The 56995-nt window shown below is 71.7% G+C and carries 47 protein-coding genes and 1 pseudogene (1 of these 48 cut by a window edge); 17 read left to right on the top strand and 31 right to left on the bottom strand.

Features of this window, described 5'->3' with window-relative positions:
• The 7 genes from ACF08N_RS30210 to uvrC all read right to left on the bottom strand — a co-directional run.
• Positions 1 to 694 carry the 5' portion of a phosphoglycerate kinase gene (locus ACF08N_RS30210; protein ID WP_392327893.1) on the bottom strand. Its footprint begins 518 nt before the window's first position, so the window shows 694 of its 1212 coding nt (coding positions 1-694); it begins with the start codon at positions 692 to 694; the stop codon falls past the left edge of the window.
• Positions 695 to 823: 129 nt separating this feature from the next.
• A complete protein-coding gene (gene gap, locus ACF08N_RS30205; protein ID WP_392327892.1) occupies positions 824 to 1828 on the bottom strand; it encodes a type I glyceraldehyde-3-phosphate dehydrogenase in 1005 nt (334 codons plus the stop codon).
• A 223-nt stretch (positions 1829 to 2051) separates the two neighbouring features.
• On the bottom strand, positions 2052 to 5000 hold the full coding sequence (locus ACF08N_RS30200; RefSeq protein ID WP_392327891.1) for a M14 family zinc carboxypeptidase: 2949 nt from the start codon (positions 4998 to 5000) through the stop codon (positions 2052 to 2054).
• 168 nt (positions 5001 to 5168) lie between these two features.
• Positions 5169 to 6158, bottom strand: a complete 990-nt coding sequence (gene whiA, locus ACF08N_RS30195; RefSeq protein WP_005318962.1) for a DNA-binding protein WhiA — start codon at positions 6156 to 6158, stop codon at positions 5169 to 5171.
• On the bottom strand, positions 6149 to 7183 hold the full coding sequence (gene yvcK / locus ACF08N_RS30190; RefSeq protein WP_392327890.1) for a uridine diphosphate-N-acetylglucosamine-binding protein YvcK: 1035 nt from the start codon (positions 7181 to 7183) through the stop codon (positions 6149 to 6151). Before yvcK ends, whiA begins: the two co-directional genes overlap by 10 nt.
• Positions 7180 to 8121, bottom strand: a complete 942-nt coding sequence (gene rapZ / locus ACF08N_RS30185; RefSeq protein WP_392327889.1) for an RNase adapter RapZ — start codon at positions 8119 to 8121, stop codon at positions 7180 to 7182. Before rapZ ends, yvcK begins: the two co-directional genes overlap by 4 nt.
• Complete coding sequence (uvrC, locus tag ACF08N_RS30180) at positions 8118 to 10103, bottom strand: excinuclease ABC subunit UvrC (protein WP_392327888.1); 1986 nt, start codon at positions 10101 to 10103, stop codon at positions 8118 to 8120. The genes rapZ and uvrC overlap by 4 nt, the downstream gene beginning before the upstream one ends.
• Before the next feature lie 372 nt (positions 10104 to 10475).
• Here uvrC and ACF08N_RS30175 point away from each other — a divergent pair, with 372 nt between their 5' ends.
• The gene (locus ACF08N_RS30175; RefSeq protein WP_392327887.1) at positions 10476 to 11408 is read left to right on the top strand and encodes a hypothetical protein; all 933 of its coding nucleotides are present in this window, start codon (positions 10476 to 10478) and stop codon (positions 11406 to 11408) included.
• A 34-nt stretch (positions 11409 to 11442) separates the two neighbouring features.
• Here the strand turns inward: ACF08N_RS30175 and ACF08N_RS30170 are convergent, their stop codons facing one another.
• Positions 11443 to 11871 (bottom strand): Rieske (2Fe-2S) protein, encoded by a 429-nt coding sequence (locus tag ACF08N_RS30170; protein WP_392327886.1) that lies wholly within the window; start codon positions 11869 to 11871, stop codon positions 11443 to 11445.
• Between the two features lie 138 nt (positions 11872 to 12009).
• Here ACF08N_RS30170 and ACF08N_RS30165 point away from each other — a divergent pair, with 138 nt between their 5' ends.
• Entirely contained in the window at positions 12010 to 12903 is an 894-nt protein-coding gene (locus ACF08N_RS30165) for a carbohydrate kinase (RefSeq protein WP_392327885.1), read from the top strand.
• Between the two features lie 382 nt (positions 12904 to 13285).
• On the opposite strand, the gene uvrA is transcribed toward ACF08N_RS30165, so the two are convergent.
• Positions 13286 to 16231, bottom strand: coding sequence for an excinuclease ABC subunit UvrA (gene uvrA / locus ACF08N_RS30160; RefSeq protein ID WP_392327884.1), 2946 nt, complete (start codon positions 16229 to 16231; stop codon positions 13286 to 13288).
• Positions 16232 to 16427: 196 nt separating this feature from the next.
• Here uvrA and ACF08N_RS30155 point away from each other — a divergent pair, with 196 nt between their 5' ends.
• Together ACF08N_RS30155 and ACF08N_RS30150 are read left to right on the top strand one after the other, a co-directional pair.
• The gene (locus tag ACF08N_RS30155) at positions 16428 to 17111 is read left to right on the top strand and encodes a maleylpyruvate isomerase family mycothiol-dependent enzyme (RefSeq protein ID WP_392327883.1); all 684 of its coding nucleotides are present in this window, start codon (positions 16428 to 16430) and stop codon (positions 17109 to 17111) included.
• 10 nt (positions 17112 to 17121) lie between these two features.
• Positions 17122 to 17778 (top strand): MBL fold metallo-hydrolase, encoded by a 657-nt coding sequence (locus ACF08N_RS30150; protein WP_392327882.1) that lies wholly within the window; start codon positions 17122 to 17124, stop codon positions 17776 to 17778.
• A gap of 15 nt (positions 17779 to 17793) precedes the next feature.
• Here the strand turns inward: ACF08N_RS30150 and ACF08N_RS30145 are convergent, their stop codons facing one another.
• From ACF08N_RS30145 to ACF08N_RS30120, 6 genes are all read right to left on the bottom strand, one after another.
• Entirely contained in the window at positions 17794 to 18555 is a 762-nt protein-coding gene (locus ACF08N_RS30145) for an alpha/beta fold hydrolase (protein WP_392327881.1), read from the bottom strand.
• A 142-nt stretch (positions 18556 to 18697) separates the two neighbouring features.
• Entirely contained in the window at positions 18698 to 19717 is a 1020-nt protein-coding gene (locus ACF08N_RS30140; RefSeq protein ID WP_392327880.1) for a TerC/Alx family metal homeostasis membrane protein, read from the bottom strand.
• 229 nt (positions 19718 to 19946) lie between these two features.
• Complete coding sequence (locus ACF08N_RS30135) at positions 19947 to 21920, bottom strand: TerD family protein (RefSeq protein WP_392327879.1); 1974 nt, start codon at positions 21918 to 21920, stop codon at positions 19947 to 19949.
• Between the two features lie 177 nt (positions 21921 to 22097).
• Positions 22098 to 22676, bottom strand: coding sequence for a TerD family protein (locus tag ACF08N_RS30130; protein WP_324979169.1), 579 nt, complete (start codon positions 22674 to 22676; stop codon positions 22098 to 22100).
• A 133-nt stretch (positions 22677 to 22809) separates the two neighbouring features.
• On the bottom strand, positions 22810 to 24930 hold the full coding sequence (gene uvrB / locus ACF08N_RS30125; protein ID WP_392327878.1) for an excinuclease ABC subunit UvrB: 2121 nt from the start codon (positions 24928 to 24930) through the stop codon (positions 22810 to 22812).
• A gap of 147 nt (positions 24931 to 25077) precedes the next feature.
• Positions 25078 to 25941: an MHYT domain-containing protein gene (locus tag ACF08N_RS30120; RefSeq protein ID WP_392327877.1), complete on the bottom strand. Its 864-nt coding sequence runs from the start codon at positions 25939 to 25941 to the stop codon at positions 25078 to 25080.
• 281 nt (positions 25942 to 26222) lie between these two features.
• On the opposite strand from ACF08N_RS30120, the gene ACF08N_RS30115 reads away from it, so the two are divergent.
• From ACF08N_RS30115 to ACF08N_RS30105, 3 genes are all read left to right on the top strand, one after another.
• A complete protein-coding gene (locus tag ACF08N_RS30115; protein ID WP_392327876.1) occupies positions 26223 to 27101 on the top strand; it encodes a glycerophosphodiester phosphodiesterase in 879 nt (292 codons plus the stop codon).
• A gap of 47 nt (positions 27102 to 27148) precedes the next feature.
• Entirely contained in the window at positions 27149 to 27694 is a 546-nt protein-coding gene (locus ACF08N_RS30110; RefSeq protein WP_392327875.1) for a methylated-DNA--[protein]-cysteine S-methyltransferase, read from the top strand.
• 145 nt (positions 27695 to 27839) lie between these two features.
• Positions 27840 to 29108 carry an MFS transporter gene (locus ACF08N_RS30105; protein WP_392327901.1) on the top strand — a complete coding sequence of 423 codons (1269 nt, stop codon included), beginning with the start codon at positions 27840 to 27842 and terminating at the stop codon, positions 29106 to 29108.
• 127 nt (positions 29109 to 29235) lie between these two features.
• Here ACF08N_RS30105 and ACF08N_RS30100 read toward each other — a convergent pair whose 3' ends face one another.
• The 3 genes from ACF08N_RS30100 to ACF08N_RS30090 are packed head-to-tail and all read right to left on the bottom strand — an operon-like array spanning position 29236 to position 32887.
• Positions 29236 to 30240 (bottom strand): hypothetical protein, encoded by a 1005-nt coding sequence (locus tag ACF08N_RS30100; protein ID WP_392327874.1) that lies wholly within the window; start codon positions 30238 to 30240, stop codon positions 29236 to 29238.
• Positions 30237 to 31526 (bottom strand): MFS transporter, encoded by a 1290-nt coding sequence (locus ACF08N_RS30095; protein WP_392327873.1) that lies wholly within the window; start codon positions 31524 to 31526, stop codon positions 30237 to 30239. The genes ACF08N_RS30100 and ACF08N_RS30095 overlap by 4 nt, the downstream gene beginning before the upstream one ends.
• Positions 31526 to 32887 carry a discoidin domain-containing protein gene (locus ACF08N_RS30090; protein WP_392327872.1) on the bottom strand — a complete coding sequence of 454 codons (1362 nt, stop codon included), beginning with the start codon at positions 32885 to 32887 and terminating at the stop codon, positions 31526 to 31528. Before ACF08N_RS30090 ends, ACF08N_RS30095 begins: the two co-directional genes overlap by 1 nt.
• 291 nt (positions 32888 to 33178) lie before the next feature.
• On the opposite strand from ACF08N_RS30090, the gene ACF08N_RS30085 reads away from it, so the two are divergent.
• Together ACF08N_RS30085 and ACF08N_RS30080 are read left to right on the top strand one after the other, a co-directional pair.
• Positions 33179 to 34090: a pseudouridine-5'-phosphate glycosidase gene (locus ACF08N_RS30085; RefSeq protein ID WP_392327871.1), complete on the top strand. Its 912-nt coding sequence runs from the start codon at positions 33179 to 33181 to the stop codon at positions 34088 to 34090.
• A complete protein-coding gene (locus ACF08N_RS30080) occupies positions 34087 to 35034 on the top strand; it encodes a carbohydrate kinase family protein (RefSeq protein WP_392327870.1) in 948 nt (315 codons plus the stop codon). The genes ACF08N_RS30085 and ACF08N_RS30080 overlap by 4 nt, the downstream gene beginning before the upstream one ends.
• Before the next feature lie 414 nt (positions 35035 to 35448).
• On the opposite strand, the gene ACF08N_RS30075 is transcribed toward ACF08N_RS30080, so the two are convergent.
• Positions 35449 to 36087: a uridine kinase gene (locus ACF08N_RS30075; RefSeq protein ID WP_392327869.1), complete on the bottom strand. Its 639-nt coding sequence runs from the start codon at positions 36085 to 36087 to the stop codon at positions 35449 to 35451.
• A gap of 99 nt (positions 36088 to 36186) precedes the next feature.
• Between ACF08N_RS30075 and ACF08N_RS30070 the strand changes: the two genes are divergently transcribed.
• Positions 36187 to 36747 (top strand): hypothetical protein, encoded by a 561-nt coding sequence (locus tag ACF08N_RS30070; RefSeq protein WP_392327868.1) that lies wholly within the window; start codon positions 36187 to 36189, stop codon positions 36745 to 36747.
• A 30-nt stretch (positions 36748 to 36777) separates the two neighbouring features.
• On the opposite strand, the gene ACF08N_RS30065 is transcribed toward ACF08N_RS30070, so the two are convergent.
• The gene (locus ACF08N_RS30065; protein ID WP_392327867.1) at positions 36778 to 37416 is read right to left on the bottom strand and encodes a winged helix-turn-helix transcriptional regulator; all 639 of its coding nucleotides are present in this window, start codon (positions 37414 to 37416) and stop codon (positions 36778 to 36780) included.
• An 84-nt stretch (positions 37417 to 37500) separates the two neighbouring features.
• Here ACF08N_RS30065 and ACF08N_RS30060 point away from each other — a divergent pair, with 84 nt between their 5' ends.
• A complete protein-coding gene (locus tag ACF08N_RS30060) occupies positions 37501 to 38712 on the top strand; it encodes a pyridoxal phosphate-dependent aminotransferase (RefSeq protein ID WP_392327866.1) in 1212 nt (403 codons plus the stop codon).
• A gap of 172 nt (positions 38713 to 38884) precedes the next feature.
• Positions 38885 to 39343 carry a hypothetical protein gene (locus ACF08N_RS30055; RefSeq protein ID WP_392327865.1) on the top strand — a complete coding sequence of 153 codons (459 nt, stop codon included), beginning with the start codon at positions 38885 to 38887 and terminating at the stop codon, positions 39341 to 39343.
• Between the two features lie 109 nt (positions 39344 to 39452).
• Here ACF08N_RS30055 and ACF08N_RS30050 read toward each other — a convergent pair.
• Positions 39453 to 40435, bottom strand: a pseudogene (locus ACF08N_RS30050) (D-2-hydroxyacid dehydrogenase family protein).
• A 35-nt stretch (positions 40436 to 40470) separates the two neighbouring features.
• On the opposite strand from ACF08N_RS30050, the gene ACF08N_RS30045 reads away from it, so the two are divergent.
• Complete coding sequence (locus ACF08N_RS30045) at positions 40471 to 41193, top strand: DUF2293 domain-containing protein (RefSeq protein ID WP_392327864.1); 723 nt, start codon at positions 40471 to 40473, stop codon at positions 41191 to 41193.
• Here ACF08N_RS30045 and ACF08N_RS30040 read toward each other — a convergent pair.
• Both ACF08N_RS30040 and ACF08N_RS30035 read right to left on the bottom strand, forming a co-directional pair.
• Entirely contained in the window at positions 41163 to 41879 is a 717-nt protein-coding gene (locus ACF08N_RS30040; RefSeq protein ID WP_392327863.1) for a chaplin, read from the bottom strand. The genes ACF08N_RS30045 and ACF08N_RS30040 overlap by 31 nt on opposite strands.
• A 174-nt stretch (positions 41880 to 42053) precedes the next feature.
• The gene (locus ACF08N_RS30035) at positions 42054 to 43445 is read right to left on the bottom strand and encodes an amidohydrolase (RefSeq protein WP_392327862.1); all 1392 of its coding nucleotides are present in this window, start codon (positions 43443 to 43445) and stop codon (positions 42054 to 42056) included.
• Between the two features lie 281 nt (positions 43446 to 43726).
• Between ACF08N_RS30035 and ACF08N_RS30030 the strand changes: the two genes are divergently transcribed.
• A complete protein-coding gene (locus ACF08N_RS30030; RefSeq protein WP_392327861.1) occupies positions 43727 to 44197 on the top strand; it encodes a DUF3574 domain-containing protein in 471 nt (156 codons plus the stop codon).
• A gap of 115 nt (positions 44198 to 44312) precedes the next feature.
• Here ACF08N_RS30030 and ACF08N_RS30025 read toward each other — a convergent pair whose 3' ends face one another.
• From ACF08N_RS30025 to ACF08N_RS30010, 4 genes are all read right to left on the bottom strand, one after another.
• Positions 44313 to 45596 carry an SWIM zinc finger family protein gene (locus ACF08N_RS30025; protein WP_392327860.1) on the bottom strand — a complete coding sequence of 428 codons (1284 nt, stop codon included), beginning with the start codon at positions 45594 to 45596 and terminating at the stop codon, positions 44313 to 44315.
• Positions 45593 to 48457 carry a DEAD/DEAH box helicase gene (locus ACF08N_RS30020; protein WP_392327859.1) on the bottom strand — a complete coding sequence of 955 codons (2865 nt, stop codon included), beginning with the start codon at positions 48455 to 48457 and terminating at the stop codon, positions 45593 to 45595. The genes ACF08N_RS30025 and ACF08N_RS30020 overlap by 4 nt, the downstream gene beginning before the upstream one ends.
• Before the next feature lie 206 nt (positions 48458 to 48663).
• The gene (locus tag ACF08N_RS30015; RefSeq protein WP_392327858.1) at positions 48664 to 49713 is read right to left on the bottom strand and encodes an SPFH domain-containing protein; all 1050 of its coding nucleotides are present in this window, start codon (positions 49711 to 49713) and stop codon (positions 48664 to 48666) included.
• 72 nt (positions 49714 to 49785) lie between these two features.
• Positions 49786 to 50238 carry a DoxX family protein gene (locus ACF08N_RS30010; RefSeq protein ID WP_392327857.1) on the bottom strand — a complete coding sequence of 151 codons (453 nt, stop codon included), beginning with the start codon at positions 50236 to 50238 and terminating at the stop codon, positions 49786 to 49788.
• A gap of 136 nt (positions 50239 to 50374) precedes the next feature.
• Here ACF08N_RS30010 and ACF08N_RS30005 point away from each other — a divergent pair, with 136 nt between their 5' ends.
• The gene (locus tag ACF08N_RS30005; protein WP_392327856.1) at positions 50375 to 50632 is read left to right on the top strand and encodes a DUF6343 family protein; all 258 of its coding nucleotides are present in this window, start codon (positions 50375 to 50377) and stop codon (positions 50630 to 50632) included.
• A gap of 111 nt (positions 50633 to 50743) precedes the next feature.
• Here ACF08N_RS30005 and ACF08N_RS30000 read toward each other — a convergent pair whose 3' ends face one another.
• From ACF08N_RS30000 to ACF08N_RS29990, 3 genes are all read right to left on the bottom strand, one after another.
• Positions 50744 to 51112: a tetratricopeptide repeat protein gene (locus tag ACF08N_RS30000; RefSeq protein WP_392327855.1), complete on the bottom strand. Its 369-nt coding sequence runs from the start codon at positions 51110 to 51112 to the stop codon at positions 50744 to 50746.
• 75 nt (positions 51113 to 51187) lie between these two features.
• Positions 51188 to 51793 (bottom strand): dephospho-CoA kinase, encoded by a 606-nt coding sequence (coaE, locus tag ACF08N_RS29995; RefSeq protein WP_392327854.1) that lies wholly within the window; start codon positions 51791 to 51793, stop codon positions 51188 to 51190.
• Between the two features lie 51 nt (positions 51794 to 51844).
• Entirely contained in the window at positions 51845 to 52783 is a 939-nt protein-coding gene (locus tag ACF08N_RS29990) for a PAC2 family protein (protein WP_392327853.1), read from the bottom strand.
• 251 nt (positions 52784 to 53034) lie between these two features.
• Here ACF08N_RS29990 and ACF08N_RS29985 point away from each other — a divergent pair, with 251 nt between their 5' ends.
• Complete coding sequence (locus tag ACF08N_RS29985) at positions 53035 to 53994, top strand: right-handed parallel beta-helix repeat-containing protein (RefSeq protein ID WP_392327852.1); 960 nt, start codon at positions 53035 to 53037, stop codon at positions 53992 to 53994.
• Positions 53995 to 54132: 138 nt separating this feature from the next.
• Here the strand turns inward: ACF08N_RS29985 and rpsA are convergent, their stop codons facing one another.
• Positions 54133 to 55626, bottom strand: a complete 1494-nt coding sequence (gene rpsA, locus ACF08N_RS29980) for a 30S ribosomal protein S1 (protein ID WP_392327851.1) — start codon at positions 55624 to 55626, stop codon at positions 54133 to 54135.
• A 352-nt stretch (positions 55627 to 55978) separates the two neighbouring features.
• On the opposite strand from rpsA, the gene ACF08N_RS29975 reads away from it, so the two are divergent.
• Positions 55979 to 56782 (top strand): class I SAM-dependent methyltransferase, encoded by an 804-nt coding sequence (locus ACF08N_RS29975; RefSeq protein ID WP_392327850.1) that lies wholly within the window; start codon positions 55979 to 55981, stop codon positions 56780 to 56782.
• Positions 56783 to 56995: the final 213 nt, after the last annotated feature.

Below are 56995 nucleotides of genomic sequence, written 5' to 3'. Positions count from 1 at the left end.
TCAGGAAGGTGTAGGCCATGCCGCCGCCGATGAGCAGGCGGTCGGCCTTGCCGAGGAGCTGGTCGATGACGGCCAGCTTGTCGGAGACCTTGGCGCCGCCGAGGACGACGACGTACGGCCGCTTCACCTCGTCGGTGAGCTTCTTCAGCACGCCGACCTCGGTGGCGATGAGGTAGCCGGCGGCGTGCGGCAGCCGGGCCGGGAGGTCGTAGACGGAGGCGTGCTTGCGGTGCACGGCGCCGAAGCCGTCGCCGACGTAGACGTCCGCGAGGGCGGCGAGCTGGTCCGCGAAGGCGCCGCGCTCGGCGTCGTCCTTGGCGGTCTCACCGGCGTTGAAGCGCAGGTTCTCCAGGACGGCGACCTGGCCGTCGGCCAGACCCGCGACGACGGCCCGGGCGGACTCGCCGACGGTGTCGGTCGCGAAGGCGACGTCGGTCCCGAGCAGTTCACCGAGCCGCGCGGCGGCGGGCGCGAGCGAGAAGGCGGGGTCCGGGGCGCCCTTCGGGCGGCCGAGGTGGGAGGCGACGACGACGCGCGCGCCGGCCTCGGCGAGCTTCGCGATCGTCGGCTGGACGGCGCGGATGCGGCCGTCGTCGGTGATGGTCGTGCCGTCGAGGGGCACGTTGAGGTCGGCGCGGACGAATACCCGCTTGCCCGCGACCCCGTCGGCCAGCAGCTGGTCGATGGTCTTCATGGTGTTCTACGGCTCCTTGGAGGACTGCTGCACGCGCGACAGGGCTCGAACGGCGCCTCATCGCGCTGCCCGAGCCCTGTCACTCACATCTTGGTGCTCTTCGCTGCAGTTCGGATCAGAAGGTGCAGATCAGAGCTGGTTGCCGACGAAGACCGTGAGGTCCACGAGGCGGTTGGAGTAGCCCCACTCGTTGTCGTACCAGCCGACGACCTTGACCTGCTTGCCCTGGACCATGGTCAGGGAGGAGTCGAAGGTGCAGGAGGCCGGCCAGTTCACGATGTCCGAGGAGACGATCGGGTCCTCGGTGTACTCCAGGATGCCCTGCAGCTGGCCCTCGGCGGCCTTCTGGAAGGCGGTGTTGATCTCGTCCTTGGTGACCTCGCGGTCGAGCTCCAGGACGAGGTCGGTGACGGAGCCGGTGGGGACCGGGACGCGCATGGCGATGCCGTCCAGCTTGCCCTTCAGCTGCGGGAGGACCAGGGCGGTGGCCTTGGCGGCACCGGTCGAGGTCGGGATGATGTTCTCCGCGGCGGCGCGGGCGCGGCGCAGGTCCTTGTGCGGGAAGTCCAGGATGCGCTGGTCATTCGTGTACGCGTGGACCGTCGTCATCATGCCCTTGACGATGCCGAAGCTCTCGTCCAGGACCTTGGCCATCGGCGCCACACAGTTGGTGGTGCAGGAGGCGTTGGAGATGACGTTGTGCTGGGCCGGGTCGTACTTGTCCTGGTTGACGCCCATCACGATGGTGATGTCCTCGTCGGTGGCCGGAGCCGAGATGAGGACCTTCTTGGCGCCGCCGGCGATGTGCTTCTCGGCGTCGGCCTTCTTGGTGAAGATGCCGGTCGACTCGATGACGATGTCGACGCCCAGCTCGCCCCACGGGATGTCGCCGGGGTTGCGCTCGGAGAGCACCTTGATCGTGTGACCGTCGACGGTGATCGTGTCGGCGGTGTGGGTCACGTCGGCCTTGAGGCGGCCGAGGATGGTGTCGTACTTCAGGAGGTGCGCTGTGGTCGCGGTGTCACCCAGGTCGTTGACAGCCACGATCTCGATGTCCGCACCCTGCTCCAGCAGCGCGCGGAAGTAGTTACGACCGATGCGGCCAAAGCCGTTGATGCCTACGCGGATCGTCACGAAACCGATCTCCTCGTTGGTACGCCGGGTTTCGACGCCGGCGAGCTGTATAGGGATGTCCCCGACCGCCTCCGACCCTACCTCCCCGGAGTGCCGGAGGTGACATCCAGAGCGGGCCGTGTACGACAAGGCGGTCCGTACCCGCCAGTAGGGTACGGACCGCCGCGTATCCGCACGGGTTCCGGTCAGCTCATCGGTCCGGAACCGGCCGCGCGGACCCGTGTCAGCGCCGCAGTGCGCCGAGAGCCCTGCCGATGATCCGCGCCCGGTCGGCGGCGGCCGGAACGTGCTCCAGGCCGAAACCGATCAGGACGCTGTCACGCGTGGTGACCGCCGCGGCGGACGGGTACAGGTCCTGGCTGCGTGTCCAGTTCCCGCGCAGGGCGGGGCTGCCCTGCGGCGGCCCCGCGACGGCCCAGGGGCCGAGCGAGGTCTCGAAGCCCTCGGCGTCCTGCCCGGCGCCCGCCGTCACCAGCCGGGTGTCGTCGACGAAGATGCCTTTGCCGCCGTCGCTGGGGTCGGTGACGTACGAGACGGCGACCTCGATCCGCTTGCCGGCGTAGGCGCTCAGGTCGAACGAGGCGGCCCGCCAGCCGTCGGAGGCCCCGGTGAAGGAGTTCCAGTTGCCGGTGGTGCCACGCGCCGTGCATCCGTCGGGACCGACGGTGAGGTAGTGCCGCAGGAAGGGGTGCATGGCGACGTAGAAGCCGCCGTCGCACTGGGTGGGGACGGTGGTGGAGGTGCCGCCCCTGGCGTCGGGCAGGGTCGTCCAGTCGTCCTGGCCCACGGTATGGACCTCGAACACGGCGTTGTCGTAGCCGGGCTCGGTGTTGTAGCTCAGCCGCAGGTCCAGCGCGGGCGCGTCCGCCGCGCTCGTGCCGCTCAGGTCGATCGTGCGGGTGAGCCGCATCCAGGAGGCGTTGCGGTGGCTCGCCGCCGCGTACCAGTCGCCCTCGTACGGCGAGAAGGGCATCCTGACGCCCGGGTAGTCACCCGCGGCCGCGCTGCTGAACTGCGGGAAGTCGCCCGGCGGCAGGGTGTCCGAGGTGATCGTGTACGCACCGGCCGCGTCCAAGGGGTTGCCGGGCGCGGCGGCGAGCGCGCCCGAGGCCCCGGCGAGGCGGCCCGCGCCGAGGAACCCGCCCGCTCCGGCGAGCGAGGCGCGGCCCGAGGCGCCGAGGTAGTACTGGGCGAAGTCGTCGCTCAGCGCGTCGCCCAGGTCGGCGGCGCCGCCTGCCCGCTCACCGGTGGTGAGGAGCTTGCCGCCCTCGTTGAGGTAGGCACGCACGGCCCGCGTGGTGGCCCAGGAGGGCGCCTCGGCCCCGGTGTACCAGACGACCGTGTCGAAGTGGCCGAGCACGGCGAGCGGGTGCGGGGCGCCCTGGGTGGCGACGTCCCAGACCGCGCTGCCCCGCTTGTTGTCGGCGAGGGCCCTGGTGTAGGCGGCGGTGTGCCGCGCGGGTGCGCTGCCGCCCTCCTCGGCGATCACGAGCGTTGCGGCGCGCGGCCGTTCGGCGATCCTGTAGGTGAAGTGCTCGCTGGAAGTGCGCTTCCCGTCCCGCGTACGGCCGGTGAACCAGACCTCGACGGTGTCGCCGACGTCCCCGTCCCGGACGCGGGCGCGGTACTCGTCGAAGCGGATGTTGTCGTCGCCGCCGAAGGTCTCGCCGCCCTTCCATGGCCGCAGCGCCTGGTCGTGCGTACGGCCGCCGTTGACGCGGTACTTGAGCTCCTTGTCCCGCAGCGACTTGCGGGCGACGACGGACACCTCCTGGTCGCCGCCGCGCGCGTAGGAGGTGGTGAAGGTGTCGGGGGTGAAGTCGGCCGCGTCGAGGCCGAGCGAGGACGACGGCCGGTCGGGGTGGGCGGCGGTCTCGGCGACGGAGAGCGCGAACGGGATGTTCTTCGCGAACTCCTGCTGGATCAGCTTCTCGTCGTCCGGGAAGGTGAAGACGGACGCGCAGTCGGCCGCGTTCCAGGGGTCGTTCGGGTCGATGCGGGACGCGGTGGCGCAGGTCGACATCTCGGGGGTGTACATCATCATCCCGTTGACGTTGGCCGCGTGGCCGTCGGCCTCGCCGTTGGTGGTGTACAGCTCGGAGGAGACCTGGGGGCGGTAGCCGGGGACGGCCGGGTTCTCCGGGGTGCCGGCCAGCGCCTTGTAGAGCACGTCGTCGGGCGTGGGTGTGGCGACCTGCCAGCCGACTCCGTAGAGGATCAGCTCGGCGGCGGAGTGGTAGTTGATGCCGTACTCGAAGCCGATGCGCTTCTGGAAGGCGTCGATGGCCCGGGTCTCGGGCTCGGACGCCGGGCCGGTGCCGCGGTAGGTCTCGTCGAACGGGTCGGGTGACGAACCCTCGTTGTCGTAGCCCCACTTGTAGGCGAAGTTCCGGTTGAGGTCGACGCCGTCGCCGGGGGCGATCTTCCCGTCGCCGTTGTTGTCGCGCATGTTCTTGCGCCACTGGCGCTCGGCGGTGCCGGTGAACGTGTAGTCGTAGCCGTCGGGGTTGGCCGAGAGCACGAACCACAGCTCGGTGGAGTCCACGATCCTCGTGATCCGCGGGTCCTTGCCGTAGTTCGTGAGGTAATGGTGCATCAGCCGCCGGGTCATCTCCGGCGTGATCCATTCCCTGGCGTGCTGGTTCGACATGTAGAGCGTGGCCGGCTTGGCGCCGTCCCGGTGCTTCGTGGCGCCCTTGGAGATCTTGAGGGCGAGGATGTCCTGGCCCTTGACCGTCTTGCCGATGCTGACGGCCTTGGTCAGGCCGGGATGGGCGGCGGCGGTCGCGAGAATTTCGCTCTTGAGGCCGCCCTCGCCGCCGTACGGGCGGTAGACGCCGTCGCCCGCGGCGGCGACGCGCCGCTCGGCCGCGGCGGAGACGGTGTGCTCGGTGACGCCGACGCCCTGCGCGCGCAGCTCGTCCGCCTGCCGGTCGGTGAGGTACAGCTCGACCGTGGCGGTGCCCTTCTCCGGCACCCGCTCGGTGAGTTCGTGCCCGTCGGCGCCCGCCGCCAGGATCAGCGGCACCTGCGCCCTGGTGACCTTCGCATGCCATACGGAGAGTTCGTCATTGTCCTGCCCCCCCGGTTCGGCCTGCGCGATCGGCGCGGCCGACAGTCCCGCGACGAGCAGTGAAGCCGCCGCGAGGATCGATCTCGCTCTGCGTCTCATGCGCCCCCCTTGCTGTTGTCTGCCCGATGAGTGAACAGGCGCCAGGCTCATGACTCTCCATGATCATGTCAATAGGGCGTGGGTGCGCCCGCCGATGTCCGCAAACGACGCTGCCGACGCCCCAACGGGCGTCGGCAGCAAAGCTCTTGAGCTGCATGCCGGGGAGGCTCAGCCGACGAGTCCGTCGGCCATCTCCTCGGTCAGATTGGACTCCGTACCCGGAATGCCCAGGTCCTGGGCCCGCTTGTCGGCCATCGCCAGCAGCCGCCGGATACGGCCGGCGACCGCGTCCTTCGTCAGCGGCGGGTCGGCGAGGGCTCCCAGCTCCTCCAGGGACGCCTGCTTGTGCTCCATGCGCAGCCGGCCCGCGGCGGCGAGGTGCTCGGGCACCTCCTCGCCCAGGATCTCCAGAGCGCGCTGCACCCGGGCCCCGGCCGCGACGGCGGCGCGGGCCGAGCGGCGCAGGTTGGCGTCGTCGAAGTTCGCCAGGCGGTTGGCGGTGGCCCGGACCTCGCGGCGCATCCGCCGCTCCTCCCAGGCGAGCACCGACTCGTGCGCCCCGAGGCGGGTCAACAGCGCGCCGATCGCGTCACCGTCCCGGACGACGACCCGGTCCACACCCCGCACCTCGCGCGCCTTGGCGGCGATGGACAGCCGGCGGGCGGCGCCGACCAGGGCCAGGGCCGCCTCCGGGCCGGGGCAGGTGACCTCCAGCGAGGAGGACCGGCCCGGCTCGGTCAGCGAGCCGTGCGCCAGGAACGCGCCCCGCCAGGCGGCCTCGGCGTCGCAGGTGGCGCCGGAGACGACCTGGGGCGGCAGGCCGCGGATCGGGCGGCCGCGGCCGTCGACCAGGCCGGTCTGGCGCGCGAGCTGGTCGCCGCCCGCCACCACCCGCACGACGAAGCGGGAGCCGCGGCGCAGCCCGCCGGGGGCCATCACCATCAGCTCCGAGCTGTGGCCGAAGATCTCCAGGATGTCGCGCTTGAGACGGCGTGCCGCGATCCCGGTGTCGAGCTCCGCCTCGATCACGATGCGGCCGCTGACCAGGTGCAGACCGCCCGCGAACCGCAGGATCGCCGAGACCTCTGCCTTTCTGCAGCAGGTCCGGGTGACGGGAAGCCGGGAGATCTCGTCCTTCACCGCTGCCGTCATCGCCATGGGCCGATCCTTCCATGCATCCGAAAAATACGGTCGTACGCGGCGGCCAACAGCTCCGGGTCGTGCTTCGGAGCGCCGTCGGGAGAGGCCACCGGCGCCAGCTCGACCGCGGCGCCGAGCCGCTTGGCGGCTTCGTCGAGGGACTCGCGGTCGGGCACGGCGGCCGCGTCGGCCAGCACCACGTCCAGGGCGAGTTTAGGCGCGTGTCGTCCCAAAACCTCCAAATGACGCTGCGGGGAGAAGCCTTCTGTTTCGCCGGGCTGCGGCGCGAGATTGAGGGAGAGGACCCGTCGCGCCTTCGTCCCGACCAGGGCGTCCAGCAGCTCGGGCACGAGCAGGTGGGGTATCACCGAGGAGAACCAGGACCCGGGCCCCAGAACCACCCAGTCGGCGTCCAGGACGGCCTCGACGGCCTCCGGGACGGCGGGCGGGTCGTTCGGCACGAGGTGCACCGACTGCACCTCGCCCGGGGTGAGCGCGACGGTCGCCTGGCCGCGGACCGTGGACACCTCGTCCGGGCGCGCCGGGTCGTGCCCGCGCACCAGCGCCTGGAGCTCCAGCGGGACGGCCGACATGGGCAGCACCCGGCCGTGGGCGCCGAGCAGCTTGCCCACCAGGTCGAGGGCCTGCACATGGTCGCCGAACTGCTCCCACAGCGCCACGATCAGCAGATTGCCGACCGCGTGCTCGTGCAGGTCCCCCTGGGACTGGAAGCGGTGCTGGATGACGCGGGCCCAGGTCTGGCCCCAGTCGTCGTCGCCGCACAGGGCGGCCAGCGCCTTGCGGAGGTCGCCCGGCGGCAGCACGCCGAGCTCCTCCCGGAGCCGGCCGCTGGAGCCGCCGTCGTCGGCGACGGTGACGACCGCGGTCAGGTCGCCGGTGATGCGGCGCAGGGCCGCGAGCGACGCGGACAGGCCCATGCCGCCGCCGAGGGCGACGACCTTGGGCTGTGCGCCGCGCTTCCGTGTCGACGGAGTGCGCGTGGACCGGCGCAGTCGTCGCAGACGGAGGGTCCGTCCGGTCACTCGCGCCCCATGTCCCGGTGCACGACCACGGTCTCGACGCCGGCGGAGGACAGCCGGGCCGCCAGCTTCTCGGAGGTGGCGACCGAGCGGTGCTTGCCGCCCGTGCAGCCCACCGCGATGGTCACGTACCGCTTGCCCTCGCGGCGGTAGCCGGAGGCGATCAGCTGGAGCAGCTCGGTGTAGCGGTCCAGGAACTCCTTGGCACCGGGCTGGTTGAAGACGTAGTTCGACACCTCTTCATTCAGGCCGGTGAAGGGGCGCAGCTCGGGGACCCAGTGCGGGTTGGGCAGGAAGCGCATGTCGACGACGAGGTCGGCGTCGACGGGCAGTCCGTACTTGAACCCGAACGACATCACCGTCGCCCGCAGCTCCGGCTCCTCCTCGCCCGCGAACTGGGCGTCCATCTTGGCGCGCAGCTCGTGCACATTGAGGCTGGAGGTGTCGATCACCAGGTCGGCGTCGCCGCGCAGCTCGCGCAGCAGGTCGCGCTCGGCCGCGATGCCGTCGACGATCCGGCCGTCGCCCTGCAGCGGGTGCGGACGGCGGACCGACTCGAAGCGACGCACGAGGGCGTCGTCGGAGGACTCCAGGAAGACGGTCCGGCGCGTGACCTGCTTGGCGTCGAGATCGGCGAGGGACTCGCGGAGATTGTCGAAGAAGCGCCGGCCGCGCACGTCCACGACGACGGCGATGCGGGCGACGTTGCCCTGCGAGCGGGCGCCGAGCTCCACCATGGTGGGGATCAGCGCGGGCGGCAGGTTGTCCACGACGAACCAGCCCAGGTCCTCCAGGCACTTCGCCGCCGTGCTGCGACCGGCACCGGACATGCCGGAGATGATCACCAGCTCGGGGATGGCCACGTCCGCCGCGGCCTCGGCGGGCTCGGCCGTATTGCCCGTACTCACGTCTGCTGCTCCGTCTCCGTCGTGCTCAGTCATGTCGTTCCGCCCCCGTCGTTCTCTTCAATGATCTCTCCTGTCGCCGTATTCACGGCGGGTGCGGCCGGAGCCGCCTGGGCAAGGGCCACGACGACCGACTCGGCCGTCTTGCGGCCCATGCCGGGGACCTCGCAGATCTGCTCGATTGTCGCCTGCCGGAGCCGCTTCACCGAGCCGAAATGCTTGATCAGAGCCTGTTTCCGCATGTCCCCGAGGCCGGGGACGGCGTCGAGCGGGCTGGTCCTGATCCGCTTCGTCCGCTTGGAGCGCTGATAGCGGATGGCGAAGTCGTGAGCCGTGTCACGGACGCGCTGCAGCAGGTACAGGCCCTCGCTGGACCGGGGGAGCACGACCGGGTCGTCGTCGTGCGGCAGCCAGACCTCTTCGAGGCGCTTGGCGAGGCCGCAGACGGCCACGTCGTCGATGCCGAGCTCGTCCAGGGCCCGCTGGGCGGCCGTGACCTGCGGCTTTCCACCGTCGACGACCACGAGCTGGGGCGGGTAGGCGAACTTCTTCGGACGGCCGTCGTCCTCGGGAGGCTCACTCCCGGGGTCGTCGCCGCCGATCCACTCCCCCGTCCTGTCCTTCTCGACGAGGTACCGCTTGAACCGCCGGGTGATCACCTCGTGCATGGACCGGACGTCGTCCTGGCCCTCGAAGCCCTTGATCTGGAAGCGGCGGTACTCGCTCTTGCGCGCGAGGCCGTCCTCGAAGACCACCATCGACGCCACCACGTCCTCGCCCTGGAGGTGGGAGATGTCGAAGCACTCGATGCGCAGGGGCGCCGAGTCGAGACCGAGGGCCTCCGCGATCTCCTCCAGGGCCCGCGAGCGGGTGGTCAGATCGCTGGCGCGCTTGGTCTTGTGGAGCGCGAGGGCCTGGAGGGCGTTGCGCTCGACGGTCTCCATGAGCGCCTTCTTGTCGCCGCGCTGCGGGACGCGCAGCGACACCTGCGCCCCCCGGCGGCCGCTCAGCCACTGGCTGACGGCGCTGTCGTCCTCGGGAAGCGCCGGGACGAGGACCTCCTTGGGGACCGCGTCGCCACTCTCCTCGCCGTACAGCTGCTGGAGCGCGTGCTCGACCAGGCCGGCGGTGTCGACGTTCTCCACCTTGTCGGTGACCCAGCCGCGCTGGCCGCGCACCCGTCCGCCGCGTACGTGGAAGATCTGCACGGCGGCTTCCAGCTCGTCCTCGGCGAGGGCGATCAGGTCGGCGTCGGTCGCGTCGGCGAGCACGACGGCGTTCTTCTCCAGGGCGCGCCTGAGCGCCTCTATGTCGTCACGCAGCCGGGCGGCCTTCTCGTACTCCATCTCGTCGGCGGCCGCCATCATCTGCTTCTCCAGGCGGCGGATGTAGGTGCCGGTGCGGCCGGCCATGAAGTCGCAGAACTCCTCGGCCAGTTCGCGGTGCTCCTCGGGGGTGACCCGGCCGACGCACGGGGCGGAGCACTTGCCGATGTAGCCGAGGAGGCAGGGACGGCCCTTCTGCACGTGGTTCCTGAACACGCCCGCGGAGCAGGTGCGCACGGGGAAGACGCGGAGCATCAGGTCGACGGTCTCGCGGATCGCCCACGCGTGCCCGTACGGACCGAAGTAGCGCACGCCTTTCCGCTTGGCGCCGCGCATGACCTGGACCCTCGGGAACTCCTCGTTCAGCGTGACCGCGAGATACGGATAGCTCTTGTCGTCGCGGTACTTGACGTTGAACCGGGGGTCGAACTCCTTGATCCAGGAGTATTCCAGCTGGAGCGCCTCGACCTCGGTGGAGACCACCGTCCACTCGACGGAGGCTGCGGTGGTGACCATGGTGCGCGTGCGCGGGTGGAGACCCGCCAGGTCCTGGAAGTAGCTGGACAGGCGCTGGCGCAGGCTTTTCGCCTTGCCGACGTAGATCACACGACGGTGCTCGTCGCGGAACCTGTAGACCCCCGGCGAGTCGGGGATCTGTCCCGGCTTGGGGCGGTAGCTGGAGGGGTCTGCCATGTCGACCACCCTACTGGCGGGCGGTGACAACGTGGTCCTCTCCGGACAGGGACATGATCAGTCGGCGCGGGCCCCCTACGGGGAGGGCCGCGGAGGCGGCCGCGAGGGCCTGGGCCCCCGCTGTGGACGCGGGTACGGGCCCGGATGACCGCCGCGGGGGTGGCAAGGGACGGATCCTGGCCACAAGCCCTGCCCCCATCCTTGTCCCAGGAAGATCAACACGCTTCAATGCGGGGTGACGCGGCGCTGTGATCGGTACGGCCCGGATGTGAAGACCTCCGTCCCTCCCCGCCCGGAATGCCGCCGCCCACCCCCAGCGGCGCCCCCGCCACGTGATCATTCCGCGAACGCCATGAGCCCCCGGAGGAGTCCATGGGCCACACCCAGGCAGATCTGGCACAGGTGCTGAACAGCGGCCCGTTCCACCTGGCCCTGCGCGCCGCCCTCGCGGTGCGCGGTCTGCCGCTCCAGCGCGTCCAGCACCACCTCGCCCACCGGGGGATCAAGGTCGGCGTGACCAGCCTCAGCTACTGGCAGCAGGGCGCGCGCCGTCCCCAGCGCCCCGAGTCGCTGCGGGCGGTGCGCGCACTGGAGGAGGTGCTGGAGCTGCCCGCGCAGTCACTGGTCCGGCTGCTCGGCCCCGGGACCGACAGCGCCCACGCGGACGCCGATCGCCCCGGCGGGCGTTCCTACCGCTCGCTCGCGGAGGCATCCGGCACGGCCGAACGGCTCTTCGCGGGCCTCACGCCGCCTGCGGGCGGCGCACTGCACACGGTCGGACACCAGGAGCGGGTGCGCATCGGCGCCGACCGGCGCCTCGCCGGGCGCGACTCGCACCACGTCGTACGCGCCCAGCAGGACGGCATCGACCGCTATCTGGCCGTGCACCACGGCGATCCGGGCTGCGATCCGGCACGGGTGCGGGTGAAGGCGCTGGAGAACTGCCGTACGGGCCGGGTCCGGTGGGACACCGACTCCCGCGTGGTAGTCGCCGAGCTCCTCTTCGACACGCGGCTGCGCGTCGGCGAGACATACGTCTTCGGCTACGGCTTCGAGGACGGCACCGGCGGCCCGAGCAGCGAGTACGTGCGCGGTTTCGGCTTCGCGGGCGGGCAGTACGTGCTCCAGGTGCGGTTCGACGAGGGCGCGCTGCCGGTGCGCTGCCGGCGGTTCGCCCGGGCGACGACGGGTGCGCCCCGCGGCGCGCGGACGGATCTGACGCTCAGCGGGCGCCATCGCACGGTGCACCTGGTGGAGCAGGGGGTGCGCCCGGGGATCCTCGGGATCGACTGGGACTGGGACTGACGGCTGGGGATCGTCGAGCGCGCCGGTACGCGATCTAGGCGTCGGGGCCGGCGACGAGCCTGCCGCCCTCCGCCTTGACCGGGACCTCGGGCAGCGGCACGGTGGCCGGGCCCACGAGCGCCTTGCCGGTCGTCACGTCGAATCGGCTGCCGTGGCAGGGGCAGTTGCCCTCCGTCCCCTCGAGCTTGTCGAGTACGCAGCCGGCGTGGGTGCACTGGGCGCTGAACGCCTTGTACTGCCCCTTCGCCGGGCAGTGCACGACCAGCCGCTGCTCGCGGTAGAGCTTCGCCCCGCCGACGGGAACGGCATCGGCGGCGCCGAGGTCGACGGATGCGGTGGGCGTCGGGTTCTCGGCGTGGCCGACCTTGGACTCGGTGGAGCAGGCGGCGACGCCCAGCCCGGCGGTCCCGGCGAGGGCCGCGCCCTTCAGGACGGTACGGCGGGCGGTCGGCTGGCCGGGCATGGGAACTCCACAGTTCAGGGCGTCGGATGCGTCCGAGGGCGCGTGTCGGTGACGGAAACGACGATACCGGCGGAGATCGGCGCAGCCCGGGGCGGGCTCCCTGGTCGGGGCGCTCGGGCATGGGCTACGTTCTGGCCCGTGATCGTCGTCGCCGGTGAATCCCTGATCGACCTGGTCCCCCAGGGGGCCGCCACTCCCCTGCCCATGCTGCTGCCCCGCCTCGGCGGCGGGCCCTACAACACGGCGGTGGCTCTCGGCCGGCTGGGTTCCCCGGTGGGATTCTGCTCGCGGGTGTCGACGGACGCCTTCGGCGAGGCACTGCTGGGCGGACTGCGCGCGGCGGGGGTCGACGTCTCGCTGGTCCAGCGCGGCCCGGAGCCGACGACGCTGGCGGTGGCGGCGATCGGTTCGGACGGCTCGGCGGGGTACGGCTTCTACGCGGAGGGCAGCGCGGACCGTCTCTTCGAGCTGCCCGGCGCCCTGCCCGAGGACGTGCGGGCGCTGGCGCTCGGCACGTGCTCGCTGGTGCTGGAACCGGGCGCGAGCGCATACGAGGCGCTGCTGCGGCGGGAGGCGGGTCGCGGGATCTTCACGCTGCTCGACCCGAACATCCGGGCCGGTCTGATACCGGATGCGGACGCCTACCGGGCCCGGTTCGCGGGCTGGCTGCCGTTCGTCTCGCTGCTGAAGCTCTCCGAGGACGACGCCGCGTGGCTGGGTGGCATGCCCGAGGGCCCGGAGGCGGTGGTACTGACCCGGGGCGGCTCGGGGCTGTCGGTACGCACCCGGTCCGGTGTCGAGGTCTCGGTCCCGGCGGCGCCGGTGACGGTCGCGGACACCATCGGAGCCGGCGACACGGTGAACGCGGCGCTGTTGCACGGGCTCGCTGCCCGGGACGCGCTGTCCCCCGACGCGCTGTCGTCGCTGGACGCTGCCGCCTGGGCCGAGGTGCTGACGTTCGCGGCACGCGCGGCGGCGGTGACGTGCTCCCGTACGGGAGCGGAGCCCCCGTACGCGGCGGAGCTGGCCTAGGGCCTCTCGTTTGGATCATGCCGGGCTCGCGGGCCCTGGCACGCTCCCCCGCAGCCTTCGGCGTGGGAGGTACCCCCACCCCCGTAGCCCTTCGGGCACGGGAGGTGCCCCCACGCCGCGTTGTCGTCGGTCGCCATGGCTCCGCCATTGTCTCCTCCCCCTACGCCTTCGGCGTGGGAGGTACCCCCACCTCCGCCTTGCGATCGCACGCACCAGACCCTCCCCCTACGCCCTGCGGGCGTAGGGGGGACCCCCACTCACTGATCCGGCCTGATCCAAACGAAAGACCCTAGCGCGCGGTGTCCTCGAACGACGGCGGGGCTGCACACACAGCCTCCGCCGTCGTTTGAGGCGCGGGGGTGACGGGGGCGGAACCCCCGAGTCAGGCGCGACGCGCTCGCGCCGCCCCGGCCGTCGTCTTCCTCGGCGCCGCCTTCCGCGCAGGCTTACGCGCCGCCGGCACCGACACGGCGTCGCTGATGCGCTCCGCGTCCAGGATGTCCCGCAGGAACTTGCCGGTGTGGCTCGCCGGGACGCCCGCGACCTGCTCCGGGGTGCCCTCGGCGACCACGAGTCCGCCGCCGCTGCCGCCCTCGGGGCCCATGTCGACGACCCAGTCGGCCGTCTTGATCACGTCGAGGTTGTGCTCGATGACGATCACCGAGTTGCCCTTGTCGACGAGGTTGGACAGCACGTTGATCAGCTTGCTGATGTCCTCGAAGTGCAGGCCGGTGGTCGGCTCGTCCAGCACGTAGACCGTGCGCCCGGTGGAACGCTTCTGCAGCTCGGAGGCCAGCTTCACGCGCTGCGCCTCGCCGCCCGAGAGCGTCGGCGCGGACTGGCCGAGCCGGACGTATCCGAGGCCGACCTCGTTGAGCGTGCGCAGGTGGCGGGAGATCGTCGGGACGGCCTCGAAGAAGTCCAGCGCCTCCTCGATCGGCATGTCCAGCACCTCGGCGATGGACTTGCCCTTGTAGTGGACCTCCAGGGTCTCGCGGTTGTACCGCGCGCCGTGGCAGACCTCGCACGGGACGTACACGTCCGGGAGGAAGTTCATCTCGATCTTGATGGTGCCGTCGCCGGAGCAGTTCTCGCAGCGGCCGCCCTTGACGTTGAAGGAGAAGCGGCCGGGCAGGTAGCCCCGGACCTTCGCCTCCATCGTCTCCGCGAAGAGCTTGCGGACGTGGTCGAAGACGCCGGTGTACGTCGCAGGGTTCGACCTCGGCGTGCGGCCGATGGGCGACTGGTCGACGTGCACGACCTTGTCGACGAGGTCGTCGCCGTCGACGCGGGTGTGCCGTCCCGGCACCGACTTGGCGCCGTTCAGCTCGCGGGCCAGGTGGGTGTAGAGGATGTCGTTGACCAGGGTCGACTTTCCGGAGCCGGAGACGCCGGTGACCGCGGTGAGAACGCCGAGCGGGAAGGACACGTCGATGTCCCGCAGGTTGTTCTCCCGGGCCCCGTGCACCGTGAGCCGGCGCGTCGGGTCCACCGGGCGGCGCAGCTCGGGCGTCGGGATGGACCGAATCCCGGCCAGATACTGCCCGGTCATCGACTCCTGGTTGGCCAGCAGCTCCTTCAACGGGCCGGAGTGGACGACCTTGCCGCCGTGCTCGCCCGCGCCGGGGCCGATGTCGACGACCCAGTCCGCGACCTTGATCGTGTCCTCGTCGTGCTCGACGACGATCAGGGTGTTGCCCATGTCGCGCAGGCGCACCAGCGTCTCGATGAGCCGGTGGTTGTCGCGCTGGTGCAGGCCGATGGACGGCTCGTCCAGCACGTACAGCACGCCGACCAGGCCGGAGCCGATCTGGGTGGCGAGCCGGATGCGCTGTGCCTCGCCGCCGGAGAGGGTGCCGGCGGCGCGGTTGAGGGAGAGGTAGTCCAGGCCGACGTCGACGAGGAAGCGGAGCCGCTCGTTGACCTCCTTGAGGACGCGCTCGGCGATCTTCTTGTCGCGGGCGTTCAGCTTGAGGCGGCCGAGGAAGTCCGCGCACTCGCTGATCGACATGGCGGACACCTCGGCGATGGACTTCTCCATCACGGTGACCGCGAGGACGATCGGCTTGAGGCGGGTGCCCTCGCAGGTAGGGCACGGGACCTCGCGCATGTAGCCCTCGAAGCGCTCCCTGCTGGAGTCGCTCTCGGCCTCGGAGTGCCGCCGCTTCACGAACTGGACGGCGCCCTCGAAGGCGGGGGTGGTGTACGCCCGCTCCCGGCCGTACCTGTTGCGGTAGCGGACCTCGACCTGGGTCTTGTGGCCGAACAGCAGGGCCTTCTTGGCGCGCTGCGGCAGCCCGGCCCAGGGCATGTCGGTGGAGAAGCCGAGCGCCTGGGCGAGCCCGCCGATCAGGCGCCCGAAGTATTCCTTGGTGTGGCCGTGCGACCAGGGGTGGATCGCGCCGTCGTCGAGGGACCGCTCCTCGTCGGGGACGATCAGCTCGGGGTCGACCTCCATGCGCGTGCCGATGCCGGTGCAGTCGGGGCAGGCGCCGAACGGCGAGTTGAACGAGAAGGAGCGGGGCTCGAGCTCCTCGAAGGACAGGTCGTCGTAGGGGCAGTACAGGTGCTCCGAGTACATCCGCTCGCGCTCGGGGTCGTCCTCGGGGAGGTCGACGAAGTCGAGCACGACCATGCCGCCGGAGAGGCCGAGCGCGGTCTCGACGGAGTCGGTCAGCCGGCGCTTGGCGCTGTCCTTGACCGTGAGGCGGTCGACGACCACCTCGATGGTGTGCTTCTCCTGCTTCTTGAGCGTGGGCGGCTCGGCGAGCTGGATCGTCTTCCCGTCGACCCTGGCCCGGCTGTACCCCTTCGTCTGGAGGTCGGAGAAGAGGTCGACGAACTCGCCCTTGCGCTCGCGCACCAGCGGCGAGAGGACCTGGAAGCGGCTGCCCTCGGGCAGCTCCAGGACCTTGTCGACGATGGCCTGCGGCGACTGGCGCGAGATGGGGCGGCCGCACTCGGGGCAGTGCGGCTTGCCGATGCGGGCGAACAGCAGACGGAGGTAGTCGTAGACCTCGGTGATGGTGCCGACGGTGGAGCGCGGATTGCGCGAGGTCGACTTCTGGTCGATCGAGACAGCCGGGGACAGGCCCTCGATGAAGTCGACGTCCGGCTTGTCCATCTGGCCGAGGAACTGCCGGGCGTAGGAGGAGAGGGATTCGACGTAGCGGCGCTGCCCCTCGGCGAAGATCGTGTCGAACGCGAGAGAGGACTTCCCCGACCCCGAGAGCCCGGTGAAGACGATGAGGGAGTCACGCGGGAGGTCGAGCGAGACGTTCTTCAGATTGTGCTCGCGCGCGCCACGGACGATGAGACGGTCGGCCACGCCGGTCCGCACCTTTCTTGAGAGAAGCGGGGGCACGGCCCCCGTCCCAGACTGTTCCAAGCCTAGGGGGGCCGCCGGATGGATGAATGCCTGACTTTCAAGGATGCCTCCACCGAGCGTATAGCACGCGCATTCGATTTACGGACGCCCGCCGATTCCTTCACCCGATCGAGTGCCGAGGGCTAGGGTCGGCCTCATGATCGATCCTCACAGCGACCTGCGCTCCGTACGCGAAGCGACCGACCGGCTGCTCGCCGCCGTCGCCGCACTGGACAACGCCGCCGTGGCGGGGCCGTCACGGCTGCCGGGCTGGACCCGCGGCCATGTGCTGGCCCACCTCTCCCGTAACGCCGACGCACTCGTGAATGTTCTCGAGGGCCGCCCCATGTACGTCAGCGGCGAGGCCCGCGACGCCGACATCGAGCGCGACGCGCCCCGCCCCCTCGCCGACCAGCTCGACGACCTGCGCGCGAGCGCCGCGCGCTTCCAGGACGCCGGCTCCGTGCTGGCGGACTGGAACCGCACGGTCGAGCTGCGCAACGGCGTCACCGACCGTGCGGCGCGGGTGCCGTTCCGCCGCCTCGTCGAGGTCGAGCTGCACCATGTCGACCTGGGCATCGGCTACGAGCTGGAGGACCTGCCGAAGGAGTTCACCCAGCGGGAGACCGAGTTCCTCGCCCAGCGCTTCGGCGGCGCCGCGAGCGTCCCGCCGACGCGGATCGTCACCGCCGTCGGCGAGTGGCGCACCGGCGGCACCGAGGGGCCCGAGGTGACGGTCTCCGGAACCCCGGCGGACGTGCTGGGCTGGCTCGCGGGACGGCGGGACGGCGCGGCGCTCGCGGCCGCGGGAGGACCGCTGCCTGTCATCCCCCCGCTATAGGCTGAGACGTATGACATACAGCGGAGTGGTCAAGGTCGGCGGGCCCGCGGATGTGCACGAACTGACGGACCTGATGATTTCCAAGGTCGCCGTCGGCCCGATGGACAACAACGCCTATCTGCTGCGCTGCCGCGCCACCGGAGAGCAGCTGTTGATCGACGCCGCCGCCGAGCCGGACACCCTGCTGCGGCTGATCGGTGACGACTCGATCGCGTCGGTCGTCACCACCCACCGCCACGGCGACCACTGGCAGGCGCTCGCCGAGGTGGTCGCGGCGACGGGCGCCCGGACGTACGCGGGGCGCCACGACGCCGAGGGCATCCCCGTCCCCACCGATGTGTCGGTGGACGACGGGGACACGATCCGGGTGGGCCGCGTGGAGCTGACCGCCCGTCACCTGGTGGGCCACACCCCGGGCTCGATCGCTCTGGTCTACGACGACCCGCACGGGCATCCCCATGTGTTCACCGGTGACTGCCTCTTCCCGGGCGGTGTGGGCAACACCCATGACGATCCAAAGGCGTTCGCCGATCTGCTGAACGGTGTCGAGGAGAAGCTCTTCGGCCGGCTCCCCGACGAGACGTGGATCTACCCGGGGCACGGCAAGGACACGACGCTCGGCGACGAGCGGCCGAAGCTGCCGGAGTGGCGCGAACGCGGCTGGTAGTCCGCGGCGTTCGGCTCAGGCCGCCGGGTCGGGCGTGGGGCCCGGCGGCTCCGGCGCCGGCTGTGCGGTCGGACGCGGCGCCGCTCCGGGCGCCGCGAACCCTTCCGCGACGCGTGCCGGCAGCGGCCCCAGCCCCAGCAGGCCGGTGACCGCCGCGGTGGTGAGGGCGTGCCACGAGGCGGCGCCGCGCAGCATGGCGTGGTCGCCGCCGGACACCGGCAATGCGCAGACCTCCGAGCCGGCGGCCAGGGCACGGGCGGCGAGGGCCCAGGTGTCGGCCGGGTCGGTCACCCGGTCCCGGTCGCCGTGCAGCAGAACGACCCGCCGGCCCGCGAGGTGGTCCACCGGTTCACCGGCGGGGCACCAGGGCGCGAGCCCGACCACGGCGGACACCCGGGGATGCGCGGCGGCCCGCAGGGCGGCCCGGCCTCCCATCGAATGTCCCACCAGCACGACGGGTACCGGCCCGGCCGCCAGGGACAGCTCTTCCAGGGCCCGTGCCGCGTCACGCGCCGCGTCGGCGCGCTCGCCGTTCCAGCCCCGGTGGACGTAGCGGACCCGGCCGAGGGCGATGCGGTGGCCGGCGGTGGCGCGGGCGATGGACCTGGCGAGGGGACGCATCCGCACCGCGGGCAGGTTGACGACGGGCGGCGGCTCCAGGGCGTCGGCCCGGCCGCCGTGCAGCAGAAGGACGGCCGCTCGGGGCGAATGGACGGCGCGCAGGGTCACCAGGGCGGCGGACGCGGGTTGTTGTCGGCGTGCGGCGATGACTCTCACGTCCTCGGTGCTCGGGGCTGTCGTACGCCACGGTATGCGGGACCGGAAGACCGCCGGCCGGCGGATACGCCGCCGGCCGGGGCGAGGGCTCTCGTCCTCGCCCCGGCCGGGGCTGCCACGTCGGGTGACCGGGCCTGGTGTGTCAGGCCTCGACGCTGTCCTTGTCCTTCTCGGCGGGGACCTCGTCGGCGCTCCGCCCGGCCTTGGCCGCTTCCCGCTCGGCCTGCTTCTTGGAGGCGATCAGGCTGGTGATCGTGGTGACGACCAGCACGCCGCAGATGACGGCCAGCGAGAACGGGATGGAGATCTCGGGGACGTGCACCCCGCTCTCGTGCAGTGCGTGCAGCACCAGCTTGACGCCGATGAAGCCGAGGATCACCGACAGGCCGTAGCTGAGGTGGACCAGCTTCTTCAGCAGTCCGCCGATCAGGAAGTACAGCTGTCGCAGACCCATGAGCGCGAACGCGTTGGCCGTGAAGACGATGTACGGGTCCTGGGTGAGGCCGAAGATCGCGGGGATGGAGTCCAGCGCGAAGAGCACATCGGTGGTGCCGATGGCGAGCATGACCACCATCAGCGGGGTCAGGACGCGCTTGCCGTTGTTACGTATGAAGAGCTTGGTGCCGTGGTAGCGGTCGGCGACACCGAACTTCTTCTCGACGGACTTGAGGAGCCTGTTCTCCTCGAACTCCTCCTCTTCCTCGTCCGAGCGCGCCTCCTGGATGAGCTTCCAGGCGGTGTAGATGAGGAAGGCGCCGAAGATGTAGAACACCCACGAGAAGCTGGCGATGATCGCGGCGCCCGCGGCGATGAAGATCGCCCGCAGCACAAGCGCGATCAGCACACCGATCAGCAGCACCCGCTGCTGGAGGTGGGACGGCACCGAGAACTTCGCCATGATCAGGACGAAGACGAAGAGGTTGTCGACGCTCAGCGACTTCTCGGTGATGAATCCCGCGAAGAACTCGCCCGACGCCTGGCTCTCGCCGAAGACGAGCAGGCCGAGGCCGAAGAGCGCCGCCAGCACGATCCAGACGACGGACCAGGTACCGGCTTCCTTGATCGACACGTCATGAGGCTTGCGCCCGATGAAGAAATCGACAGCGATCAGGGCACTGAGACCAAGAATGGTCAGCACCCAAAGGGTCATTGAAACGTCCACTGCGCCTCCGGCTTCGTACGGCTACTGATCAGCGTCGTCGCTGCCGGAGGTCTCCTCCACCCGGGCGGTGTCGCACCGCATCACGGGCCGGCGCCCCGGGACCTTCTCTGTGGGTCCGTACTGACGGGCACGCCGCGAGTCGGGAGTACTCCCCTCCGCTCCAAGGAAGAGTACCGGAAAGACCAAGGAAAGGTAAAGGAGAAGGTAATGCGATTATCAAATTCCCAGGTCAGCGCCCCCAGGAGCGGCGGGCGTCGGCCACCCGGTCCAGCACCTCACGCAGCACGGCACTGCCCGGCGGCACGGTCAGCGGCTCGTACGTCCACGCGTGCCGCACCCAGGGGTCGGCGAGGTGGTCGTCGGGAACAGGCGTGATCCGCAGGAGCGAGCGCCACAGCGGATCGAGCACCGGACCGTACGCGGAGGCATCCTCTCGGTCGGCGACCATCAGCAGGTGAACTCCGACGGCGGGTCCCTCGTCGGCGAGGTACCGCAGCTGGGTGACCGCCCGGTCGTCGAAGCCGTGCGGGAAGTCGTTGACGATCAGCAGCTGCTCGGCCCGGTCGAGGTCCGGCGGGAGGGAGTCGGCCGCGTCTCCGCGCAGCGCCATGGTCACGAGGTCGACCCGCTGGGTCAGCTGCGCCAGGACGGCGCTCACGCCCTGGGCCCCTGCCGCCGGCGGCCCGGCGAGCACGCCCGAGCTCACCAGCGGGGCCAGGGAGCCGGCCGCCGACCCGGCCGGGTCGATCACATGCACCGAGAACTCACCGGGCGGGTACACCGCGAGGAGCCGGGCGGCGAGCGCGACCGCCGTGTCGGCGGCCTGCCGGCGCAGCAGCCCCTCGTCCAGCGCCATGGCCGCGTCCGAGCTCGACCGTCCGCTGTCCACCCACAGCCCCCGCTCCAGCGGCAGCCGGACGAGCAGCGGAAGACGCAGCTCGGGGCTCTCGGGCAGGTGGATGTCGCCGATGCGCAGCGCCATGGGGATCTCCATCGGAACCCGGTAGGCGTGCCAGGCAGGGTTGTCCCAGCGCGCGAAGGCCGGCGGGAGAGCGGGCTCCACGACCTCCGCCTCGGCGGTGAGCTGGGCGAGATCCCGGTCGAGGACCTGCCGGGCCTGGTCGGTCAGCTGCTCGTACTTGGCGCGGGCCGCGGCCCTGGCCTCGTCCCCGCCGCTGCCGATGCGGCTGCGCGGGTCCGACAGGACCTGGTCGAGCTCCTTGTCCATGCGGGTCTCGGCAAACTCGACCGCGCTGCGGTACGCGGCGACGGTCCGGGCCAGATCCTCGAACATGCCCCAGATCTGGTTGTAGAGGCGCTCCTCCATGGACCAGCCGGTGGCGTCGCCCGCGACCGGCGAGGAGGGACGTCCGGGCTCCCTGGGCGGTGCGGCCGGATGGGGCGGCGGGGGAGCCGACTGGCGCCGGGGGTGCGCGTAGTTGATGGGGCCGTTCGGGATCTGCGGGGCGTCGGGCTCCGGGGTCTGCTGCGGTCCCGCGGAGGCGGCCGCAGCCTGGGCCGCGGGCACGGACAGGCCGTCGGAGAGGGAGCGGCCGCCGGACGGCGTCGCGTCCGGGGCGGTGGACTGGTCGGGGGCGGCAGAGGCGGCCGGACCCGCGTCTGCGCCCGTACCGAGCCGCGCCGGTTCGGTACGGGGAGCCCGTGGAGCCACTGTCTGCTGGATACCGGCGGCGATCTCCCGGGCCCCGGCCAGGCCCTGGTCGGCGAGGAGGTCCGCGAGCCCGCCCTCGTATCCCTGGCCCACCGCGCGGATCTTCCAGGTGCCCTGGCGCCGGTAGATCTCGACGGCGACGAGCGCGGTCTCGGTGTCGAGTCCGGTGATGGTGAAGCTGGCGATCTCGCCGCCGTCCTCACCGACGACGGCGACGAAGGGCGCCGCGGTGGCGCCGAAACGGTCGGGGCCGCCCGTGGCCGCGAGCGCGAGGAGCACGTTGATCTGCTGCGCCTCCTCGGGCACGGCGTCCAGGTGGAGGCTGAACCGGGGCGTCCGTTCGGCCTGTCCCGGCACCTCGACGCCGGGCAGTGTGCGGGCGCCGGGGTGGGCGACCCACTCCTCGCGTCCGGTGCCGCGGTCGTCGACGTAGCTGGCGCAGGCCACGACCGGATGTCCGGCCGACACCCGTACGTCCAGGCGGGTGTGCGGCAGCGGGTGGTTCTGCCCCCGTACCAGCTCGGCCGTCATCGCTCTGTCCCCTCGGTGCTCTGCGGTGCTCGTGGTGTGTGCGTCGCAAGGCGTGCGACATCGCCGGCGTGCGGGCGCCCGGCGGTTCGTGTCGTGCGGTGCAAGCGGTGCAGCTCCCGGCGGCGATGCCTCCGGGAGCTGCGGGTCCGTCGATACGGTCCGGCCTGCGGTGAACGCCTACAGGTGCGGCAGGATCGACGGCATCAGGTCCTGGAACGTCCGGCCGTTGGCCGGGTTGCCGAGGGCCGTCATCTGCCAGCCGGCGCCGGCGCGGTGCACCTTGGCCATGATCTGCGCCGTGTACTGGCCGCCGCCGTCGAGCGTGTAGCGGGCGAGCTCCTGGCCGTTGGTCTCGTCGACGATGCGGCAGAAGGCGTTCTGCACCTCCTGGAACGTCTGGCCGGTGAACGAGTTCACCGTGAAGACGATCTGGTCGATGTGGACCGGCACCCGCTGCAGGTCGACGAGGATCGCCTCGTCGTCGCCGCCGGAACCGGCGCCGCCCACCAGGTTGTCACCGGTGTGCTTGACCGAGCCGTCGTCGCTGACGAGGTGACGGAAGAAGACCACGTCCACCGGCTGCTTGTCGGCGAACAGCACGGCCGACGCGTCGAGGTCGATCTCGCGGGTGCGCGAGCCGAACAGACCGCGGCGCGGCGCCGCCTGCCAGCCGAGCCCCATCCGCACAGCAGTGAGGGTACCCCCGTCGCTCTTCTGCAGGCTGATGGCCTGGCCCTTGGTCATGTTGACCGTCACGCGCTGTCCCCTTCTTGAGAATTGCCACCGCCCAAATGTGCGGTTGACCTGCACCCTACGCAGTCGGGGCGGCGGAGCAGGACCGTCCGCCCGAATTTGTGTCGGTCTTGCAACACAGCGTCCGTGGCCTGCGTCAGGCGAGGCCCGCCTCCTTCATCTGGCGGAGCTCCTTCTTCAACTCGCTCACCTCGTCGCGCAGTCGCGCGGCCACCTCGAACTGCAGCTCTGCCGCCGCGGCCCGCATCCGCTCGGTCATCTCCTCGATGATTCCGGCCAGTTCGGTCGCGGGGCGGTCGCTGAGCACCTCGCCCTTCCTCGCGCCCGACGTGCCGAGCGCGGGCACGGGGGCCTTGGCGGCCTTGCCGGCCTTCTCGGCCTTCGCCTGCCGGTAGCCGGTGCCGAGCAGCTGCTCCGTGTCGACCTCCTCGCGGGCGATCGTCGCGACGATGTCGTTGATCTTCTTGCGGAGGGGCTGCGGGTCGATGCCCTTCTCGGTGTTGTACGCGATCTGCTTCTCGCGGCGGCGATTGGTCTCCTCGATGGCCTTCTCCATCGCGGGCGTGACCTTGTCCGCGTACATGTGGACCTGGCCGGAGACGTTGCGCGCCGCGCGGCCGATGGTCTGGATCAGGGACGTGCCGGAGCGCAGGAACCCCTCCTTGTCCGCGTCCAGGATGGCCACCAGCGAGACCTCGGGGAGGTCGAGGCCCTCACGCAGGAGGTTGATGCCGACCAGGACGTCGTACTCGCCGGCGCGCAGTTCGCGCAGCAGCTCGACGCGGCGGAGGGTGTCGACGTCGCTGTGGAGGTAGCGGACCTGGATGCCCAGTTCGAGGAAGTAGTCGGTGAGGTCCTCGGCCATCTTCTTGGTGAGCGTGGTGACGAGGACCCGCTCGTCCTTCTCCGTGCGCAGCCGGATCTCGTGGACCAGGTCGTCGATCTGGCCCTCGGTGGGCTTGACGACGACCTCCGGGTCGACGAGACCCGTGGGGCGGATGATCTGCTCCACGAAGCCGTCGCCGCGCGAGAGCTCGTAGGTGCCGGGGGTGGCGGACAGGTAGACGGTCTGGCCGATCCGCTCCTTGAACTCCTCCCACTTCAGCGGGCGGTTGTCGAGGGCGGACGGCAGCCGGAAGCCGTGGTCGACGAGGGTGCGCTTGCGGGAGGCGTCGCCCTCGTACATCGCGCCGATCTGGGGGACCGTCACATGCGACTCGTCGATGACGAGGAGGAAGTCCTCGGGGAAGTAGTCGAGGAGGGTGTTGGGCGGGGAGCCGGGCTCGCGGTCGTCGAAGTGCATCGAGTAGTTCTCGATGCCCGAGCAGGAGCCGATCTGGCGCATCATCTCGATGTCGTACGTCGTGCGCATGCGCAGCCGCTGGGACTCCAGCAGCTTGCCCTGCTTGTCGAGCTCCGCGAGGCGCTGCTCCAGCTCGGCCTCGATCCCGTTGACCGCCTTCTCCATGCGCTCGGGGCCGGCCACGTAGTGACTGGCGGGGAAGACGTACAGCGACTGGTCCTCGCTGAGGATCTCGCCGGTGAGCGGGTGGAGGGTGGACAGGGCCTCGATCTCGTCGCCGAACATCTCGATGCGGACGGCGAGCTCCTCGTAGACCGGGAAGATCTCGATGGTGTCGCCGCGGACCCGGAAGGTGCCGCGCTGGAACGCCATGTCGTTGCGCGTGTACTGGATGTCGACGAAGCGGCGCAGCAGCTGGTCGCGGTCGATCTCGTCGCCGACGTTGAGCTGGACCATGCGGTCGACGTACTCCTGCGGGGTGCCGAGGCCGTAGATGCAGGAGACGGAGGCGACCACGACGACGTCGCGGCGGGTCAGCAGCGAGTTGGTCGCGGAGTGGCGCAGGCGCTCGACCTCCTCGTTGATCGAGGAGTCCTTCTCGATGTAGGTGTCCGACTGCGGGACGTACGCCTCGGGCTGGTAGTAGTCGTAGTACGAGACGAAGTACTCCACCGCGTTGTTCGGGAGGAGCTCGCGGAATTCGTTCGCCAGCTGGGCGGCCAGGGTCTTGTTCGGCGCCATCACCAGGGTGGGGCGCTGGAGCCTCTCGATCATCCACGCGGTGGTCGCCGACTTGCCGGTGCCGGTCGCGCCGAGCAGGACGACGTCCTTCTCGCCCGCGCGGATACGCCGCTCCAGGTCGGCGATGGCCGTCGGCTGGTCGCCGCTGGGCTGGTAGGGGCTGACGACCTCGAAGGGCGCCACCGTACGTTCGATCTTGGAAACGGGCCGCATGGAATCCACCGTACGACCCACCACTGACAGCCGGGGGCGAACCGCTGCCGATCGCCGGCCGCCACGGGTTCCCGGCCACCGGACCGACCCGCTCCCACCAGCAGTTTCGCTCGCTTTCCGGCGCCTGCCGGGCCCGCGGGCCCGGGCTCAGCGGCCGTCGGGATCCGCGAAGCGCCGGCGGCGGCCGCGGTCGGCGGCCCAGGACGCGGGGCGACGGCCCGGCAGCGTCCCGTGGCGGGCCGGCACGCCGGCGCGCCGCAGGTCGTCCCGTTCCGGTTCGCCCAGCACGAGCAGCGGATCGAACATCACCACGACGGCGGCGAGCAGCAGGAAGACCGCGGGACCCACCAGGACGGGGGCGAGCAGGCCGACCGGGGACTCGCCGGTGGCGGTCAGGTCGATCGTGGGGTGCAGATGGACGCTCACCGCCGCCATCCCGACGTAGTGCATCCCGCTCACGGCGATGCCCATTACCAGGCTGGCGCCGAGACTGGCCGGGAAGCCGTGCACCGACACCGCCGCCCACAGCGCGGCGGTCGCCGCGACGACGGCGATGACCACGGAGAGCGCGACGGTGAGGGTGTCGTATTCGAGGACGCCCTGCAGTCGCATTCCGGCCATGCCGAGGTAGTGCATGGAGGCGATGCCGAGTCCGGTGAGAGTTCCGCCGGTGACCCGCGCCATCACGGTCGCGCCGCGGTAGCCGACGATGAAGATCCCGATGCCGACCATGACGACGGCCACGGCGAGGCTCGCGAAGGTGGTCGGTTTGTCGTAGCTGATGGGGACCTCCTCGACGGTGAACCCCATCATCGCGATGAAGTGCATCGTCCAGATCCCCGAGCCGATGGCCGTGGCGCCGAGCGCGAGCCATCCTGCCTTGAAGCCCCGGCCGTGGCGCACCGACCGCGTGGTGCAGCGCAGCCCCAGGGCGCCGCCGAGGCAGGCCATGAGGTAGGCCGCCACCGGGGTGACGAGGCCATAGCCGAAACCGTCCACCGTGCCCTGCATCCCGTGCGCCCTTCGCCCCGTGCGGTCCCCTGCCCCGTGCCCCCTCGTTCCTCCGCGATCCCCGCGATCCCCGCGATCCGGGAAGGAACGTCCGGTTGTGGGCGAGAGTACGGCCCGGGGAACGCTGTGGAAACGCCGGGGCGGCGATTTGTCGACATGGGGGACACGGGGTGATCGCCTGCGGGCGGTCCGTTCACGTTGTGGCCATACTTCGCCTGTCCCGCGTTGGCCGACAACTGTCACTCTCGGCCCGTCCCGATCCGACGACGTGAGGAAATCCCGTGCACGCACGCCCCGTCGCAGCCCTGGCCGCCACCGCCCTCGGAATCACCGCGTTCCTCGCGCCCGGTACCGCATCCGGCACCGCGGAAGCCGCCACGCAGCACGACGAACCCCTGGTGATCGCCCACCGCGGCGCCTCCGCGTACGCGCCCGAGAACACCCTCGCGGCGGTCGATCTCGCGGACCGGATGGGCTTCGTCTGGGTCGAGAACGACGTCCAGCGCGCCAAGGACGGCGAGCTCGTCGTCGTGCACGACGACTCACTCGCCCGGACCACCGACGTGGAGCAGGTCTTCCCCGACCGCGCGCCGTGGAAGGTCAAGGACTTCACCGCCGCCGAGATCGCCCGCCTCGACGCGGGCAGCTGGCGCGGCGCGGAGTGGGCGGGCGCGCGCGTGCCCACGCTCAAGCAGTACCTGAACCGCGTCGACGACAACAACCAGAAGCTCCTCCTGGAGATCAAGAAGCCCGAGCTGTACCCGGGCATCGAGAAGGACACGCTCCGGGTGCTCGGCGAGGAGGGCTGGCTGGACCGCCGGCACGTGGCGGGCCGGCTCGTCATCCAGAGCTTCGGCGCGGACAGCGTGAAGGCCGTGCACGAGCAGCGGCCGGACCTCACCACCGGCTTCCTCGGTACGCCGGCGGTCGCCGATCTGCCGGCGTACGCGGCGTTCACGGACCAGATCAACCCCACGCACTCCTCCCTCACGGCCGACTACGTGGCCGCCGTCCACGCCCTGAAGGGCGCGCACGGCAAGCCGCTGCGGGTCAACACCTGGACGGTGAACGACGCGGCGGGCGCCGCGCGCGTGGACGCCTTCGGAGTGGACGGGATCATCACCAACAACCCGGACGTCGTGCGGGACGCGGTGAGCTGACGCCCGTTCCGGACGGACTGTCAGTGCCCGGTCGTACCGTGGTCCCCATGAACACGACCGGCAGGAACACCCTCGAGTGGAGCGTCGTCGCCACGGACATCGGGCCGCTGCTGCTCGCGGCGAGCGGTGACGGCCTCGTGAGCGTGGTGTTCCATGCGCGGCCCGCGATACGGGACCGGGCACTGAAGCAGCTCACGGACCGGCTCGGTGCGCTGCCCGCCGAGTCGGCCACCGGGCGGCTCGCCGAGCCGATACGCCAGCTGCGCGCGTACTTCGAGGGCACGCTGCGGGTTTTCGACCTCCCCCTGGACTGGTCGCTGTCAGCGGGTTTCAACCGCCAGGTGCTGCGCGAGCTGCCGGCCGCCGCGCCGTACGGGACGGTCATCGGCTACGGCGACCTCGCGGCACGGGTCGGTCAGCCGGGCGCGGCCCAGGCGGTCGGGGCGGCGATGGGCTCCAACCCGCTGCCGGTCGTCGTGCCGTGCCACCGGGTGGTGGAGACGGACGGCGGCCTGGGCGGCTTCGGCGGGGGCCTGGAGACCAAGCGCAGGCTGCTCGCGCTGGAGGGCGTGCTGCCGGAGCCGCTGTTCTGACCCGCTCGGCACGGTCCCTTCGGGGGCCGCGGGCCGGATCGCCCCGGCGCCCGTGCGAGCCGTGGGAAGGCGTCGCCGCGGTTCCTGATGCGGTGCCCGCGCTGTTCCGCACCGGCGCGGTCGCTGGCACACTGCGCCAGTGACCATCAGCCCTGACGCTCCTGACATATCCGAGGCCCCGGTGATCGGGGCCGCCGAGCTCCCGGCGCTGCGGCGCCGGATCAACGCCGTGCTGATCGCCAGCCAGATCCTGGGCGGCCTGGGCGTCGCCACCGGAATCGCGCTCGCCGCGGTGCTGGCGCAGGAAGTCAGTGGTACGGAAGCCCTGTCCGGCCTCGCCCCGACCGCGACCGTGGCCGGGACCGCGCTGCTCTCGGTGCCGCTGGCCGCCCTGATGACCGCACGGGGGCGGCGGCCGGGCCTGGTCCTCGCGTACGTGATCGGGGCGCTGGGCGCGGGCGTGGTCGTGGTGGCGGCCGTCATCGGCAGCTTCCCGCTCCTGCTGCTCGGCATGGCCGGATTCGGCGCTGCCTCCTCGGCCAATCTCCAGGCCCGGTTCGCGGCCGCGGACCTGGCCGAGCCGGAGCGGCGCGGGCGGGCGATCTCCACGGTGGTGTGGGCGACGACGATCGGGGCGGTCGTCGGCCCGAACATCGCCTCGCCCGCCGGCCGCAGTGTGTCCGGCCTCGGCATTCCGGCGGCCGCGGGTCCGTTCCTCTGGGCGGCGGGTGTCTTCCTGGTCTCGGCGGTTCTGGTCCTGGTCCTGCTGCGCCCCGACCCGCTGCTGACGGCCCGCGCGCTGTCGCCCGCCGACCGCTCGCCCGAGGGGCGTTCGCTGCGTGCGGGAGTGCGGGCGGTACGGGACTCCCCCATGGCGCAGCTGGCGCTGGTCACCGTCGCCGTGTCGCATACGGCGATGGTGTCGATCATGTCGATGACCCCGGTCGCGCTGAGCCATCACGGTGCGGGGATCCAACTGATCGGTCTGGTCATCAGCGGCCATATCGCGGGCATGTACGCGTTCTCGCCGCTGATGGGCTGGCTGGCGGACCGTATCGGACGGCTGGCTGTGATCGGTCTGGCGGCCGGCCTGCTCAGTACGGCCGCGCTGCTGGCCGGTACGGCGGGGCCGAGCCACGGCCGGACGGCGCTCGGCCTGTTTCTGCTGGGCCTCGGCTGGTCGGCGGGGCTGGTCGCGGGCTCCACGCTGCTGACGGACTCCGTGCCGCAGCCTGCGCGGGCGGCGGTCCAGGGCCTGTCGGACCTGACGATGAACACGGCGGCCGGTCTGGGCGGGGCGGCGGCCGGACTGGTGGTGGCCCAGGCGGGGTACGGCTGGCTGAACGCGATCGGCGCGGTGCTGCTGCTGCCGATGGCCGCGCTCGCGGTACGGCGGGCCCTGACGCGGACGTGAGCGGGGCGGGGGGCTGTGGGGGCCCTGTGCGAGGCGTGATCCGAACGGGGGCGCTGCACGGCGCGTGAGCGGGACGGGGGGCGCCGCGCGGGGCGTTTCGGGAACGGGTGGCAGCGCCCCGTGGCGGTCACCGCACCGGCGACGGCGACGTCCCCCCGCGGATCAGCAGGCGGGGACGGGCCGTGCCGGAGGCCGGGACCGACCAGATGTCGCCCGGTGCCAGTCCGTACGCCACGGTGTCGTTGTCCAGCCATGCCGCCTGGTCGTCCACGCTGCGCGTCTCCGCCAGCGGCCACTCCCGCATCGTGCGCAGATCCAGGGCGTACAGACGCCACGGGCGGCGGGGGTCGTCGCGGACCTGCTTCTTGAAGACCAGCCGGGTGTTGTCCGGGGACAGGGACGGGCATTCGACGTTCTCCCGCAGCGCCCGGGCCGACCATGCGCGCATGTCGCCCTCCACGAGATAGGTGCGGCCCTTCGTCGAGACGGTCGCGTAGAAGCGGTTGTCGTCGCGTGCGAACGTCACGCCCCAGTAGTTGACGTCCGGTGCGTGGTAGCGGCGTCCGTCGATGGTCAGCGGGATCTGTTCCATGTTCTTGACCAGGAAGCCCGTGCGCAGATCGAGGATGGACGTGCGCGTCGAGAAGGACGAGGACGCGTAGGAGTCGCCGACGGCGAAGTTCGTCCACGACAGCATCCGCCCGGACGCCGACACCCGGGCCCGGTTCGGAATGCCGGGCACCGCGACGCGGCGCACCTCGCGCATGCGCCGGTCGAGGACGACGGCGTAGGTGCGCGGCGGCACCCCGGGGCGGCGTTGCAGGCACAGGCCCGTGCCGCCCGCCGCGTAGAACCGCTCGCAGGCGGGACCGCCGCCGACCGTGCGCGCGCCGGGGGCCGGGCCGTCGACGGGCCGGTACGCGACACGGCCGCCGTTCCCCTTGCCCTCGGATCCGGCGCTGCGGAAGTAGAGGCGGGGGCCCTCCAGGGTGAACGTCGCCTCCGCCGCGGCCGGTTCGGGGCGGCGTTCCGCGGCACGCACCGTGTAGCCGACGGCCACTCCCGCCAGGACGAGTGCCGCGAGCGCGAGCAATCCGGCACGTGCCCGCATGCTGAGCCGGGACGCGTTCATCGCACACTCCGTTCGCCGGGAACCGCATCGGTCCGGGGCAGTACGGCCCACGCCACCGCCAGTGCCGCGCCCATCGCCGCCGCCGCCAGCACCAGCGCGGTCCCCGGACCCCATACGGTCCACGCCGCCCCGAATCCGGCCGCCGCGCACAGCCGCGCGACGGCCTGGCCGGTCTGGAGGAGCGCGAGCCCCCCGGCCCTGCGGGCGGCCGGGAGCACCGGACCGGCCAGCGCCATGAGTACGCCGTCCGTCGCCGCGTAGAAGACGCCGAGCAGCAGCAGGACAGTCGTCAGCAGCAGGACTCCGCCGGCCGGCCCGAGCAGCAGCAGGTACGCGGCGAGCAGTGCGCCGTGCCCGCACAGGAAGGGCAGTCGGCGTCCGAACCGGTCCGCCGCGCGGCCCGCGGGCACGGCGAGCAGCAGATAGACGGCGGCCGCGCCGAGCGGCAGCAGGGGGAACCAGTTCACGCCGATGTCGAGCGTGCGCTGGAGCAGTAGGTAGACGAAGGCGTCGCCGACGGTTGCCGCGCCGAGTACGGCGGCGGCGAGCAGGATGCGGCGGAAGACCGGGCTGCGCAGGGGTCCGAGGACGGAGGCGCGCAGCGTGGGCCGGTCGGGCGGGGCCGCGGCACGGCCCGGGACGTCGCCGTGGGCCGCCCTGCCGGGGACGAGGACGACGAGCAGCACGACGCCGAGCAGCCCGGTGCAGAAGCTGACGACGAAGACGGCGTCGTAGGCGTCCGCCGTCGCCCACAGCAGCGCGAACGCGGCGAGCGGTCCGAGCAGCGCGCCGGTGGTGTCCATCGCGCGGTGCACGCCGAAGGCCCGCCCGAGTCCGTCCGGCGGGCTGCTGAGGGTGATCAGGGCGTCCCTGGGCGCCGTGCGGATGCCCTTGCCGATGCGGTCGGCGGCCAGCGCGGCGGCGATGCCGAAGGTCGCGCCGCCCGCGAGCAGCAGTCCGATGCGGGAGAGCGCGGACAGCGCGTAACCGGCTCCGGCCACGCGTTTGTGGCGGCCGCCGCGGTCGGCGGCGTGGCCGCCTAGGAGCCGTACGAGTGCGGTGACGCCGTTGAAGAGCCCGTCCAGGAAGCCGAATTGGAGGGGCGAGAGGCCGAGTCCGAGGACGAAGTAGAGCGGCAGCACCGCGGTGACCATCTCGGAGGAGATGTCGGTGACGAGGCTGACCGTTCCGAGCGCGATCACGGCGCCGGGGACCCGCCGCGCCGCCCCAGGGGGTGTCCCCGGGGCGGGCGGCGCGTCGCGGCGGCCGGTGGTGGCCAGGTACATCAGTGGCAGGTGTAGGTGGGGCTGGTGTCCTTGGCCGTCCCGTCCGTTCCGATGTAGCTCCATCGGTATGTGGAGTCGGTGAAGTCCAGCTTCAGCACGCCGTAGGAGCCGCTGATGCGCTTCTGGCTGTTGGGCTGGACCTGCTCGATCGGATACGGCTCGGCGCCGCCCATGCCGCCGACGATCTCGACGATGCCGTCCGGGGTGGCGCGGCCCTCGGGATCCTGCGGTGCGAACCGCTCGTAGTGGTGGTCGTGCCCGCCGAGTACGAGGTCGGCCCGCGCGCCGTACAGCAGCTTCCACACGGGCTTGCTCACCGGATCGTTGCCGTGTCCGCCCGAGCTGAACAGCGGGTGGTGCCAGTAGGCGGCGACGCAGCGCTTGGTGGTGCGGGCGAGGTCGTCCTTGAGCCACTGGATCTGCGCGGCGTCGTCGAAGGTGTTGGAGTCGAGGGCGATGAAGTGCCAGTTGCCCTCGTCGTAGCTGTAGTACGGCTTGCCCTGCGGGTAGGCGAGGGAGCCGAAGTACTCCTTGTAGCCCCGGAACGGGCCCGCCGGGTCGTACGACTCGTGGTTGCCGGGCACGGGACGTGTCTTCGCCTTGAAGGCGCCCCAGGTCCTGTCGTAGTAGTTGCGGAAGTCGGAGATCCGGGCGTCGTCGTACTGGTTGTCGCCCATCGTCAGATAGAACTTCGGGTTGATCCGCTGGGCCTGCGCGGCGGTCTTCGGGTGGGCGCAGGAGCTGGACGACGCGGTGCACTGGGCCGCGATGTCGCCCGCGGCGACCACGGTGAAGGCCCCGGTGGGCGGCTGACCGCCGCCGGTGGTGCCGTAGACGTCCGCCTCGAAGAGGGAGTAGCCGTACGGGGTGCCGCGGACGGTGCCGTAGACACGCAGGTAGCGGCCCTTGCCGGAGAGCGAGGTGAGGTCGTCGGTGCCTCCGTTGCCCGCCGATTCCTCGGCGAGCCGGGTCCAGGAGGCGCCGTCCGCGGAGATTTCGACGCGGTACGCCTTGGCGTGGGCGGCCTCCCAGGTGAGGGTCACCCGGGACACGGTCGCCGTCGCGCCGAGGTCGACGCGGATCCATTGCGGGTCCTTTCCCTCGGCGGAGGCCCAGCGGGTGGCGGGGTCACCGTCGAAGGCGTTGCCGGCGGCGAAGCCGGAGCCTTCGAGCGACGACGCGGTGGCGGGTTTGCCGCGCGAGATGAGCGGGTCGGCGAGCGGCACGGCGGCCCTCGGGCCGCCGGCGACGGCGTCGGCGCGGTCCGGGCGGACGACGAGCACGCCGACGACGAGCAGCAGGACGGCGGCGAGGGCGAGTGCCGTGGTCCGGCGTGGTGGGGCGGAGACGGTCAGGCGCATACCGGGGCTCCCTGTGCGGGGGGACGGCGAGAGCTGGACTCCGTGCGAGGCGCCGTGCAGGGGGCAGGGCACGGCGTACCGGCGGCCGGGTCAGAGCTCTCGCTGAGCGCGTCACGCCCGTGGGGACAGGGCGCCGCGCCAAGCCGCTGCCGGGATGGTGGCAAGAGGCCATGCCCCTGTCAATAGTTGTCAGGAAACTTTCCTATCAGTGTCGTGCGGCATCCGGGGCGGGCTTCCGTACGCCCGCCGGTCCACGTTTGGGCGGCCCGCCGCCGTGCCAGGGATGGGGACATGGTGAAGACCGCGATAACAGTGTCCGAAGAGGTCCAGGAGGCGCTCGACGCCGGCGCGCCCGTCGTCGCCCTGGAGTCGACGATCATCGCGCACGGGCTGCCCCGCCCCCGCAATCTGGCCGTGGCCGAGGAACTGGAAGCGCTGGTACGGGCCGAGGGAGCCGTACCCGCCACGATCGCCGTGCTCGACGGGCGGGCGCACATCGGCCTGGGGAAGGCCGAGTTGGAGCGCGTCGCGGGCGACCCCGGCATGCGCAAGCTGGGCCACCGCGATCTGGCTCCCGCCCTGGCGACCGGCGCGAGCGGGGCGACGACGGTCTCCGCCACGGCGTTCCTCGCCGACCGGACAGGCATCCCCGTCTTCGCGACCGGCGGACTCGGCGGTGTGCACCGGGGCTGGACCGAGACACAGGACGAGTCGGCCGACCTGCGGCTGCTCGCGCAGGTCGGCCTCACCGTGGTCTGCGCGGGCGTCAAGTCGATCCTGGACGTCCCCGCCACCCTCCAGCGGCTGGAGACGCTCGGCGTGGGGGTCGTCGGCTACGGGACCGACCACTTCCCCGGCTTCTACCTGACGTCGTCGGGCGAACCGGTCGACTGGACCGTCAGCACGCCCGAGGAGGTCGCCGCGGTGATGCACGCCAAGGACCTGCTCGCCGAGCCGTACTCCGCCCTTGTCGTGGCCAATCCGGTCTCCGTCGAGGACCAGCTGGACCCCGACCTGCACGACCGGGTGCTCGCGCGGGCGCTCGGCGAGGCACGGGAGGAGGGCATCACCGGGCAGGCCGTCACTCCCTTCCTGCTGGAACGGCTGATGCGCTACACCGAGGGCGCGTCGCTGGAGGCCAACCTGGCGGCGGTGCGGGGCAACGTACGGCTCGCGGCGCGCATCGCCGCGGCGTACGCATGACGGGCGGCGCGAGGAGGGCCGGCCGGGCGGGAGGGGCGGACGGAGCCGGGCCGCCGGCCGGCCCGCCGGGACTGCTCGTGGTCGGCGACGTCGTCACGGACGTCGTGGCACGTCATCGCACGCCGCTCGCGCGGGGCACCGACACGGCCGCCCGTATCCGCATCCTGCCGGGCGGAGCGGGGGCCAATGTCGCCTGTTGGGCCGCCCGTTGGGGCTGCGCCGACGTCCGTCTCCTCGCCTGCGCGGGCGAGGCGGACGCGGCCTGGCACGCCGAGCGGCTGACGTCGGCGGGTGTGCGTCCGCTTCTGGTGGCCGACGCCGAGGCGCCGACCGCGACCGTGGTGGCCCTCGTCGACGAGGGCGCCGAGCGCACCTTCCTCACGGACAGCGGCGCGGTGCTGCGACTGGGCACCGACGACTGGGCACCGTCCCTGCTGGACGGGGTCGGGCATCTGCACGTGTCGGGCTACCTCCTGTTCTCCGGTACGAGCAGGCAGGCTGCGGGCCTCGCGATGCGGTCCGCACGGGAACGTGGCGTTCCGGTGAGTGTGGACCCGGCGTCGGCGGGCTTCATCGCCGAACTGGGCGTCGACACCGTGCTGTCGGCCCTCGACGGCGCGGACGTACTGTTCCCCAACGAGGACGAGGCCCGACTGCTCACCGGCCTGCCGGATGCGGCCGACGCGGCGGCGAAGCTCAGCCGCGTCGTGCCGCTCACGGTCGTGACCCTGGGCGGACGGGGTGCCCTGGTCGCCGAGTCGGGCCGGGTCACGGCGCGCGTTCCGGCCGTACCGGCCGAGGCGGTGGACACGACGGGAGCGGGCGACGCGTTCACGGGCGCGTTCCTCGCCGCCCGCCTGGCGGGAGCGGACACCGCCACGGCGGCGGCGGAGGGCTGCCGCGCGGGCGCCGGCGCGGTGACACGGGTGGGCGGCCGCCCATGAGACGCCAGGGCGGGGTGACGTCAGGGGCCCGCGAGTGACGCGCCCCGGCCGGGCGAGAGTCGGGCCGGCGGCCGCGCGCGCCGAGGGCTGGCCGCCCCGCGCCGGGTGAGGTCAAGCCGCGGCCGACCGTGTCGGCACCTAGGGTTGGCCACCCGCGCCGAGCGACGTCAGGGCGCGGCTGACCATGTCGGCAAACCGGCAGTTGGCCGCCCGCGCCTGGCAACCCATCAAGGCGGCGGCCGACCGTGTCGGCACCGGCAGTTGGCCGCCGGCCCCGGCCAACCCATCAAGGCGGCGGCCACCCGCGCCGGGCGACCCGACAAGGGGCGACGCCGTCCCCGCCCCCGCGAGGGCGCGGCGCCGGGGCAGGGAGCTGCCAGGGGGCCCGAGTCGACCGCCCCGCACGGGTGGTTGTCACGGCAGCCCGCCCCAGGCGGGATGCCGCGGATCGTCGGCGCGTACGAGGACGTCGGCCGATTCCGCGGGACGGACCTCGTCCTCGTACCGCGCGTACGCCGGCAGCGTCCAGCGCTCCCGCTCGTCGGTGCGGCGCTCCAGCGCGCCCGGCGAGAGCCGCACATGCACGGTCAGGTCGAACGGGAACCAATGGCCAAGCAGGAACGGCCCGTGCAGCACCAGCACACCGTCCGCCGGGAGTTCGACGTGCGCCGAACGGGTCGCGCGGTCCGTCACCGGGTCCCACAGGTCCGGCAGCACCCGCCCGCTGCCGCCCGCCTCCAGAGGCCCGAAGACCTCCCGCCACAGGGCTCCGGTGTCGAACCAGGAGCCGTAGTACGCGTCGGGGTCCTCGCGCCCGTACTCGTACCGCAGCGACGCGGGCCGCAGAAAGCCGCCCGTGCCGACGACGAGTACGCGGCGTCCGCGCAGCCGCAGCACGTCGCCGATACGCTCCGCCAGTTCACCGGGCCGGGCTGCGGGCGCGCCGTCGATGCCGATGCGCAGCCACGGGCTGTCGTCCTGGGCGTTGGTCGTCAGCACCCGCTCGGCCACGGCCTCGGCGAGCCGCTCCCAGGTGATCGCTTCGAGTCGCACGCCCCCATCATCACCCGGTGCGCCAAATCGCCCTGTCCGCAGATGGGTTGACGCGCCGGTCGCCGGCTGGTGCCAGGATGAGCGCAGGAGGTGGGCGCGGTGCTCGACGGTGGAAGGTCCGCGGATGTGCGCGGGGGCGCGGCGACGGGCAGGGCGGAGGCACGGCCTCGCCGCCGGGGGCTCGTGGTCGCTCTGGTGGCCGTGCCGCTCGTGCTGTTGGGGCTGGGACTGGTGTGGCTGACGCTCGCGATGACGACGCACGAGCCGCGGTCGCGCGGTTCGGATGTGGACGCGGCCGAGACGTTCGCCCACGTCCACATCGACCAGTACCCGGACGAGATCCGTTTCTACGTGCCGGTCGACGCGACGGTCGCGCGCTCAGCGTCCGGCGAGGTCGTCTCGGCCCGGCTGCGTTACGACGTCGATGTCGTGCGCGACAGCAGCGTGGCCGACTTCGTCCGCACCTACGAGGTGGGCCGGCACGGGAAGGGCGTGGCGTCGCCCACCGGCGCCGTCTACACCGACGAGTTCGCCGACGGGCGGGTGCGGACGGTGCGCGTGGAGTACAAGGACCCGAAGCCGTTCACGGGCAGCGACCCGCTGAAGGACCCGCGCCTGACCACCTCTGCGGCCACCGTCACGGTCACCGGCGAGGGCTGACGGCCCCTTCGCGCGCCGGGCGGCCGCACCTCAGGCATCCGGCACACCGACGAGCGACGCGTCCCCCTCGGCCTTGATCCGCCCGGCCCGTACGCCCTCGGCGACCGTCAGCTCTCCGCCGCCGAGAGCGACACAGGTCTCGGCGTCGAGGGTCAGGCACACGTCGGGCGCATCGGCGGGCCCGTCACCGTACGGGGAGGTCTCGGTGTCCCCCAGCCGCAGATGGAACACGCCCTCGTCGAGTCTGACCTCGACCACCCCGGCCCGGCCCGGCGCCTGGAGGGCGCGCAGCAGCGGAACGGCGAACCAGTGCGCCCGGACAGCATCGGTGGGCCTGCATTCGGCGAGGGCCGGTGCGCCCCACTCGGCGAGAGCGGTCAGGACGGGCAACAGTCCGCGTCCCCGTTCGGTCAGTTCGTAGACGTACGCGGCCGACGGCGGCGGCAGCCGGCGACGGGTCGCCAGCCCGTCCCGCTCCATGTCCTTCAGCCGGGACGCCAGGACGTCGGTGCTGACGCCCGGCAGATCGGCGTGCAGGTCCGTGTAGCGGCGGGGACCGGCCAGCAGCTCCCGGACGACGAGGAGCGTCCAGCGGTCACCGACCGCGTCCAGGGCGCGGGCTGCGGCGCAGTACTGGTCGTAGCTCCGGCGGCGCGTCTCACGTGGCATACGACGCAGTGTAGACAAGTCGTTGGACTTTCCAAGCCCGTACTTGGTAAAACCAAGTACACCATTCAGCCCGGGAGGCACGGCATGGAGTTCCGGCAGTCGAGCAAGCTCAGCGAGGTCTGTTACGAGATCCGCGGTCCGGTGATAGAGCACGCCAACGCGCTGGAGGAAGCGGGCCACAGCGTCCTGCGGCTGAACACCGGCAACCCCGCCCTCTTCGGCTTCGAGGCGCCGGAGGAGATCGTCCAGGACATGATCCGGATGCTGCCGCAGGCCCACGGCTACACCGACTCGCGCGGCATCCTCTCCGCCCGCCGCGCGGTCGCCCAGCGCTATCAGGCCATGGGCCTCGCCGATGTCGACGTCGACGACATCTTCCTCGGCAACGGCGTCTCCGAGCTGGTCTCGATGGCCGTACAGGCGCTCCTGGAGGACGGCGACGAAGTCCTGATCCCGGCCCCGGACTTCCCCCTGTGGACCGCCGTGACCACGCTCGCGGGGGGCAAGGCGGTGCACTACCTGTGCGACGAGGAGTCCGACTGGTACCCGGACCTCGACGACATGGCGTCCAAGATCACCGACCGCACCCGGGCCGTTGTCATCATCAACCCCAACAACCCCACCGGCGCGGTCTATCCGCGCGAGGTCGTCGAGGGCATCCTCGACCTGGCCCGCCGCCACCAGCTGATGGTGTTCGCCGATGAGATCTACGACCAGATCGTGTACGACGACGCCGTGCACCACCCCGCCGCCGCGCTCGCCCCCGACCTCGTCGTCCTGACCTTCGGCGGCCTGTCCAAGACGTACCGCGTCGCCGGTTTCCGCTCCGGCTGGCTGGTCGTCACCGGGCCGCGGCAGCACGCCCGCAACTATCTCGAGGGCCTGACGATGCTCGCCTCGATGCGGTTGTGCGCCAACGCGCCCGCCCAGTACGCCATCCAGGCCGCACTCGGCGGCCGGCAGTCCATCCGCGAGCTGGTGGCGCCCGGCGGCAGGCTCCACGAGCAGCGCGAGCGGGCGTGGGAGAAGCTGAACGAGATCCCGGGCGTCTCCTGCGTCAAGCCGAAGGGCGCGCTGTACGCCTTCCCCCGGCTCGACCCGAAGGTCCACCCGATCCACGACGACGAGAAGTTCGTGCTGGACCTGCTGCTGCGCGAGAAGATCCAGGTCGTGCAGGGCAGGGGCTTCAACTGGCCCCGCCCCGACCACTTCCGGATCCTCACTCTCCCGCACGCCGACGACCTGGACGCCGCGATCAGCCGCATCGGCCGCTTCCTGAGCGGCTACCGCCAGTAGGCGGCCGCTCGCCGGCGAAACGGGCTCGCTCGCGTCGAGGCCGGGCCGGGCGGCCGGACCGCGCTCTTGACGCCGTTCTCCACAGCGATGATCTGATGGGTTCCGCCACGGGGCGAAGCCGGTGCCACCGGCCGTTGCCCCCACCGATTCACCGCAGCTCTGGAGCGCGCGCATGTGGACAGCCGTCATCGCCGTAGTCGGCACTCTGCTCGGATCGGTGGCGACGCACCTGTTCCAGCGCCAGACGGCCGAGCGCAGCGCCGTCCTCGCCCGCGCCGAGCAGCTGCGCCAGGAACGGATCGCGGCGTACAGCGCCTTCGCCGGCGCGCTCGTCGACTACCGGCGCGGCCAGAACGACCGGTGGCACCGGGCGATGGAGGCTCCGGGCAGCGTCGCCGCCGAGGAGGCCCGTATCGACTCCTACCGGCTGCGCTCCAGCGCCCATCAGGCGCTGATCCGCGTGCAGTTGGTGTGCGACGACCCGCAGGCGCTGGACCTGGCCGCCGCCGCCTTCGAGGTCACCAACTGCATGCACGAGGCACCGGACGAGACGGACCGCTCGCAGCGTTCCGAGCAGGCCCGCGAGACGCTGTCGGAGTTCATCGGCACCGCGGCACCCGGTGTGCGCTAGAGGATCCGACGAGCGCTGATGCCGCAACCGCCGCCGCCCGCCGGGCCGCTCACCGGACCGGCCTGGCCCCCGCGCCGCTCACCGGACCGGGCCCGTCCCCCGGGGCCGCTCAGCGGACCGGCCTGTCCCCCGGGTCGATGAGCGTACGGACGGGGCTGCCGGCGAGGTACGCGGCGATGTCCTCGACCGCCTGCTGGAAGTACCCCTCGTAGTTGCGCTGCGTGACGTATCGAGGTGGGGCAGCCCCAGGAAGTTCGGCGCGGTGCGCAGCGGGTCGTCGGCGGGCAGCGGCTCCTGTGCGAACACATCGGAACCGGCACCCGCGATCCAGCCCTCCCGCAGCGCCCGCACCAGTGCCTCCTGGTCGACGATCGCGGCTCGCGAGGTGTTGACCAGGTAGGCGGTGCTGCGCATCCGCCGCAGCTCGTCGGCGCCGATCAGCCCCCGCGTGCGGTCGGATAGCTGCAGGTGCACCGAGACGAAGTCCCCCGCCTCGAGAAGCTCTTCGAGCGACGCGGCGCGTGCCACGCCGTGCTCGGCCGCCCGCTCGTCCGTGAGGTTGCGGCTCCACGCCATGACGTCCATGCCGAAGGCCTGCCCGACCCGGGCGACCTTGGCGCCGATCTTCCCGAGACCGACCAGGGCGAGCCTGCTGCCGTGCAGATCCGTCCCGAGCGTCGACTGCCACGGTCCGCCGGCACGCAACGCCGCGCTCTCCGCAGTCACATGCCGGGCGAGTCCCAGGATGAGCGCCCAGGTCAGCTCGGCGGGCGGTTCGGAGCTGCTGGCGGTTCCGCAGACGGTGACACCGTGGCGTGCCGCCGCTTCGAGGTCGATGGACGCGTTGCGCATGCCCGAGGTGATGAGCAGCTTCAGCCGCGGCAGCCGTGCCAGCAGCGACGCCGTGACGGGTGTCCGCTCGCGCATCACGACGAGGATCTCGCAGTCGCCCACCTCGGCGGCAAGAGCATCCTCCGAGGCGAAGTGCTCCTGGAGGGAACGGACTTCGACCGATCCGGCGAGCGAGGACCAGTCGGCCAGGGTGAGCGCGACGTCCTGGTAGTCGTCGAGCACGGCACAGCGAAGCATCATGGGAGCGGAGCGTACCTGCTGGGTACGCTGCCGATATGGACCTGGTGGTGATCCAGCCACTCAAGGGCAGGCACTGCGGGGAGTGCCGCCAAGGGCCGCTGGAGATGCATGTACTGGACTCCGGTGTCCCCGTCTGCCTGGACTGTGCCGATCTCGGTCATCTCGTGTTCCTCCCGCGGGGCAGCGCGGCCCTCACCCGGCGTGCGCGTGAGGGCAGTTCCCTGTTCGCCGTCGTGGTGCGCCTGAACCGTCGCCACAGCCGTTACGAACGCCAGGGGCTGCTGGTCGAGGAGGCCGCGCTCGCCCGCGCGGAGTCGGCGTGTCTGGCCGACGCGGAGGCGCGGGCCCGCCGGCGGGCCCGGGACGCAGAGCGCCGGGCGGCTCAGGACGTGCGGTTCACCGCGGCCCTGACGGCGGAGATCCTGCGGCTGTTCCCCCGCTGTCCCGCCGATCGGGCCGCCGGCATCGCGGCGCATGCGTCGGTGCGAGGCAGCGGGCGGGTGGGCAGGACCGCGGCCGGCCGGTCCCTGGACGAAGGAGCGGTCACGGCCGCGGTACGCGCGTCGGTACGGCATCTCGACACCGGGTACGACGCCCTGCTCACGGCCGGGGTCGCCCGCCACCGTGCACGGGCGCTGGTGGCGGCGGACATCGATGCTGTCCTGGAGTCGTGGCGGGCCTCCTCTGAGGAGGCACCGCCCGATACGGCCGAGGTCAGGGCGGGGCGTCAGACCTGGGCGGGCCGGAATCGGCGGTAGAGCACCAATCCGCCGAGCACCATGGCCGCGCCCACGGGCACGGCGAACCCGAGCTGGTCGGCACCGGTCTCGGCGAGCGAGGCACCGGCCGGCTTCGGGGCGTTGACCGCACCACTCTGGGACGGCTTCTGCGGCTGAGCGGCCGTCGGCGGCGTCGCGGGCTTCGGCGTGGCCGGCTTCACCTCGACGGGCGGCTTGCCGGACACGTTCGTCGAGGTGTTCCCGATGGCCGGGTTGCCGATGCCGACGACGTTCACCGAGTTTCCGGTGACGTTGACCGGGACGTGGACGGGCAGCTGGACACCATTGCCCGACAGGACGCCCGGGGAGCCTACGGCGGCGCCGTGGGCGTCAGCACCGCCGGAGCTGTGCTGACCCCCGCTCTGCGAGCCGTCACCGTGCTGACCTCCTTGCGAACCCCCGCTGTGCGAGCCCCCGGCCTGCGAGACGTTCGCGCAGGAGTTACCCGCCGCCGGGTTGAGCAGCCCGACGACATTGACCGTGTTGCCGCAGACGTTGACGGGGACGTGCACGGGCAGCTGCACCGTGTTGCCGGACCCTACGCCGGGCGATCCGACGGCGGCGCCGTCCGCGTTCGCGTCGGCGTGCGCATAGCCGGTGGCCATGGCCAGTGCGCCACCCGTGAGCATCACGGTGGCCAGGCCCTTTCGGTGAACCTGCCTCATGGATTCCTGCCTTCAGGAGAAAATCGCGGGTCACTCGCCCGCACCGGAATTAACGCCAAGAGGCCACATCGGTTCCGCCAATTGAGGCATTCACCCATTCGGGTGCGTGAGGCCTCGAACGCACGATGCCGCCCCCCCGGCCTCGTCACGGGTCGGGCCGATTCTGTCGACAGATCAGGCGTCGTACGTCTGGATGCGGTGCCCCTCCTTGCGTTGCGTCAGCTCCGGGAGCTGTGCGGTGAGTTCGGCAACGACAGCGGGTACGTCCAGGGTCAGCAACCGGCGGTCCCGCATGAGCACCCGCCCGTCCACCACCGTCGTGCGCACGTCCGACGAGCGGGCGCTGTGCACCAGCGTCGCGGCGAGGTCATGCAGCGGCTGGGTGTGCGGTCCGGTGAGATCGACCAGGATCACGTCCGCCCGGTGGCCGGGTGCCAGTGCACCGATCCGCCCGTCCAGGCCCAGCGCCCGGGCGCTCTGGGTGGTGGCGTGGCCGAGGGCCTGCCGGGCGGTGAGCCAGGACGGATCGCGTTCCGCCGACTTCTGCACCAGGGCCGTGAGCGTCATCGACTCCCATACGTCCAGGGTGTTGTTCGACGCCGCGCCGTCCGTGGCGAGGCCGACCGGAACACCGATGGACGCCAGCGCACGGACCGGTGTCGTGTCCCAGCCGAACTTGAGATATCCGCGGGGCGCGCTCGCGACGGCGATCCGTCCGGATCCGTGCGCCAGTACGGGCAGATCGGCATCCGTGATGCCCGTGCCGTGCGCGATGAGGACATCGGTGTCCAGCAGTCCGGCCCGCTCCAGGACCTGGATGGGTGTGCGGCCGTGCCGTTCCAGGCTGTGTGTCGTCTGGGCTCGGTTCTCCGCCGCATGGAGGTGGACCGGCAGGCCGTGCTCCCGGGCCAGTTCGGCGGTGGCGGCGAGGTCGGCGTCGTCGACCGTGTAGGGGGCGTGCGGCGCGAGCGAGGTGGTGATCCGTCCGCCGGCCGCGCCCCGCGTACGCAGTGCGAAGTCGAGCGAGCGCTCCCGGCCCTCGGGCCCCTGGCTGGAGAAGAACGCCCAGCCGAGATCCGCCCGCAGTCCGCTGCGTGTCACGGCGGCGGCGACCGAGTCCATCGCGAAGTAGTGGTCGGCGAAGGTGGTGACCCCACCCCTGATCATTTCGGCACAGGCCAGCAGCGCGCCCAGCGCGACGACCGATTCGGTGAGGTTGGACTCGATGGGCCAGATCCGGTCGTTGAACCACTCCTCGACCGGCAGGTCCTCCGCGATCCCGCGCAGCGCCACCATCGGTGAGTGCGTATGGCAGTTGATGAGGCCGGGCATGGCCACCTGTCCGCGCCCGTCGATGTGCTCGGCAGCGGGCAGCGCGGCGACGGCGGCCGACGTGGTGACCGCGTCGATGACTCCGTCGCGCACGACGACGGCCGCGTCGTCCGCGAAGCCGATGCTTCCGTCGTCGTCATGGATCAGAGCGGTGCAGCCGGAGATCACGAGATCGGCGGGCCGCTCCGGGGATCCCGGCGAGGGCCCTCGGCCGGTGGGGGTCGCTCCGGACATCGGCATTCCTTCCGGGACGTAGGGGAGGCGGCCCCCAGTCTGGCGTCATCTGCCTGCCGCCGAGAGGGCCTTGCGCTCATGCGGGTGGATTCCGGACGACGTCGGTGTTCCGTCGGCCCCGGAGCGGGAGTGGTTGCCACAGTGAAGGCCGTCCGCCGTACGCGCGCCCCGGCGCCGCAGGCTGCGGCCCCGCGGCACGGCGGCCGTGGTGCCGCCGCCCCACCGAACGAAGGGATCATCCGTTGTCCTCCGCGAACCCGTCACGTCCCCACGCCCGCTCCGTGAAACACCGGACCCTGCTCGCCGTCGTGGGCGCCGCCATCGCCGTCCTGGCCGTCGCCGCGCCCAACGCCCGGGCCGGTCTCGACGGTGACCGGACCGTGTCCATCGCCTCGTCCGCCACCACGCAGGTGCAACGCGGCGAACGCTACCTCGAGACCCGGCTGTTCTTCGGGACGGAGCGCCCCGACGGCGGCCCGGACGTGACGGACGCGCAGTTCATGTCCTTCATCGACCGACATGTGACCCCCGACTTCCCCGACGGCCTCACGATCCAGGAGGGCCGCGGCCAGTGGCGCGACTCCAACGGCACGATCGAGCGCGAGCGTTCGTACGAACTGACCCTGCTCTACCCCGCCACCGAAGCGCGTGAGCGTGATCCGCTCATCGAGGCGATCCGGGAGGCGTACGTGAAGACGTACGCCCAGGATTCGGTGGCGCGCCTCGACGAACCGACCCTCGCGGACTTCTGAGCGGCGCCCCTGGCCGTGGGCACGCCCGCTGTGACGACGGAACCAGGGGAAGCGCGCGCGGTGGGAGCGGCATCGCAGGGGGCCGGTCGGGCCCTGGGGCGGAGCGCCTCGCAGGTCATCCGCCCACCAGCGCCGTAAGGGCTCCGACCGGGTCCGTGTCGGGTGTGCCGCGGGGCCACCAGTCCTCGCGGTCGGGGTCCGACTCGTAGCCGTACCAGAGGCCGTCGCGGCCGAGGCGGAGCTGGAAGGAGCGGGACGAGAGGTGGTTGCGCCAGGGCCGGAAGTGCGGGAAGTCGGCGGCGGCCAGGGCGGGCCTGGCCCGGTCGAAGGGACCGGCGGGCGGGTCCCAGGGCTCCTCCAGGACGCGCAGCGCGGCAAGGCCGCCCTGACGCCACGCGGCGACGGCCCGGGCCAGGTCGGTGGGCGTGCGGTCGGCTGCGGCTGCGAGGTCCCGGTAGAGGGCGCGGGTGGAGGCGGTGAGCCCGGAGCCGGGGTGGGCGGCGGCCAGGCGGACAGCGTCCTGCCAGGGGGTGAGCCCGGCGACGGGGTCCTTGCCGGTGGCGAGGAGGACATGGGCGCGGGCCGCCGCCTCACCCGCGAGGAGATCGAGCGCGAGCGGGTCCGGGGCGCCGGGCGCGTGCGGATAGGCGGGCGGACGGCCGGGCCGTGCGGGCAGCGGGAACGGTGGTGGCAGCGGCGGCCGTTCCCGCGTGGCGAGGGCCTCACCGGCGGGCACGGTCGCCGCCGGGGTCTCGGCCGCTGCCGCGGCGCGCTCGGCCGCGGACCGGGTCGCGTTGCGGTGGGACAGGGCGGAGAGGATGTCCCGCTCGCCCCGGCCGCGCATCAGGAACAACACGAACGGGTCCTCGTCGAGGAGCCTGGCCGTCTGGTAGCACAGGGCGGCCGCGTGCTTGCACGGGTAGCCGTTGTCGGGGCAGGAGCAGTCGGGGATCAGGTCGCCGGGTGTCGGCAGCAGGTCGGCGGCATCCGCCAGGGCGTGCGGGACGTCCTTGTCGAGCAGCGCGGCGATGTGGTCGGGGCGGGCCGAGGCGGCGGCGAGGAAGTCGTCCCACTCGTCGTCGCCGAGGGTGCGCAGGCGGATCTCGGTGCGGTAGGGGCGCGGTCGGCTGCCGTGGACGTACGCCGTGACCCGGCCCGGGGTGACGGTGATCGACGCGACGTTGCCCCGGCCCGCGTAGGCGCGGCCGCGCTCCAGGCGGGCACGGTCGAGGGCCGTGTCCTCCAGGGCCTCCACCCAGGCGTGGCCCCACCAGGTGGCGGCGACTTCCTCTCCCTGAAGGGGATCGAGAGCGGGGAACGTGCGGCGCAGGTCGTCGTGGCGGGGATCGGTGCGGCCGGTGGACCTGCGGCCGGCGCGCGGCCGCATGGACGGGCTCATGACGGCCTCCTCAGCGAGACGAGGTCGGCGAGCTCCCGGTCGGTGAGCTCGGTCAGCGCGGCCTCGCCGGAACCGAGCACCGCGTCGGCCAGGGCCCGCTTGGAGGCCAGCATCTCCGCGATCCGGTCCTCGACCGTGCCCTCGGCGATGAGCCGGTGGACCTGCACGGGCTGTGTCTGTCCGATGCGGTAGGCCCGGTCGGTCGCCTGTTCCTCGACTGCCGGGTTCCACCAGCGGTCGAAGTGGACGACATGACCGGCCCTCGTGAGGTTGAGCCCGGTGCCCGCGGCTTTCAGGGAGAGGACGAACACCGGGACCTCGCCGGACTGGAAGCGGTCGACCATCCGCTCCCGCTCCGCCACCGGGGTGCCGCCGTGCAGCAGCTGGCTCGGGATCGCGCGGGACGCCAGATGGTCCGAGAGGAGGCGGGCCATGGCGACGTACTGCGTGAAGACCAGGACGGAGCCGTCCTCGGACAGGATGGTCTCGAGCAGTTCGTCGAGGAGAGCGAGCTTGCCCGAGCGGCCCGACAGCCTGGGTGCGCCGACGCCCTGCCCGTACCCGGAGGTGTGGCCCGTGGCGTGCTCCTTGAGGAACTGGGCGGGGTGGTTGCAGATCTGCTTCAACCCGGTCAGCAGCTTCATCACGAGGCCGCGGCGCGCGATGCCCTCCGCGCCCTCGATGGCCGCCATGGTCTCGCGCACGACCGCCTCGTAGAGCGAGGCCTGCTCGCGGGTCAGCGGGACGGGGTGGTCGGTCTCGGTCTTCGGCGGCAGCTCCGGCACGATGCCCGGGTCGGACTTCCTGCGGCGCAGGAGGAACGGCCGCACCAGGCGGGCGAGGCGCTCGGCCGCCTCCTCGTCCTCACCGTTCTCCACGATGCGGGCGTGCCGGGCCCGGAATGCCTTGAGCGGCCCGAGCAGGCCGGGCGTCGTCCAGTCCAGCAGCGCCCACAGCTCGGAGAGGTTGTTCTCCACGGGCGTGCCGGTGAGGGCGACGCGCGCGGGCGCGGGAATCGTGCGCAGCGCCTTGGCGGTCGCCGAGAACGGGTTCTTCACGTGCTGGGCCTCGTCCGCGACGACCATGCCCCAGGGGTGCCCGGCCAGCAGCTCCGCGCTGGTGCGCATCGTGCCGTACGTGGTCAGGACGAAGCCGCCGCCGGAGGACGGCAGGGTGCGGTCGGCGCCGTGGAAGCGGCGCACGGGGACGCCGGGTGCGAACCGCGCGATCTCCCTCTGCCAGTTGCCGAGGAGGGATGCCGGGCAGACGACCAGGGTCGCCTCCCTGCGCGCCCTGCGCAGATGCAGGGCGATGACGGTGACGGTCTTGCCGAGACCCATGTCGTCGGCGAGGCAGCCGCCGAGGCCGAGCGAGGTCATCAGGTCCAGCCAGGCCAGACCGCGCATCTGGTAGTCGCGGAGGGTGGCGGCGAGTCCGTCGGGTGGGCTCACGGGGTCCGAGGCCGCGGTGAGCCGGTCCCGCAGTGCGGCGAGCGCCCCGGTCGGCACCGCCTCGACCGTCTCCCCGTCGACCTGGGCCGTGCCGGTCAGTGCCGCTGCCAGCGCGTCGACCGGCTCCAGCAGCCCCAACTCGCGCTTGCGCGCCTTGCGGACGAGACCGGGGTCCACCACCACCCACCGGTCGCGCAACCGCACGATGGGCCGGTGCGACTCGGCCAGCGCGTCCATCTCGCCCTCGGTCAGCGGATCGCCGTCCAGGGCCAGCTGCCAGTCGAACCTGAGCAGGTCGTCGCTGTCGAAGAACGGTGTGCCGTCGGTCGCCGATCCCGGCGCCGGCCGCACGACGGCAGCCGCGCTGAGCGACCGCGCGAGCTCCTTCGGCCAGTGCACTTCCACACCGGCCGCGTCGAGGCGCGCGGCCCCGGGCCCCAGCAGCTCGTACAGCTCGTCCTCGGTCAGGGGCAGGACGTCCGGCACGTCCATCTCCAGCAGCCGGGTGAGCGGTGACCAGACGCGAGCCGCGCGGCGCAGCGCCAGCATCGCGTCGATCCTCGCCCGCGGCCCGAACTGCTCGTCCCCGGCGCCGGCCCACAGCCGGGCCGCGTCCATGACCAGCGTCGGGTCGGCGAGGCTGTGCACCTGCACCAGAGCGGCCCCGGCGCTGCGCTGCGTCCCGTCCTCCTCGGCCAGGTCGAAGAGCTCGAACGCGGAGAGGTCCAGGCGCAGCGAGACCCGCACGCCCGCGTCCATACCCGCGGCTGCCTCCGCCGCCCACTCGCGGGCGCCGGGCAGATGCTGCGCCCCGGCCGCGGCGAACGGCGCGCCCGCCGCGTGTGCGGCGGCCGGTGTGCGCGGCAGGGTGTCGGCGACCGCATCGAAGAACTGCCGCACCAGGGCCTCGGGCTCGGGCAGGGACAGCGGCCGCACCGCTGGGACGGGTACGGCATGCGCCTCGTACGGCATGGCGGCCGCGATGGCGCGCAACTGGGCGATGTCGTCCGCGTCGAGCGGACCGGCCCGCCAGGCGTCGTGGTCCGTCGCGGTCAGGCCCGGCATGACGCGGCCGCGCGCCACGAGGTGCAGCGCGTGCAGCACGGCGGCACCCCAGCAGGTGGCGGCTGGGTGGGCCAGAGGGTCATGGCGTGCCTGCATGAGCAGCGGAGCGGCATCGGCGACGGAGAAGGTACGGACGGGGACGGTACGGCTCCGGACGCCCGCGCCGTCCGGGCCGACAACGGTGAGCTCGGCGTCGGCGCCGGGGACTTCGGTGCCGTCCGGGTCCCAGAAGGCGACCCGCCCCTCGCGAGGCAGGGCCCCGGGCAGGAAGACTGCCGCGCAGCGCAGCAGCGGGCGCGCCAGGTCGGGGGGCGTCTCGGTGGAGAGCGCAAGGTTCAGGGCCATGGGGTCACCTCCTCCCGCAGGTCGGCAGCAACGTATGGGTCACTGGATCTACGACCTTACGGGCGGGGTCTGACAATCGACCCCGTGACCGGGTTGACCTGCGCGTTCGCCCCCACGCGGACCGCCACGACGACCGGCCGCGGGCGCAGGGACCGCAGGCTCGGCGCCGGCGCGAGGCGCATCGGCCCGAGCGCGGTTCCTGCTGCTCAGGCGGTAGGAGTGGGTGTCGTAGGCGGTGCGGCCTGCCGGCCGGACGGTGCCTCGACCGACGGAGCGCCTCGCTGCTCCTGGACCTGGGACTCCGTCAGGCTCGGCACGTCGCTCACCTCGGGTGTGTAGACCCCGCCCGATGTGTCAGAGGTGCCCGAGGCGTCAGGCGCGCCCGACCCGCTCGCCACGTCCGGCGGGACCGCCTCCGGCCCGGTGGGAGCCGCCTCCGGCCGGGTGCCGCCTGCCGTCACCTCTTGCTGCGGGAACGTCTGGCCCGCCGGACCGGACGGATGAGCCCGCTCCAGGAAGCGCAGCAGCTCGACGGGGAACGGCAGGACCAGCGTGGAGTTCTTCTCGGCCGCGACGGCGACCACGGTCTGGAGCAGTCGCAGCTGAAGAGCGGCAGGCTGCTTCGACATCTCCCCGGCGGCCTCTGCCAGCTTCTTCGACGCCTGAAGCTCGGCGTCGGCGTTGATGACCCGCGCCCGGCGCTCTCGGTCCGCCTCGGCCTGCCGCGCCATCGACCGCTTCATGGCCTCCGGCAGCGACACGTCCTTGATCTCCACGCGGTCGATCTGGACACCCCATCCGACGGCGGGGCTGTCGATCATCAACTCGAGCCCCTGATTGAGCTTTTCGCGGTTGGAGAGCAGATCGTCGAGGTCGCTCTTGCCGATGATGGAACGCAGTGACGTCTGGGCCATCTGGGACACCGCGAAACGGTAGTCCTCGACCTCGATGACGGCGTTGACCGCGTCGACGACCCGGAAGTAGACGACCGCGTCGACGCGCACGGTCACGTTGTCGCGGGTGATGCCTTCCTGAGCGGGTACGGGCATGGTCACGATCTGCATGTTCACTTTGTGCATCCGGTCGACCGCCGGAACGATCAAGGTAAACCCCGGCGCCCGCACTTCCTTGCGCAGCCGCCCGAGCCGGAGGACCACACCTCGCTCGTACTGCCTGACCACCTTGGCGGCAGCCATCACATACGCAGCGCATCCGGTCAGGACCGCAACGCCGGCCACCACCAGCTCCTCGACCATGGGGGCACCCCCTGTCGTCGGGCCGCAGATTGCACTACCACGGTATGACCGTTATGCCCCGAGGACGAGCCCTCACCCACGAGTGCCGGCGGACGGCCTGCGCAGCAGGGTGGCGACCAGTCGCGCCGTCCGGTCGCGGCGGACGCACGCCACGACCGCGAGGAGGACGAAGAAGATCACGGGGGTGATCGCGTACTCGCCGTCGAACACGGTGATCTGGGTGACGAAGGCGCCGATCATCAGCCCCATCAGGGCGATCGCGGAGACTCCGGAGAGGATCGGGATCACGAGGGCGACGGCACCCGCCAGCTCCAGGCCACCGACCAGGTACATGTACCAGTCGCCGTACCCGATCTTGTCGAACCCCTCGGTCGCCGAGGCATGTGCGGCGAGCTTCGGAGCCGCGCTGGCGACCGCGAAGAACAGGGCGAGGACGATCTGCAGGACGCGGACCGCGATGTCCGTGCGGCGGCCGGCCGTCGGGGAGGCGGCGGTGGTGGGGGTGTTCGTCGTCGTGGCGGACATCGTGATCTCCTCGGTGAGGCGTGTCGTTGCGTGTCACCGGATCTGACTGCGCCCGCGCCCAGGACTCATCGCCCGCCGCCCGCGTTCTCGGCTCTTCGCCGTGCGGGTACACACTGAAGGTGGAGAGGCGACTGTCATGCGTACCGGGAATGAACCCGTCACCGCCCGAAGCCCTCTGCGTCTGCGGCTCGGGCTCGGTATCTGGGGACTGCTGTGGACCGCCGCGGGCACCACGGCGTTCGCCTGGGCGGGCCGTCCGGGCTGGGCGGCCGCGTGCGGAGCGTTGTTCCTGGTCGTCGCGGTTGACGTGGTGATGGTCATCCGGCACATCCGCCAGGGACCGCACTATCAGCCCGGCCGCGACATCCCTCCGTACGAACCGGACCACGGCTGACGGACCGGGACCGACGGCGCCGCGGCGGCCTGTGCGCCAGTCATGGCTGTCCAACAGTCGAGCTGTCGAGCTGTCGAGCTGTCGAGCTGTCGAGCTGTCGAAGGGAACGGCTCAGGAATCGCCGTCGAAACGGGCGGCCCGCACGTACTCCGGGTTGGGGTCCAACGCCGCCGCCAGACGGAAATGCCGCTTGGCCTGCTCGGGCCGGCCCGAGCGCTCGAAGGTCCGGGCGAGGGCGAAGTGAGCAAACGCGTTGTCCGGCTCGCGCTCCAGGACCAGCTCGAATTCGAGCTCGGCAGGGCGCAGTTGCGCCGCGGCGAAGAACGCCCGTGCGCGCAGCAACCGGGCCGCGGTGTTCTCCGGGTGGGCGGCTATCACGGAGTCGAGGAGCTTCACAGCGCCGCGCGGATCCCGCGCCGCCAGCAGCTGCTCGGCCGCGCGATAGTCGATGACGTGCGTCTCCGGGTTGCTGTTGGGCACGCTGCGATCCTTCCCCTCGCTCCCCGGTTCCAACACTGCCCGAGGCAACGGTATTCCGGCCAGGGGTGGCGCCGACTACCCCTCGGCGGACGCTCTGCGGTTCAGCTCGTCCCACACCTTGCGGACCTGCGGTTCCAGCTCCGCGAGCGGCCCGTCATTGTCGATCACGAGGTCGGCGATCGCCCGCCGCTGTTCGCGGGTCGCCTGCGCCGCCATCCGCGCCCGCGCATCGGCCTCGCTCATACCCCGCAGCCGTACCAGCCGGTCGAGCTGCGTCTCGGGCGTCGCGTCCACGACGACGACCAGGTCGTACAGGGGCGCCAGACCGTTCTCGGTGAGCAGCGGTACGTCGTGGATCACCACGGCGTCCGGCCCCGCAGCGGCCTCCAGCTCACGGGAGCGTGCGCCGACCAACGGGTGGACGATCGCGTTCAGCGCGGCGAGCCGCTCGGGGTCGTTGAAGACGATGGCCCCGAGCCTGGGCCGGTCCAGCGTGCCCGCTGGCGTCAGGACGTCCGCTCCGAAGGCATCGACGACGGCCGCCAGTCCCTCGGTGCCGGGCTCCACGACCTCACGTGCGATCTTGTCGGCGTCGATGATCACCGCGCCGTACGAAGCGAGAAGCCGGGACACTTCGCTCTTCCCGGCGCCGATTCCACCGGTGAGGCCCACTTTCAGCATGCGCGCAGCCTACGCGAGCGCCGCACGCGTCCCCCTGCGACCCCGTCCCGGCTACGCGTCCCCCTCGCGCTCGGCGAGGAAGCGCTCGAATTCGCGGCCGATCTCGTCGGCGGAGGGCAGGTCGACGGGCTCGGCGACCAGGCTGCCCCTGGTCTCGGCACCGGCCATCGCGTCGTACTGGTGCTCGAGCCCCTGGACGAGGGCCACGAGCTCCTCGTCGCCCTCGCCGATCTGCCGCTCGATCTCGGTCTGGGTGCGGTGCGCCTCGGTACGCAGCGAGTGCGCGACTCCGGGCAGCACCAGACCGGTCGCGGCGGTGATCGCCTCGAGCGCGGTGAGCGCCGCGTCCGGATAGGCGGAACGTGCGACGTAGTGCGGGACGTGGGCCGCGACGCCGAGCACGTCGTGGCCGGCCTCCATGAGGCGGTACTCGACGAGGGCCTCCGCACTGCCGGGCACCTGGGCCTCGTCGAAGGGGCTGCGGTGGCCGGGCATGAGGTCCGTGCGGTTGCCATGGGGGGTGAGGCCGACCGGGCGGGTGTGCGGCACGCCCATGGGGATGCCATGGAAGTTGACGGCGAGGCGAACGCCGAGCCGTTCGACGATCTGGCCCACCGCCGCCGCGAAACGCTCCCACTCGACGTCCGGCTCCGGCCCCGACAGCAGGAGGAACGGCGCGCCCGTGGCGTCCTGGACGAGCCGTACCTCCAGGGAGGGGGTCTCGTAGCCGCTCCAGCGGTCGCGGCGGAAAGTCAGCAGCGGCCGACGGGCCCGGTAGTCCACCAGCCTGTCGTGGTCGAAACGCGCCACCACCTGGTGGGGAAGCGACTCCAGCAGGGCGTCGACGATCTGCTCGCCGGTCTCACCCGCGTCGATGTAGCCGTCGAAGTGGTACAGCATGACCAGGCCGGCAGACTCCTGCGCGAGCGCCACGTCGACGACCGCGAGGCCCTTCGGCTCCCATTCGTACAAACCCTGCGGATCAAGCACGATTACCGCTCCTCCTCGTGTTCATCGAGAAGAACGCCTGGTAGCACGCGGTCATTCCCCGCTGCGCCGGTGAACGGCGCGGGGAGAGCGGCCAGTTCGCGGCGCGGCCCGGGCGCGTCCGCTTCTGGTACAGACCTTGACACCCTCCTGGGCCGTCCCTAGCGTCTCCGGGCAACGCACGTTCACGCACGCGCCCATCGTCCATGTACGAGAACAAATGGACGTCGGATCCCCACGGGAAGGCACCCCCCATGCGTACCCGAAAGCTGCTCCCCGCACTGGTGGCCTCCGCCATCGCCACCGGCGGCCTGACCCTGCTCGCCGCTCCCGCCGACGCGGCGACGGTCATCGATGTGGACACGGCGTCCGAGCTCAAGGCGGCCCTGACCGCCGCTCGCCCGGGCGACACCATCCAGCTCGCCGACGGCACCTACACCGGCAACTTCAAGACCACCGCGGACGGCTCCTCCGGCGCCCGGATCACGCTGACCGGCTCCTCCAGGGCTGTGCTCAAGGCCGGCGGCGGATACGGACTGCACCTCAACGGCGCCTCGTACTGGACGGTCAAGGGCATCACCGTCACCGGCGGCCAGAAGGGCATCATGGCGGACACAGCCGACGGCGTCGTCATCGATGCGGTGACCGTGCACGACCTGGACATGGAGGGCGTCCACTTCCGCAACTCCAGCCGCAACGGCGTGATCAAGAACTCGCGGATCTACGACACCGGCAATGACGGCCGGGGCATGGGCGAGGGCGTCTACGTCGGCTCCGCGGGCGGCACCTCGGACAGGAGCGACAACGCCCAGATCCTCAACAACACCATCGGCCCGGACGTCGGCGGCGAGGCCGTCGACATCAAGGAGGGCACGACCGGCGCGAGGATCATCGGCAACACCTTCGACGGCCGGGGCCTGACGGGCGCCAACTACGACGACTCATGGGTCGACGTGAAGGGCAACAAGGTCCTCGTCGAGAACAACACCGGCAAGAACACCACCAACAACGGCTTCGAGACCCACACCCAGCAGTCGGGCTGGGGATGCGGCACCGTCTTCCGCGGCAACCGCTCCGACCTGACCGGGGCCACAGGCTCGAAGCAGCTGGCCATCTACGTCACCAACCACAGCGCGAGCTGTCCGACCACGGTGTACGCGAGCAACACCGTCACCGGAGGCAAGGAGCTGACGAACATCCCCGTCACCCCCTAGGCCCGGCCCCGTGCCGCCCATGCCCGCGAGCCGGACGACCCCTGCCCGCGGGCCGGACGACCCCTGGAACGCAGTAAGGCCCGCTCCCCATGGGGAGCGGGCCTTACATCAGCTGCTCAGCAGCCCGGGGTCAGAGCCTCAGCTCTGGCCGCCGGCCAGCTTCTCGCGCAGGGCGGCCAGCGCCTCGTCCGACGCCAGGGCGCCGGAGCTGTCGTCCGACTCCGAGGAGTACGAACCGCCGGTCGGCGCGGCGGCCGGAGCGGCGGCGCCACCCTCGGCAGCAGCGGCCTCGTCGGCCTCGCGGGACTTGATGACCTGAGCCTGGTGCTGCTCGAAGCGCTGCTGCGCCTCGGCGTACTGGGTCTCCCACGCCTCGCGCTGGGCCTCGTAGCCCGGCAGCCAGTCGTTGGTCTCCGGGTCGAAGCCCTCGGGGTAGATGTAGTTCCCCTGGTCGTCGTACGACGCGGCCATGCCGTACAGAGTCGGGTCGAACTCGACCGAGGCCGGGTCGGCACCGAAGGACTCGTTGGCCTGCTTCAGCGAGAGGCTGATGCGACGACGCTCGAGGTCGATGTCGATGACCTTGACGAAGATCTCGTCGTTGACCTGGACGACCTGCTCCGGGATCTCCACGTGGCGCTCGGCCAGCTCGGAGATGTGGACCAGACCCTCGATGCCCTCGTCGACGCGGACGAACGCACCGAACGGAACGAGCTTGGTGACCTTACCCGGGACGACCTGACCGATCTGGTGGGTCCGGGCGAACTGCTGCCACGGGTCCTCCTGCGTCGCCTTCAGCGACAGGGAGACACGCTCGCGGTCCATGTCCACGTCGAGAACCTCGACGGTGACCTCCTGGCCGACCTCGACAACCTCGGACGGGTGGTCGATGTGCTTCCAGGACAGCTCGGAGACGTGGACGAGACCGTCGACGCCACCCAGGTCCACGAAGGCACCGAAGTTGACGATCGAGGAAACGACGCCGGAGCGGACCTGACCCTTCTGGAGGGTGGTGAGGAAGGTCTGGCGAACCTCGGACTGGGTCTGCTCGAGCCAGGCGCGGCGGGACAGGACCACGTTGTTGCGGTTCTTGTCCAGCTCGATGATCTTGGCCTCGAGCTCCTTGCCCACGTAGGGCTGGAGGTCGCGGACACGACGCATCTCGACGAGGGAGGCCGGCAGGAAGCCACGGAGGCCGATGTCAAGGATGAGACCACCCTTGACGACCTCGATGACGGTACCGGTGACGATGCCGTCCTCTTCCTTGATCTTCTCGATGGTGCCCCAGGCACGCTCGTACTGGGCGCGCTTCTTCGAGAGGATCAGGCGGCCTTCCTTGTCCTCCTTCTGGAGAACCAGGGCCTCGATCTCGTCGCCGACCTTGACGACCTCGTTCGGGTCGACGTCGTGCTTGATCGAGAGCTCGCGGCTCGGGATGACACCTTCGGTCTTGTAACCGATGTCGAGCAGGACCTCGTCCCGGTCGACCTTCACGATGACGCCGTCGACGATGTCGCCGTCGTTGAAGTACTTGATCGTCTCGTCGATCGCGGCGAGGAAGGCTTCCTCGTTACCGATGTCGTTGACCGCAACCTGCGGGGTGGTGGCGGTGGTCTCGGTGCTGCTCGTCATGTGGGAAAGGGCTCCGGTACGGACATTGAAGTCGTAGGTACTGCTACGCCGAGAGCCCGTATCGCAGCTGCAGAAGACCGGACAGCCTAGGAAGCGCCGACCAGGAATCCGGAGGCGCCTCGTGAACCGAGGGGACATACATACAGATGCGAGCGCGGCCTGCTCCGTCTGAGGCGCGCAGGCCCGCAGCGCAACTTGTAGCATACGGGGGCAGCCGGACACGGTCAATGCGCGAAGCCGCACACCCGGGGCAGAACACCACATACCCGGCACAACTAATGTTTGCCGAGGCCACAATGGCCTCGTTCGGGCCCGCCGACGGCGCGATACGCAAACTACAACGACGGTGACGATGAGCCAAGAATTCGAACCGGAAGCGACCCGCCGTGATGCCGGAGACGCGGAGAGCAGCCGGGCAAACCGCTGCTGGTGGGACCGGAACGCTGACGAGTACCAGCAGGACCACGGCGCCTTTCTGGGCGACGACCGCTTCGTCTGGGGCCCCGAGGGACTCGACGAGGCGGAGGCGGGGCTGCTCGGGCCCGCCGGGTCACTGAAGGGCCTCGACATTCTGGAGATAGGCGCCGGCGCGGCGCAGTGCTCGCGCTGGCTGGCGGCGCAGGGCGCCCGGCCCGTGGCCATGGACCTCTCCCACCGGCAGTTGCAGCACGCCCTGCGCATCGGCGGGGGCGTCCCGCTCGTGGAGGCGGACGCCGGGACGCTCCCCTTCCGGGACGGCTCCTTCGACCTGGCCTGTTCCGCCTACGGCGCGGTGCCCTTCGTGGCGGACCCGGTGCGGGTCTTCCGCGAGGTCCGGCGAGTGCTGCGGCCGGGCGGGCGGTGGGTCTTCTCGGTGACGCACCCGATCCGGTGGGCCTTCCCCGACGAGCCGGGACCCGAGGGGCTGTCGGTCGCGGCCTCGTACTTCGACCGCACTCCGTACGTCGAACAGGACGAGGACGGCCGCGCCGTCTACGTCGAACACCACCGCACACTCGGGGACCGGGTGCGCGACGTGGTGGCGGGCGGCTTCCGGCTGGTGGACCTGGTCGAGCCGGAGTGGCCGGCGTGGAACAGCCAGGAGTGGGGCGGCTGGTCGCCACTGCGGGGGAATCTGATTCCGGGAACGGCGATCTTCGTCTGCGAACGGGACTGAGCCGTCGCTGCGGGTCCGGCGCCCGGCGGCGGGCCGGCGTCCAGTGGCGGGCCGGCGTCCAGTGGCGGGCCGGCGCCCGGCGCCGGCACCCCGCTGCCGGACCGGCGCTCCGCGGCGGGCCGGCGCTCCGCGGCGGGCCGGCGTCCAGTGGCGGTCCGCCGCCCGGTGCCGACCCCGCCGTCGGACCACCGCCACTCCTGAGCCGCGTTTGTC

The sequence above is a fragment of the Streptomyces sp. NPDC015127 genome (assembly GCF_043080095.1).
Taxonomy (GTDB): domain Bacteria; phylum Actinomycetota; class Actinomycetes; order Streptomycetales; family Streptomycetaceae; genus Streptomyces.
This window is presented reverse-complemented; position numbering and strand designations above follow the sequence as displayed.

What these genes read in the sequence shown, in the direction of transcription:
- ACF08N_RS30005 (WP_392327856.1), top strand. Translation starts at nt 50,375, where the DNA reads ATGCGTACCGGGAATGAACCCGTCACCGCCCGAAGCCCTCTGCGTCTG.
- ACF08N_RS30020 (WP_392327859.1), bottom strand. Translation starts at nt 48,457, where the DNA reads ATGGCCCTGAACCTTGCGCTCTCCACCGAGACGCCCCCCGACCTGGCG.
- ACF08N_RS30015 (WP_392327858.1), bottom strand. Translation starts at nt 49,713, where the DNA reads ATGGTCGAGGAGCTGGTGGTGGCCGGCGTTGCGGTCCTGACCGGATGC.
- ACF08N_RS29985 (WP_392327852.1), top strand. Translation starts at nt 53,035, where the DNA reads ATGCGTACCCGAAAGCTGCTCCCCGCACTGGTGGCCTCCGCCATCGCC.
- coaE (WP_392327854.1), bottom strand. Translation starts at nt 51,793, where the DNA reads ATGCTGAAAGTGGGCCTCACCGGTGGAATCGGCGCCGGGAAGAGCGAA.
- ACF08N_RS30155 (WP_392327883.1), top strand. Translation starts at nt 16,428, where the DNA reads ATGATCGATCCTCACAGCGACCTGCGCTCCGTACGCGAAGCGACCGAC.
- ACF08N_RS30055 (WP_392327865.1), top strand. Translation starts at nt 38,885, where the DNA reads ATGTGGACAGCCGTCATCGCCGTAGTCGGCACTCTGCTCGGATCGGTG.
- rapZ (WP_392327889.1), bottom strand. Translation starts at nt 8,121, where the DNA reads ATGACTGAGCACGACGGAGACGGAGCAGCAGACGTGAGTACGGGCAAT.
- ACF08N_RS30150 (WP_392327882.1), top strand. Translation starts at nt 17,122, where the DNA reads ATGACATACAGCGGAGTGGTCAAGGTCGGCGGGCCCGCGGATGTGCAC.
- ACF08N_RS30040 (WP_392327863.1), bottom strand. Translation starts at nt 41,879, where the DNA reads ATGAGGCAGGTTCACCGAAAGGGCCTGGCCACCGTGATGCTCACGGGT.
- ACF08N_RS30025 (WP_392327860.1), bottom strand. Translation starts at nt 45,596, where the DNA reads ATGAGCCCGTCCATGCGGCCGCGCGCCGGCCGCAGGTCCACCGGCCGC.
- uvrC (WP_392327888.1), bottom strand. Translation starts at nt 10,103, where the DNA reads ATGGCAGACCCCTCCAGCTACCGCCCCAAGCCGGGACAGATCCCCGAC.
- ACF08N_RS30010 (WP_392327857.1), bottom strand. Translation starts at nt 50,238, where the DNA reads ATGTCCGCCACGACGACGAACACCCCCACCACCGCCGCCTCCCCGACG.
- ACF08N_RS30085 (WP_392327871.1), top strand. Translation starts at nt 33,179, where the DNA reads ATGGTGAAGACCGCGATAACAGTGTCCGAAGAGGTCCAGGAGGCGCTC.
- ACF08N_RS30080 (WP_392327870.1), top strand. Translation starts at nt 34,087, where the DNA reads ATGACGGGCGGCGCGAGGAGGGCCGGCCGGGCGGGAGGGGCGGACGGA.
- ACF08N_RS30170 (WP_392327886.1), bottom strand. Translation starts at nt 11,871, where the DNA reads ATGCCCGGCCAGCCGACCGCCCGCCGTACCGTCCTGAAGGGCGCGGCC.
- ACF08N_RS30175 (WP_392327887.1), top strand. Translation starts at nt 10,476, where the DNA reads ATGGGCCACACCCAGGCAGATCTGGCACAGGTGCTGAACAGCGGCCCG.
- uvrB (WP_392327878.1), bottom strand. Translation starts at nt 24,930, where the DNA reads ATGCGGCCCGTTTCCAAGATCGAACGTACGGTGGCGCCCTTCGAGGTC.
- ACF08N_RS30110 (WP_392327875.1), top strand. Translation starts at nt 27,149, where the DNA reads ATGAACACGACCGGCAGGAACACCCTCGAGTGGAGCGTCGTCGCCACG.
- ACF08N_RS30095 (WP_392327873.1), bottom strand. Translation starts at nt 31,526, where the DNA reads ATGTACCTGGCCACCACCGGCCGCCGCGACGCGCCGCCCGCCCCGGGG.
- ACF08N_RS30200 (WP_392327891.1), bottom strand. Translation starts at nt 5,000, where the DNA reads ATGAGACGCAGAGCGAGATCGATCCTCGCGGCGGCTTCACTGCTCGTC.
- ACF08N_RS30035 (WP_392327862.1), bottom strand. Translation starts at nt 43,445, where the DNA reads ATGTCCGGAGCGACCCCCACCGGCCGAGGGCCCTCGCCGGGATCCCCG.
- ACF08N_RS30135 (WP_392327879.1), bottom strand. Translation starts at nt 21,920, where the DNA reads ATGACGGCCGAGCTGGTACGGGGGCAGAACCACCCGCTGCCGCACACC.
- ACF08N_RS30090 (WP_392327872.1), bottom strand. Translation starts at nt 32,887, where the DNA reads ATGCGCCTGACCGTCTCCGCCCCACCACGCCGGACCACGGCACTCGCC.
- ACF08N_RS30100 (WP_392327874.1), bottom strand. Translation starts at nt 30,240, where the DNA reads ATGAACGCGTCCCGGCTCAGCATGCGGGCACGTGCCGGATTGCTCGCG.
- ACF08N_RS30065 (WP_392327867.1), bottom strand. Translation starts at nt 37,416, where the DNA reads ATGCCACGTGAGACGCGCCGCCGGAGCTACGACCAGTACTGCGCCGCA.
- whiA (WP_005318962.1), bottom strand. Translation starts at nt 6,158, where the DNA reads ATGGCGATGACGGCAGCGGTGAAGGACGAGATCTCCCGGCTTCCCGTC.
- ACF08N_RS30060 (WP_392327866.1), top strand. Translation starts at nt 37,501, where the DNA reads ATGGAGTTCCGGCAGTCGAGCAAGCTCAGCGAGGTCTGTTACGAGATC.
- rpsA (WP_392327851.1), bottom strand. Translation starts at nt 55,626, where the DNA reads ATGACGAGCAGCACCGAGACCACCGCCACCACCCCGCAGGTTGCGGTC.
- ACF08N_RS30120 (WP_392327877.1), bottom strand. Translation starts at nt 25,941, where the DNA reads ATGCAGGGCACGGTGGACGGTTTCGGCTATGGCCTCGTCACCCCGGTG.
- ACF08N_RS29975 (WP_392327850.1), top strand. Translation starts at nt 55,979, where the DNA reads ATGAGCCAAGAATTCGAACCGGAAGCGACCCGCCGTGATGCCGGAGAC.
- ACF08N_RS30045 (WP_392327864.1), top strand. Translation starts at nt 40,471, where the DNA reads ATGGACCTGGTGGTGATCCAGCCACTCAAGGGCAGGCACTGCGGGGAG.